This is a genomic window from Sphingomonas sp. LC-1 (genome assembly GCF_025371035.1).
Lineage (GTDB): Bacteria > Pseudomonadota > Alphaproteobacteria > Sphingomonadales > Sphingomonadaceae > Sphingomonas > Sphingomonas sanguinis_E.
The window spans coordinates 170,985-214,706 of the sequence record NZ_JANZXB010000008.1 but is presented as its reverse complement, the minus strand read 5'-3'; the positions used below and the strand labels follow the sequence as shown (position 1 = coordinate 214,706).

General features: G+C 64.0%; 48 protein-coding genes and 1 tRNA gene (1 of these 49 cut by a window edge). 25 read left to right on the top strand and 24 right to left on the bottom strand.

The annotated features are described in order from the left end of the window. The first annotated feature begins 77 nt into the window (after positions 1-77). The 3 genes from NZL82_RS19830 to NZL82_RS13125 all read left to right on the top strand — a co-directional run bounded on the left by NZL82_RS19830 (position 78) and on the right by NZL82_RS13125 (position 2,746). The gene (locus NZL82_RS19830; protein ID WP_405051374.1) at positions 78-539 is read left to right on the top strand and encodes a GNAT family N-acetyltransferase; all 462 of its coding nucleotides are present in this window, start codon (positions 78-80) and stop codon (positions 537-539) included. A gap of 198 nt (positions 540-737) precedes the next feature. Continuing rightward, the gene (locus NZL82_RS13130; protein ID WP_261270192.1) at positions 738-2,096 is read left to right on the top strand and encodes a M1 family metallopeptidase; all 1,359 of its coding nucleotides are present in this window, start codon (positions 738-740) and stop codon (positions 2,094-2,096) included. A gap of 188 nt (positions 2,097-2,284) precedes the next feature. Next, positions 2,285-2,746, top strand: a complete 462-nt coding sequence (locus NZL82_RS13125; protein WP_261270191.1) for a VOC family protein — start codon at positions 2,285-2,287, stop codon at positions 2,744-2,746. 115 nt (positions 2,747-2,861) lie between these two features. Here the strand turns inward: NZL82_RS13125 and NZL82_RS13120 are convergent, their stop codons facing one another. From NZL82_RS13120 to NZL82_RS13105, 4 genes are all read right to left on the bottom strand, one after another. Continuing rightward, positions 2,862-3,758, bottom strand: a complete 897-nt coding sequence (locus tag NZL82_RS13120; protein WP_261270190.1) for a retroviral-like aspartic protease family protein — start codon at positions 3,756-3,758, stop codon at positions 2,862-2,864. 47 nt (positions 3,759-3,805) lie between these two features. Beyond that, positions 3,806-4,027, bottom strand: a complete 222-nt coding sequence (locus NZL82_RS13115) for a helix-turn-helix transcriptional regulator (protein WP_261270189.1) — start codon at positions 4,025-4,027, stop codon at positions 3,806-3,808. After that, on the bottom strand, positions 4,027-4,632 hold the full coding sequence (locus tag NZL82_RS13110; protein WP_261270188.1) for a DUF2975 domain-containing protein: 606 nt from the start codon (positions 4,630-4,632) through the stop codon (positions 4,027-4,029). The genes NZL82_RS13115 and NZL82_RS13110 overlap by 1 nt, the downstream gene beginning before the upstream one ends. Positions 4,633-4,789: 157 nt before the next feature. Next, complete coding sequence (locus NZL82_RS13105; RefSeq protein ID WP_261270187.1) at positions 4,790-5,200, bottom strand: GNAT family N-acetyltransferase; 411 nt, start codon at positions 5,198-5,200, stop codon at positions 4,790-4,792. 103 nt (positions 5,201-5,303) lie between these two features. On the opposite strand from NZL82_RS13105, the gene NZL82_RS13100 reads away from it, so the two are divergent. From NZL82_RS13100 to NZL82_RS13045, 12 genes are all read left to right on the top strand, one after another. Further along, positions 5,304-5,657, top strand: a complete 354-nt coding sequence (locus tag NZL82_RS13100; protein ID WP_261270186.1) for a hypothetical protein — start codon at positions 5,304-5,306, stop codon at positions 5,655-5,657. 255 nt (positions 5,658-5,912) lie between these two features. Next, positions 5,913-7,001 carry a spore photoproduct lyase family protein gene (locus NZL82_RS13095; protein ID WP_261270185.1) on the top strand — a complete coding sequence of 363 codons (1,089 nt, stop codon included), beginning with the start codon at positions 5,913-5,915 and terminating at the stop codon, positions 6,999-7,001. Continuing rightward, positions 6,937-7,356, top strand: coding sequence for a hypothetical protein (locus NZL82_RS13090; protein ID WP_261270184.1), 420 nt, complete (start codon positions 6,937-6,939; stop codon positions 7,354-7,356). The genes NZL82_RS13095 and NZL82_RS13090 overlap by 65 nt, the downstream gene beginning before the upstream one ends. A 173-nt stretch (positions 7,357-7,529) precedes the next feature. Further along, entirely contained in the window at positions 7,530-8,039 is a 510-nt protein-coding gene (locus NZL82_RS13085; protein ID WP_261270183.1) for a hypothetical protein, read from the top strand. A gap of 80 nt (positions 8,040-8,119) precedes the next feature. Next, positions 8,120-8,794 (top strand): hypothetical protein, encoded by a 675-nt coding sequence (locus NZL82_RS13080; protein ID WP_261270182.1) that lies wholly within the window; start codon positions 8,120-8,122, stop codon positions 8,792-8,794. Between the two features lie 224 nt (positions 8,795-9,018). Next, positions 9,019-9,279, top strand: coding sequence for a hypothetical protein (locus NZL82_RS13075; RefSeq protein ID WP_261270181.1), 261 nt, complete (start codon positions 9,019-9,021; stop codon positions 9,277-9,279). 253 nt (positions 9,280-9,532) lie between these two features. Then, on the top strand, positions 9,533-12,229 hold the full coding sequence (locus NZL82_RS13070; RefSeq protein WP_261270180.1) for a hypothetical protein: 2,697 nt from the start codon (positions 9,533-9,535) through the stop codon (positions 12,227-12,229). Between the two features lie 110 nt (positions 12,230-12,339). Next, entirely contained in the window at positions 12,340-12,861 is a 522-nt protein-coding gene (locus NZL82_RS13065) for a hypothetical protein (protein WP_261270179.1), read from the top strand. Beyond that, positions 12,861-13,520, top strand: a complete 660-nt coding sequence (locus NZL82_RS13060; RefSeq protein WP_261270178.1) for a hypothetical protein — start codon at positions 12,861-12,863, stop codon at positions 13,518-13,520. The genes NZL82_RS13065 and NZL82_RS13060 overlap by 1 nt, the downstream gene beginning before the upstream one ends. 47 nt (positions 13,521-13,567) lie before the next feature. After that, positions 13,568-14,125, top strand: coding sequence for a hypothetical protein (locus NZL82_RS13055; protein ID WP_261270177.1), 558 nt, complete (start codon positions 13,568-13,570; stop codon positions 14,123-14,125). Then, positions 14,122-14,475 carry a hypothetical protein gene (locus NZL82_RS13050; protein WP_261270176.1) on the top strand — a complete coding sequence of 118 codons (354 nt, stop codon included), beginning with the start codon at positions 14,122-14,124 and terminating at the stop codon, positions 14,473-14,475. Before NZL82_RS13055 ends, NZL82_RS13050 begins: the two co-directional genes overlap by 4 nt. A gap of 35 nt (positions 14,476-14,510) precedes the next feature. Beyond that, a complete protein-coding gene (locus NZL82_RS13045) occupies positions 14,511-14,999 on the top strand; it encodes a hypothetical protein (RefSeq protein WP_261270175.1) in 489 nt (162 codons plus the stop codon). 4 nt (positions 15,000-15,003) lie between these two features. Here NZL82_RS13045 and NZL82_RS13040 read toward each other — a convergent pair whose 3' ends face one another. Beyond that, the gene (locus NZL82_RS13040) at positions 15,004-15,456 is read right to left on the bottom strand and encodes a hypothetical protein (RefSeq protein WP_261270174.1); all 453 of its coding nucleotides are present in this window, start codon (positions 15,454-15,456) and stop codon (positions 15,004-15,006) included. A 168-nt stretch (positions 15,457-15,624) separates the two neighbouring features. Between NZL82_RS13040 and NZL82_RS13035 the strand changes: the two genes are divergently transcribed. Together NZL82_RS13035 and NZL82_RS13030 are read left to right on the top strand one after the other, a co-directional pair. Next, positions 15,625-16,323, top strand: coding sequence for a hypothetical protein (locus NZL82_RS13035; RefSeq protein ID WP_261270173.1), 699 nt, complete (start codon positions 15,625-15,627; stop codon positions 16,321-16,323). A gap of 129 nt (positions 16,324-16,452) precedes the next feature. Further along, positions 16,453-18,201, top strand: coding sequence for a hypothetical protein (locus tag NZL82_RS13030; protein WP_261270172.1), 1,749 nt, complete (start codon positions 16,453-16,455; stop codon positions 18,199-18,201). Positions 18,202-18,600: 399 nt separating this feature from the next. Here the strand turns inward: NZL82_RS13030 and NZL82_RS13025 are convergent, their stop codons facing one another. The 3 genes from NZL82_RS13025 to NZL82_RS13015 all read right to left on the bottom strand — a co-directional run bounded on the left by NZL82_RS13025 (position 18,601) and on the right by NZL82_RS13015 (position 22,088). Further along, positions 18,601-20,418 (bottom strand): site-specific integrase, encoded by a 1,818-nt coding sequence (locus NZL82_RS13025; protein WP_261270206.1) that lies wholly within the window; start codon positions 20,416-20,418, stop codon positions 18,601-18,603. A 95-nt stretch (positions 20,419-20,513) separates the two neighbouring features. Next, positions 20,514-20,589, bottom strand: a tRNA-Glu gene (locus tag NZL82_RS13020). Between the two features lie 125 nt (positions 20,590-20,714). Further along, complete coding sequence (locus tag NZL82_RS13015) at positions 20,715-22,088, bottom strand: class II 3-deoxy-7-phosphoheptulonate synthase (RefSeq protein WP_261270171.1); 1,374 nt, start codon at positions 22,086-22,088, stop codon at positions 20,715-20,717. Positions 22,089-22,284: 196 nt separating this feature from the next. Here NZL82_RS13015 and NZL82_RS13010 point away from each other — a divergent pair, with 196 nt between their 5' ends. After that, on the top strand, positions 22,285-23,316 hold the full coding sequence (locus tag NZL82_RS13010; protein ID WP_261270170.1) for a M48 family metallopeptidase: 1,032 nt from the start codon (positions 22,285-22,287) through the stop codon (positions 23,314-23,316). A gap of 18 nt (positions 23,317-23,334) precedes the next feature. Then, complete coding sequence (locus tag NZL82_RS13005) at positions 23,335-23,685, top strand: hypothetical protein (RefSeq protein WP_261270169.1); 351 nt, start codon at positions 23,335-23,337, stop codon at positions 23,683-23,685. Between the two features lie 26 nt (positions 23,686-23,711). On the opposite strand, the gene cysS is transcribed toward NZL82_RS13005, so the two are convergent. After that, complete coding sequence (gene cysS, locus NZL82_RS13000; protein WP_261270168.1) at positions 23,712-25,166, bottom strand: cysteine--tRNA ligase; 1,455 nt, start codon at positions 25,164-25,166, stop codon at positions 23,712-23,714. A 373-nt stretch (positions 25,167-25,539) separates the two neighbouring features. Between cysS and rpsU the strand changes: the two genes are divergently transcribed. Both rpsU and NZL82_RS12990 read left to right on the top strand, forming a co-directional pair. Continuing rightward, complete coding sequence (gene rpsU, locus NZL82_RS12995) at positions 25,540-25,746, top strand: 30S ribosomal protein S21 (RefSeq protein ID WP_007404630.1); 207 nt, start codon at positions 25,540-25,542, stop codon at positions 25,744-25,746. Positions 25,747-25,907: 161 nt separating this feature from the next. Beyond that, positions 25,908-26,477 carry an FKBP-type peptidyl-prolyl cis-trans isomerase gene (locus NZL82_RS12990; RefSeq protein WP_261270167.1) on the top strand — a complete coding sequence of 190 codons (570 nt, stop codon included), beginning with the start codon at positions 25,908-25,910 and terminating at the stop codon, positions 26,475-26,477. A 552-nt stretch (positions 26,478-27,029) separates the two neighbouring features. Here the strand turns inward: NZL82_RS12990 and NZL82_RS12985 are convergent. The 4 genes from NZL82_RS12985 to wecB form a co-directional block, all read right to left on the bottom strand. Next, entirely contained in the window at positions 27,030-27,260 is a 231-nt protein-coding gene (locus NZL82_RS12985; RefSeq protein WP_261270166.1) for a hypothetical protein, read from the bottom strand. Between the two features lie 195 nt (positions 27,261-27,455). Further along, positions 27,456-28,160 carry a metallophosphoesterase family protein gene (locus NZL82_RS12980; RefSeq protein ID WP_261270165.1) on the bottom strand — a complete coding sequence of 235 codons (705 nt, stop codon included), beginning with the start codon at positions 28,158-28,160 and terminating at the stop codon, positions 27,456-27,458. Between the two features lie 126 nt (positions 28,161-28,286). Next, positions 28,287-29,555: a UDP-N-acetyl-D-mannosamine dehydrogenase gene (gene wecC / locus NZL82_RS12975; RefSeq protein WP_261270164.1), complete on the bottom strand. Its 1,269-nt coding sequence runs from the start codon at positions 29,553-29,555 to the stop codon at positions 28,287-28,289. Beyond that, positions 29,539-30,666 (bottom strand): non-hydrolyzing UDP-N-acetylglucosamine 2-epimerase, encoded by a 1,128-nt coding sequence (gene wecB, locus NZL82_RS12970; protein WP_261270163.1) that lies wholly within the window; start codon positions 30,664-30,666, stop codon positions 29,539-29,541. The genes wecC and wecB overlap by 17 nt, the downstream gene beginning before the upstream one ends. Before the next feature lie 113 nt (positions 30,667-30,779). Between wecB and galU the strand changes: the two genes are divergently transcribed. Then, entirely contained in the window at positions 30,780-31,640 is an 861-nt protein-coding gene (galU, locus tag NZL82_RS12965) for a UTP--glucose-1-phosphate uridylyltransferase GalU (protein ID WP_261270162.1), read from the top strand. A 124-nt stretch (positions 31,641-31,764) separates the two neighbouring features. On the opposite strand, the gene NZL82_RS12960 is transcribed toward galU, so the two are convergent. From NZL82_RS12960 to NZL82_RS12925, 8 genes are read right to left on the bottom strand one after another with little or no spacing between them, the layout of a single operon-like run. Continuing rightward, complete coding sequence (locus NZL82_RS12960) at positions 31,765-32,154, bottom strand: hypothetical protein (RefSeq protein ID WP_261270161.1); 390 nt, start codon at positions 32,152-32,154, stop codon at positions 31,765-31,767. Next, a complete protein-coding gene (locus NZL82_RS12955; protein WP_261270205.1) occupies positions 32,118-32,885 on the bottom strand; it encodes a molybdopterin-synthase adenylyltransferase MoeB in 768 nt (255 codons plus the stop codon). Before NZL82_RS12955 ends, NZL82_RS12960 begins: the two co-directional genes overlap by 37 nt. Beyond that, positions 32,882-33,298: a hypothetical protein gene (locus NZL82_RS12950; protein WP_261270160.1), complete on the bottom strand. Its 417-nt coding sequence runs from the start codon at positions 33,296-33,298 to the stop codon at positions 32,882-32,884. The genes NZL82_RS12955 and NZL82_RS12950 overlap by 4 nt, the downstream gene beginning before the upstream one ends. After that, positions 33,295-33,744, bottom strand: coding sequence for a dUTP diphosphatase (dut, locus tag NZL82_RS12945; RefSeq protein ID WP_261270159.1), 450 nt, complete (start codon positions 33,742-33,744; stop codon positions 33,295-33,297). The genes NZL82_RS12950 and dut overlap by 4 nt, the downstream gene beginning before the upstream one ends. Then, on the bottom strand, positions 33,741-34,928 hold the full coding sequence (gene coaBC / locus NZL82_RS12940; protein ID WP_261270158.1) for a bifunctional phosphopantothenoylcysteine decarboxylase/phosphopantothenate--cysteine ligase CoaBC: 1,188 nt from the start codon (positions 34,926-34,928) through the stop codon (positions 33,741-33,743). The genes dut and coaBC overlap by 4 nt, the downstream gene beginning before the upstream one ends. Then, positions 34,925-36,031, bottom strand: coding sequence for a hypothetical protein (locus NZL82_RS12935; protein WP_261270157.1), 1,107 nt, complete (start codon positions 36,029-36,031; stop codon positions 34,925-34,927). The genes coaBC and NZL82_RS12935 overlap by 4 nt, the downstream gene beginning before the upstream one ends. 16 nt (positions 36,032-36,047) lie before the next feature. Next, positions 36,048-37,583: a 2-polyprenylphenol 6-hydroxylase gene (gene ubiB / locus NZL82_RS12930; RefSeq protein WP_261270156.1), complete on the bottom strand. Its 1,536-nt coding sequence runs from the start codon at positions 37,581-37,583 to the stop codon at positions 36,048-36,050. Between the two features lie 28 nt (positions 37,584-37,611). Next, the gene (locus NZL82_RS12925; protein WP_261270155.1) at positions 37,612-38,343 is read right to left on the bottom strand and encodes a class I SAM-dependent methyltransferase; all 732 of its coding nucleotides are present in this window, start codon (positions 38,341-38,343) and stop codon (positions 37,612-37,614) included. A gap of 79 nt (positions 38,344-38,422) precedes the next feature. On the opposite strand from NZL82_RS12925, the gene mutM reads away from it, so the two are divergent. The 3 genes from mutM to dnaA all read left to right on the top strand — a co-directional run bounded on the left by mutM (position 38,423) and on the right by dnaA (position 41,631). Beyond that, on the top strand, positions 38,423-39,238 hold the full coding sequence (gene mutM / locus NZL82_RS12920) for a bifunctional DNA-formamidopyrimidine glycosylase/DNA-(apurinic or apyrimidinic site) lyase (RefSeq protein ID WP_261270154.1): 816 nt from the start codon (positions 38,423-38,425) through the stop codon (positions 39,236-39,238). 87 nt (positions 39,239-39,325) lie between these two features. Next, complete coding sequence (rpsT, locus tag NZL82_RS12915) at positions 39,326-39,589, top strand: 30S ribosomal protein S20 (protein ID WP_007404699.1); 264 nt, start codon at positions 39,326-39,328, stop codon at positions 39,587-39,589. A 476-nt stretch (positions 39,590-40,065) separates the two neighbouring features. Further along, positions 40,066-41,631, top strand: coding sequence for a chromosomal replication initiator protein DnaA (gene dnaA / locus NZL82_RS12910; RefSeq protein WP_261270153.1), 1,566 nt, complete (start codon positions 40,066-40,068; stop codon positions 41,629-41,631). A 49-nt stretch (positions 41,632-41,680) separates the two neighbouring features. Here dnaA and NZL82_RS12905 read toward each other — a convergent pair whose 3' ends face one another. The 3 genes in view from NZL82_RS12905 to murJ are tightly spaced (at most 8 nt apart) and all read right to left on the bottom strand, a layout consistent with a single transcriptional unit that may run on beyond the window. Continuing rightward, positions 41,681-42,211: a topology modulation protein gene (locus tag NZL82_RS12905; protein WP_261270152.1), complete on the bottom strand. Its 531-nt coding sequence runs from the start codon at positions 42,209-42,211 to the stop codon at positions 41,681-41,683. Next, positions 42,211-43,218, bottom strand: a complete 1,008-nt coding sequence (gene trpS, locus NZL82_RS12900) for a tryptophan--tRNA ligase (RefSeq protein WP_261270151.1) — start codon at positions 43,216-43,218, stop codon at positions 42,211-42,213. The genes NZL82_RS12905 and trpS overlap by 1 nt, the downstream gene beginning before the upstream one ends. 8 nt (positions 43,219-43,226) lie before the next feature. After that, positions 43,227-43,722: the 3' portion of a murein biosynthesis integral membrane protein MurJ gene (gene murJ / locus NZL82_RS12895; RefSeq protein WP_261270150.1), read on the bottom strand. The gene runs 1,082 nt beyond the window's last position; only the last 496 of its 1,578 coding nucleotides appear in the window; its start codon lies off the right edge, out of view — the gene reads right to left on this strand; its stop codon occupies positions 43,227-43,229.

The following is a 43,722-nucleotide window of genomic DNA, read 5'->3' as shown; positions in this document are numbered from 1 at the left end:
CATGATCTCAACCTCACGCAGCTTGCCGATGATCTCCTCGGGCTTGTGCTTCTTGGCAGGCATTCGTTGTCCCTTCTTTGATCCAGACTGTCATAGTCCATGGACCACTCAGAAGGGGGCAGCTCAGGTCGGTCCACCACGCGGCAACCAGCGACTATTCGCCCGAGCAGGTCGCTGTTTGGAGTCCTTTTAAGCCAGACGCCGGGCGCTATGTTCAGCAAGCGGTTGGCCGGATATTCTTGGTCGCGGAAGGTGCTGACGGTAGGATCGCTGGCTACGGCGATCTCGAACCCAACGGCCATATCGATCATCTATATTGTCGCTCCGACGTGGTAAGAACTGGCGTCGGTTCTGCAATCTATGCGGCTTTGGAAAGCGCCGCGATCGACGCTGGGATCGCAACCCTTTTTGTTGAAGCGAGTGAGGGCGCGCGTCGGCTCTTGGAACGTCGAGGCTTCACCGTGGACGGTCGAAACGACCTCACCATCAACGGTGTTGCGATCCATAATTACCGCATGTCGAAGTCGCTCACTCGATAGTCATAGCCTGCCTGCTTTCCCGAAATTCGATCCTAATGGGAAACCCATCGACGTCTCACAGCCCGTTCCCAATCGAGACGGTTTCGACAACCGCGCGGCCGCTGATCTGCTGGCGTGTGCGTGGTGAACCGATCTTCGCGGAATTGGGCTATCTGCGCTACGACCATGAATGGGTTTGTAGTCGAATGATGCAGAAGGATGTCGACGATGCGCGGGGTTTTAGTGGCACCGTTTCTACTCGGAGCCTCCCAGGCACCGCCGACCACACCCCTTCCGCATCCTGCCAAGCCCGGCGATGGCTTCGAGGTGTCGAGGTATAGCGTGGCACTCACGCCGAACATCCCAAACAAAACCATAGCAGGTCGAGAGATGGTCACGTTGCGACCAACCGTTGATGGCATTCAACGGCTGATCTTCTCCGGCAACGCCCTCGTCATCGACAGCGCCACCATCGATGACATGCCTGTTGTGCATGACCTCCGGGGGGACGCGCTCGGCTTCGATCTGCCCCGGCCGCTCCGCCGCGGCCGCAGTGTAACGCTTCGCCTATCATATCACGGACGCCCTGCACGCGGCTTCGCCGGATCGGCGGCAACGCTTTATACCAGCTACTTCGCATGCGATTGGATGATCTGCTCCCAGAACACGTTCGGTGAGAAAGCGGCGTTTACGCTCGATCTCACCGTTCCTGCCGGCATGACCAGTCTCTCGGTCGGTGCCATGGTCGCGAAGCGACGGGGACCGGATGGCACCGAAGTGCATCGCTGGCGGGTGGCGCGACCCTATTCCGCCTACCTGTACGGGTTCGCGGTCGGGCCATTCACCAAAATTAGCGAACCATTCGGTCCGAACAGGCTCACCTATCTGAGCGACGTTGCTACTGGCGAGGAGCTAAAGCGACGTTTTGCGGAAACGCCGGACATGGTCGCCTTTCTCGCCGATAAGGCCGGCGTGCCGCTTCCCGTTGCCACATACAGCCAGCTTCTGGTCGAGGGCGACGAAGCGCAGGAAGCGGCGACCTATTCCGTTTTGGGCACAAATGCCTTGCCGACCAAGCCCGATGATCCGGCGGACGAGTGGGCGATCATGCATGAGTTGACTCACCAATGGTGGGGCAATCTCATAACCTGCGAGGCGCTCAAGGACTTCTGGCTGAACGAGGGTATCACGACCTTCATGACGGCCGCATGGAAGGAGCATCGCTATGGTCGTGCCGCCTATGACGCCGAACTCGACGTCGCAAAACGCCGGGTCGAACGGGCACGGGCCGCAGGCTTTGACAAGCCACTGGCCTGGGACGGCACCTACCCGTCACTGACCGTCTGGCGGGCGATCCACTACAGCAAGGGGGCGCTGTTCATGGCCCACTTGCGGACGCTTCTGGGAGACGACGCCTTCTGGGGTGGGCTGCGTCGCTACACCCGTGACCACGCCGGTGGTACGGTCACGAGCATCGACCTGGAACGGGCGATGGAAGCGTCGAGCGGGCGGGACTTGCGTTCGTTGTTTTTAGAATGGGTGTTCGGAGGTGGTGCGCCCCATTCGGTTGCGGGCTGATCAACAGGAACTCCCGGATCTCAATCCAATGGGAATGCCCCAGGTGTCTCGCTGACCGTTTCTTTTCGAGGCAGCATCCGTGCCCTAAAGCGTCACCATGAAGATCATGTTCGCCAAGGGGCTGGCGTCGGTTGCAGCCGGGGCACCGGCACAGACAAACGCAAGCATGGCCCAGTGAGAGTGCAGCAATGAACGACGCCGCAAACGTAATCACCGTGGACCACACGGGCTTCGCCGTATCGTCTCTGGACGAAGCCATTCGGTTTTGGACGGGAGCGCTCGGCTTCACGCTTGAGCGACAGTCGGAGATGGGGGGCGACTTCCTGCATCAGGTTACAGGTGTCGATGATCCGAGTGTGAAAACGGCGATCGTCAGGGCACCAAGCGGTTACGCGGTCGAATTGTTGCAATATTCAACAGGCCGCCAGAATGGGGCGGCGCCTTCCAGCGCGGGGGCGATCGGTGCGGCTCATCTGGCTCTGACCGTGACAGACATTCATGCCGCCATTGCCCACGTCGAAGCAGCAGGATGGAAGGCCAAGGGTAGTCCGCTGCCAATCGCGTGTGGTCCACGGAAGGGGACTTTGGTGGCCTACGTCTCAGGCCCCGATCATATCACGATAGAGCTTATGCAGCCGCCTGCCCAGTAATGGGCCTGGGGGGCGCTTTCCCGCTTCACCATCCTGAAGGGAAGCCGCTGCGGTCTCGCTGGCCGTTCGTTTTCGAGAAGGCGTCGGTCTTCCCGATAGCTCTCGGCGCTATGGATCATGCCCGCACGTTGCATCGCGAGCGATCGAACCAGAAACGCTTCGCCTGATGGTCGTAGACCAATCGTTGTCCCATCATTGCGTTGATGCCCAGGATCATCGCTGGCCCCTCACCAATGCCGAAGCTTTTGAAGACCGACACATCAGCGACCCGAACGGCAACGTCATTCACTTTGCGACCCGCAAACATGACTTCTTTGACTCTGCCCTCGCGACTTTCCGTTGCTTTTGATGCAGCACCGTACAACGTCTCTCCGCGCTGGAAGGATGCGCCATCGACATCGAGCTTAGCCGCTTGAGCGAAAGCCGAATTGACCTGCGTTCCACGCGAACCTGTATCAAGAACAGCGATCCCTGCCATGCCGTTCATTTTGACAGGCAAGGTCAGTTGGGTTCCTTCGAGAACCGTTCCCCCCCTTATCATAATCGCGTCTGGCGTAAGGATACGACGCATCGATACAGGTTTTGCGAGCAGCGTGACCCGGCGACATGGGTAATCGAAGATGGCGATCGCTCCGTCCATCAGATCATTGCCCGTAATTCCCGCAGCGATCTCGGCATCCTTACGGACTGGCAGTCCGGTGACCTCGACGTTGCGGATCGTCCGACCGTCAACAGCGAGGCTGTCGAGCCGATATGTCGGCATCATTGCCGCCCCGGTCATGCCCTCCACTCTGATTGGCGTGCCAGCTTTCAGGCCCTGCTGCTTGGCAAACCATTCATAGACGTGGGAACCGTCCGCCCCGGTGTCGAGGATGAACGGCACGGTTCCCTTGCCGTTGACGAAGGCGGGGACAACCAGATGGCCGTTGCCCGCCGGGGTTAAGGGGACGGATGAGCCGGCCTGAGTGCCAAGCAGCAAGCATGACGCGGCAATCGCCAAAATCGGACGCATAGGGTTCTCCATCACAGAAGGTGGGCGTGTGAGCCGGCCGCCCGTATTCAGCTATCGGGCGGGGTATTCGGATCGTATTCGAGGAGGTCGCCGGGCTGGCAGTCGAGATGCCGGCAAATCGCCTCGAGCGTTTCTAGGCGGAGGCCTTTCACCTTGCCGGATTTGAACAGCGATAGATTGGCCTCGGTCGCGCCGATCGCGCGTGCTAGGTCCTTCGACCGCATCTTGCGCTTCGCGAGCATGACGTCGAGCCGGATGACGATAGGCATTAAAAGAACCCGGCACGGTCGCGCTCGATTTCTGAACCGAATGCGACGACGTTTACAAATGCGAATAAGAGGGTGCCAAGAACAGCAGCGTCGAGTTGGCGCAATTCGAGCTTCACGGCCACCGGACTCATACCGGCGTAATAGAGGACAGCATGGGTAATGAGCGGAACGATGGCATAGGCGATGAGCGCCCACGCTATTCGACGCATCAATTTCTCGTTTTCTACCGTGAAGATCGAGCGTCGGGCATATAGACGGAAAAGGCGGATAAGACAGAATAGGATCACCAGACCGGGGATCAGACGCAAGGTCAACAGGCTGGCCGCCAAGGTTGATTGCCACATCGCATACTTCGAGATCGCCACAAACCCAGCCGGTGTCTCGGTTGGATTATCTCTGGCGACGATGAAGGCGAAGCCACCATCCATCATGCCCGCGTGATCCCCAACGCGGAACAGCAGCAATAAAATTTGAAGCGCAGCGGTGATTGCCATCAGCACAATCACGACTGACGCGGCGGCAAAGTACAAGCGCCCCCGACGAGCGAGCCTGTCGACCGCGGCCTGTCCTTCGGTTCTGCTTTCATCCCTTTGACCCCGAATCATGCTGCCTCCATGCGGCGCAACATGCTCAAGAAATTATCTCTCGGCAATAATTAATTTCGTTTTTGAGGAGCTTTGCTCTTCTTGAAATACCATCGATTCCGAGAACGCGCCCCGCCGTCTCGCTGGCCGTTCCTTTGCGGGGAGGCCCCGGAGCCGGTTACACGGAGAGACGATAGCGCCGCATGTGGAAATCTCCCCGTGCATACAAATCGCTGTCGGCTGGGACTGCTAACGTCCCCTCGAAGCTGGCTCCGGCTTTTTCCAGCGTGCGGCAAGAGGCGGTATTGTCCGGCCGAACGGTGATCCAGATTTCATCGAAACCGTGGTCCCGAGCGATCGGCCCCAATGCCGTCAGCGCCTGGCTCGCGTAGCCATGCCCCCGATGTTCCGGCTCGACCTTGTATCCCACATGCCCACCATACAGGCGCATGTAGTCAGTATTACCAAGGCGAAGTTGGATCGTGCCAACCACTTTGCCCCCAGCAACTATGTCGTAAAACTCAGCCGGTGCCCAATTACGTTCCGGGTCAGCCTCCGTCACCTTCTGCAACCTCAACGTGATCGCCATAAATGCCTCTGCTACCGCATAGCCCGCCTGTTTTCGGCCATATCGCTTACGTCAGCGAGTTTTTAATCCAGCGCAATCCGACGTGGGTCATGCATGGGCATATATGCCCGATCTTGCCGAGACTATGGTGCGCTTGCTGGAGCGACGCGACGAGCTGGCCGACTTCGATCGCTTCCAGTTCGGCGGCACATGGGTGGACGACAACCGTGCGTTTGCGGAAGCGATCCGGCGGGCGGTAGGAAACCCCGGTGCGCCAATCTATCCGCTCCCGTGGCCGGTGGTACATGCCATCGCCCCGTTCAACGAAACGGCCCGCGAGATGCGCGAGATGATCTATCTCTGGCGGCGGCCGCTACGACTGGTCGATGACAAGCTGCGGCGCTTCCTCGGCGAGGTGCCGTCCACGCCGCTCAAGGACGCGTTCCGTATCACCCTTCAGGGTCTGGGACGGTCCTGAAGGGGGGCATCCAACCGCGTTTCGCTGTTGAATGGACGGCAGATTTGAAGCAGCGGGCGGAGAGGTGTGAATGACCGCTACTTGGGCTTCTTCATTAGGCCATCGCGCATGGAGCCGGAAATATCGTAGCCCCGATACGCACGGTTAGAGCCAGTTCATCGCGCGCCGTCAGTACCTTACGCCGTATGTGGCCGTTGCGATGTGCACCATGTCGATCGATTGGACTATCGCGGCTTGCCGTTCGTTGGCTTGGCCATGGCGACGATATTAGCAGCACACACGGCCCCGGCCCGGCCTGTCAGGGGATGGCGGCCGCGGCGGTTGCTGGTGACGCGCTCGGCGCTGGGTTTCGCGCACGGACGGGCCATCGTGGCGCGCGCCGAAGCGCAGGGTGTCGAGGTCGTGGCGCTCGCCGGCGATCGGCTCGCGCTCGGCCTGCCCGATGATCCGCGGCGCGCCTATGCGGCGGCGAAATCGACGCTCGCGGTGGTGGTGGCGCCGCCCTCGAAACGGCGGCTCCAGCCGATCGCGCCGAGCGCCGACTGGCGGGTCGACCTTGCCGAGGGGTGTCCTGCGCATTGCAGCTATTGCTATCTCGCAGGGTCACTGAAGGGGCCGCCGATCACCCGCGTCTACGCCAATCTCGACGAGATATTAGACGGGCTGCCGGCGTATCTGGGACAGGGCAACATCACCTCGCGTAGCGCGGCGCGCGCCCATGAAGGCACGACGTTCGAGGCGTCCTGCTACACCGATCCGCTGGGGCTGGAGGCGATCACCGGATCGCTGTCGGCGGCGATCGCCTGGTTCGGCCGCTGGGAGGCGGCGCAGTTGCGCTTCACCACGAAGTTCGCTGACGTCGGGCCGCTGCTCGGCCTCGACCACCAGAAGCGCACGCGGATGCGGGCGTCGATCAATCCGGCGATGTTCGCCCGGTTCGAGGGCGGTACGGCGCCCGCTGCCGCCCGGCTCGCGGCCTTGGCCGACATGGCGCGCGCGGGCTATCCGATCGGCCTGACGATCGCGCCGATCATCGCCGCCGACGGCTGGCGAGAGGCGTACGACGCTTTGCTCGCCGATGCGGCGGCGGCCCTGGCGGGGGTCGCCGACGTGGACCTGACGATCGAACTGATCACGCATCGCTTTACGCCCGGGTCGAAGGCCGTGCTGGAGAGCTGGTATCCGGGCTCTGCGCTCGACATGGGTGCGGACAACCGGACGACGAAGCGCACCAAGTTCGGGACCGAAAAGCAGGTCTACTATCGTCGCCCGCCGCACCGTGGCGGGTGTCTCGCTGACCGCACGGGCAACCACCGCCAGCACCAGCGTCGACGGTTGCGGTGATGGCCCGATCCGCTTCGACGGTCGCATCGTCAGCACGGCCTTCGCGGTGGAGGGTGCGCGTCCACTGCTCGACGGGCTGGCGACGCTCGGCCTGTCGTCGCCGCTGCGCGTCGAACGGGCGCGGGCATCGCTGCTGGTGCCTGTCGTCTATGACCTGATGTCGGGTGCACTCGCCGAAGAACGCCGGACCTTCGATCTGTCGCCGACCGCGCGCGAGCTTGATCTGGAGCTCGGTTGGTCCACCGCGCTGGCACCTTCCTCAACGCTGCGGGTCGGCGTCGCCCATGCCTTCGACGCCGGTCATGTCCGCGGCGCGTCAGACGTCGCCGCCTTCTTCAACCTCGTCGTCCGCTAATGCGGAAGGAAACACGCATGTCCAGATTCACGTCCATGTCCGCCGCTGTCCTGCTCTTCGCCGCCGCCACGGGCTAGAGCGGGTGTGGTAATTCCAAGGCCCCCAGCAAGGAGGCGTTCGCCTCCGCGCTCGAACCGGTCGTCCGCGACGTCTTCTGCCACCCGATCGATGTGATGCGGTACGAGGTCGAAGGCGAGCCCGGCGGATCGGGGTTTCCGATCGTCACCTCGCCGAAGCCGACGATGGCCGGACCGGGCTCCGATGGGAAAGCGGTCGCGATGCTGGACGGTCTGGCCGGCGTCGGGCTTGTCACGCGCACGACGTTCGAGAAGCCCGCGCGGTGGAGCGGGTCCACCAACGCGTTCGTGCGCCAGCCGCTGGTCTCCTACGCGTCGACGCCTAAGGGCGCGGCCTATCTGCATATGGTCGAGCGCAAGGCCACGAACGCCATGGTTTCGGTGCCGTCGCTCTGCCTTGCGAAAGGCGAGGTTGTCGACGTGGTGCGCTGGACTGAGCCGACCGACTTTGCCGGTCATCGGGTCAGCCAGGTCACCTACACCTATCACGGTGTCGATCCGATCCCGGTCATGCCGCCGGGAGAACAGGCGCAGATGGCCGAGCAGAAGGAGGCGACGACGGCGTTCGAGCTGCAGAGTGACGGCTGGCGTCCGATGCCGCGCTGACGATCGATGTGACTGTCACCATCCCATCCATTTTGACCATGACCCCGGCACCGAGCGCCGGGTTGCCAAGGAACACTATCATGAAAATGACCAAGGCCGCCGTGATCGGCGCCGTAACGGCGCTGTCGCTCGCCACCGCTCCCGCCATGGCGCAGAAGGCGCACGGGGCTGCACGACCCGCGCCGTCTACGGCGAGGCCGCTGGCGATGGATGTCGCTGGCGTCCGCCTCGGCATGCCGCTGGCCGCGGTGCAGGTGGCGCTGGCCGGGACCTACCGGTGTTCGACATACCGGGTGCCCTCGTTCCGACAGCTCGTCGAGCGAGAGATCCGCAAGCGCAAAGGCATCCCCGAGGGCTTCGGTCCTGATGGCACCGCCGTTGGTGAGCTGACCTGCCAGGGTCCTGCTGGTGAACATCTCCGCCTGTTCATGGCGCAGACGCCGGCGGGCGAGATTGTCGACCAGATCGACCTGACGGTATCGACCAAACGCGTCGATCTGGCCACGCTCATCGGCCAGGTCGAGGCCAAGTATGGGCGGCCGACCGAAGGCACGCCGGCAACCGGATCGTGGTGCATCACCCGATGCGGCGGTGATCTGACCATGGAGCCCAATCCACGCATCACCGTCATGTCCGACGCCTCGTCCCTCAAGATACTTGGCAGTCGGGGGCGCAACGCGCGCCTCGCCGATGAGGCGGCGGTGAAGGCGGCAGCGGCCCGCGAAGCCCCGGCTGCCGCGCGCGGCGCTTTCTGAGGTCGGGCATGAACACGGCCATGGTATCGCTACTCGTGCCTGTAGCCACGTTGTCGCTGGTGGCTGCCTCTCCAACAGTCGCGACCGCGCCAGCGGGCGTGGCGCGGAACGGCGTCCCGGCGACTGTGCCCATATCACCGCTCCGGCCGCTATCGATGGCGATGGTCGTGAAGGCGGGAGCCGCGGGGACCGGCTGCTCGTGGTCGCTGACGAAGGATAGGCGCATGCGCTTCGCCGCGGCCGGCGACCGCGCCGTGGTCCGGCTCGCCAGCGGCATGGTGCAACTTCGGCCTGCGGCCACTGCTGGCGACCTGTTCCCGTTTACCCATGATCGCTGGGTCGGCGACAGCATCACCGTAACGGTAACCCCCAACGGCCCCTCAAGGTGGAAGGGCACCGAGGTGAACGAGAGTGCGGCCGACATCGAGGTTCGCAACGGTGGCCGCCGATGGATCGCGCGGGGACGCTTAAGCTGTGGATCCTGACCCTCGCCAATCAGGATCGGCAAAGGTCAGATGCCTTCAAGAACCGATAGGAGGAAACAGAAGAAGCCCGGGCAAGGTTTTTAGGGCGCAACAGCGCAAAAAGGGTGGTGACCACCTTTTTGCGGGGGACTGACCGACCGTTGGTTCGGCGACGCCCCTCATGTCCTCCACCTCCGGCTCCGGAAGGCATTTTTTGTTCGAGGCCGGGGGCGCCCCCTTGAGAATGGGGCAGCGCCACAGGACACTGTACGCCATGACCAGCGGTGCCGACCCACAACCTGCCTATCCGCAATATGCGCATCAGCTGCAGGCGCTGCTACGGCGGCTGGCCCGCGAGGATCGCGAGGCGATCGGCGCGAACTTGCGACGCGGGGGCTTCGGCAAGCGGGAGATCGAGCCCGGGGAAGCTGTCTCACCTGGTCGCGTTCGGGTAACATCCGACGCCGGCTCGCATACGTTCTCACCCTCGCGCGAAGCCACCAAGATTCGACAGCGCATCGCTAATGCCGGCAGCGGTGGTGGGCGGACGACGTCAGTCGACTTCTCGCGGGCAAGCCCGCTCTCGGCGGATCGGCGCCAGACCGGGCCTGTGCGGATCCCGCATTTCGACATGGTGCGGATCAGTCGCACCGTCGTCCCCTGCGCAAAGGATGGGCGTACCCACCCGCGCTATCCCGACCGAAGCGGCATCGCCGCGGCCCACCACAGCTATGTGACCCGCGGCGGTGTCGCCGACTTCGAAACCCATCTCGACTATATTACCCGTGTCACCGCCGTGGAGAAGAATGACACCGCGCTGCTGATCGACATGCTCGACATGGACGAAGACCGGCGGCTGCAGAACCACCTCGCCATCATCAGCAACATCCCCGGCGGGCGGACGCGGGAACGCAGCCTGTTCGAGGCGGCCGAGCGTTGCGAGCGACAAGCCAAGGGCGGGACGCTGCAGGTTTCGACGCACTATGCCGATGACTGGATGCTGCTGGCCACTCGGCAAGATGCACCGGGATGGGTGCGCAAGGCCGCGGTGACGCTGCAGCAGAAGCGGCTCGCCCAGGAGGCGAAAGCGAAGGCCAAAGGCAACGCCCTTGTCAATACCATCGTCGACATCGCCAAGGTCAACCTGGAAGAGGCCTATGACCGGCTGGTGTGGTGTGATGACCAAAAAGACCTGCCCAAGGCCGCACGGCCGAACTGGAAGGCGGGACCATGCGGGCGCATCCAGACCCGTTTCGTCGGCGAGTTTCCACGCGGTCTGAAGCCGGCCGAACGGCGCCTGGCGCTCGAACGTTTTTGCGAGCATCTGGCCGCGGAAGGCTGGATGTACGTCGCCGCGATCCACCGCCCTGATGCCACGAACGACCCCGACAACTTTCACTTCCACATCGATGGCTATGATCGGCCGGCACGCTGGCTGACGGCGAAGGAGATCAATGACGAGCGCAAACCTCGCCAGCCCTTCGAAGGCGACGGCTGCTGGGACTTCGAATATTCCGAGCGCAAGCGAAACGGCAAGTTCTGTTACCCTTATCGCCAGAACAAGATTGCGGAGTCGACCCGGGACGTGCCGAAGGACGGCGAAAAGGCCGTTTCCCATTTTGTGGCTGGTCAACGCTACGTCAAAGCGTTGCGCAAGCGCTATGTCGACATCGTCAACAAGGTCGTGGATGGCCGGGCGGGCAGCCCCGTCTACGTGACGGGGCCTTATCGGGATGCCAGGATTCGGCTGACACCGATGGAGCATCTCGGCTCCGCCATCACCGCCAGCGAGGCCAGGGGCGAGGTCACAGCTGCCGGCACCCGAAACGCCCATATCCGGTACAATGATGAGATGCGGCTGCTTCTGGAGCAGGCCGATCTCGACCGGCTCGAGAATGGGTTCAAGGCTGCGATCCAACTCAGTCAACGAATTTTGGCCGCTTCCCTGAAGGCGACAGCCCATTGGCAGGAACTCGCAAACGCTGCCGTGACACGGCGGTGCCAAGCGGGGCTGGTCGCCGTCGTCGAGCGGATGGTGCGCTCACGCGCCGAGACGGTGTTGCGTGTCGGCACCGCTAGCCCATCGGTTCAGGACGAGGCCCGCGCGTGGCTGGGCGAAATCGACGCCATCGTGGCACCGACCCCTCAGCAGGCTCGCGCGGCAGCGCGGCTGGAGGACCTCGACGGCAAGGTCGAGAAGGCGTGGGCTGAGGTTGTCGCGGTCACGGGCAATGGGCGTGAACGGTTGCGATACATCCCAGCTGATCCTGCCAAGCTGAAACCGCTCAAGCCGATATCGCCGGCCTATCGACCGCAGGTTGACGAGCGCCTGTTCACATGGCTGATCAAGCATCGCCGAAGCCATGGGCACCTGCGTTTCGTCCCGGGCGGGTATGCCATCGACGAGACGGTCCCGTCCGCGATCCACCGGTTGTTCCGCCTGCTCGGCGACGAACCTGAAATCCAGAAGTTGCTGTTGGCCGAGCGCGAGCGTCGCAAGATCGCGGCGGCATCGGCAGCTGTGTCCCGTGACCTGATGCATCAGGACCATGGCGGCAGGTCGATCCTGCCCGGCGAGGGCTTTGGGCAAGCGCTCACCGTCGCGGATCGTGGTGCTGACGGCGGACAATCACGCACGCTGGCGGATATCGACAGTCTGCAGGATGTCGAGCTGCTCCAGACGCTGTCGACAATCCAGGCCAGGCGCCGATGGAAAGCGACGGTTGCACCGGCTGCTGGCGCCGAAGAGCTCGCCGCCACGTCGCCCATAGACGTTCCGGAGCCATCGCCCGCCAATCGTGCGTCGAAAGGCAAGTCGACCGGTTTGCTCGGCCAGGCGGTCGCAGCCGTTGGCGACCGGCAGGCGGCTTACCCTCAATCCGGTATGTCGGGTGGAAAACGACGTACCGGAAGCAGAGGCCCTGCCGTTGGCGTGACAAGCCAGACGAGTAAAAAAGGACAGGAAAGATAAAGGCTGCAGTAAGGGGACGCTGGGCTTTTGAGCTGCTGAAGATCGATGAAAAAGATTGGAGGGGCTTGTCCGGATCGCTCGGTCCGCGACCCTTAAGCTTCGGTACTGCAATGGATTTTCTGACTACCCCTGTGCACTCGCTGCCGCACGTGCTTCTCCACTATCTCGCCACCGGTTTCGGCAAGCCCGAGGTGCCCGCGCTGATATCGGGCGGCGGTATGCCCGCCGACAGCGTTCTGTACGACGCCCAGTCAGTCGTCGTGGCGCTGACCTGTGTCGCGCCGCCGATGTTCCGCAGCAAGATCGAACGGCTCGCCGCCGCCCAGTCGATCGACGTGATGCTGGTGCGCTGTTGTCTGACCGGCGGTGACCTGCTGCCGGTGTCGATCGATGTCGTGCTGGCGGGCGGCGGCCTCACCCCCTTCAAGCTTGAGGACCTGGCGCTCTACCGCCACGATGATGGCGGCCTGTGGCTGGTGCCGGCCGGGTTTGGCGGGGCGATCCGGCTGGAGGCGCACGGTCTCGAACTCTATCTGGTGCCGCCCTATGCAACGCTCGCCGAACGCGCCGACGGCATCTACCGCGCCGCGTCTGATCTGGCGGAACGCCTCTACCCGCAAGGTGCGATCTGATGCGGACAAAGGCCAAGCGCGCAGCGGCAACACCCAGCGTCGAGGTCAACCCGGGCTGTCTGCCGGATCCGGCGAACCCACATAGCTGGCTCGTGCTGACCGGCGACGATGCCGATCGCGAGGCGACCCGCGTCATGTATGGCTGCCTGCGACCCAGCTTCCGCGGACACCTGAACAGCGCGGCGGCCTTTGCCGCCGCCAAACTGACCGTCGGTGCGCCGCCCGACACGCCGCCCTGGACACTGACCGCCGCGCGGGCTGAGGTGCTGCTGCCGCCGGGGGCGGATGACCGGTTGTCCGACCCGCGTGTCCTGATGGAGACGGTCGACGCAGAACTGCCGGTCAAGGCCAAGGCGCTGCTGGCCTATCTGACCTTCACCTTCCCGACGGCGCGGCTGCACGAGCAATATGAACTGGTCCGCGACTTCACCCGCCGGTTGATCGTCGATCCGTTCGAGGTGGCCGTGCTGCTGGTTCAGCATGCCCCCCACCGCGCCGGGAGTGCAAGCCCGCCGCACGTTCACGCTCTCCTTGCTGGACCCAGGCGACTGACGCCGCTGGGCTTTGGCGAATGGGTGACGCCGCTTGCCACCGACAAGGCCCATGCCCTGGTCGGCAACGCCTTTCGCCAGTTCCAGGCCGACTGGTGGCAAGCCTGACCACGCCGGCGCACGCTGGCGAACCAACACCATCATCAGGAAACATCATGAACGATAACGAACCCTGGCCGCGGATCGGCCAGGCGATGAACTCGCACGTCGTGCGGACACTGGTGCATTCAGCGGGGTGGCGGCTGGCCGAGATGCCGGCCGACCTCGGCCTGCCGCTGGCCGGCTGCCTGTATAGCGAAGCGAACCACTTGCTGGTCACGACTACATTCGGCAATCTCGCCACCTCCATCGCGGCGATGGACAGTGCGCTGGTGGAGACGCGGTCCGATGCGTTGATCATCAGGACACCGGCGGCGGACGCGATGCCGGGCTTCGCACTGGGCCTGTGGCACGGCGGGCGGGTCACCTGGCACTGGATGCTGACGCTCTGGGCCGATGTCGACGCTGGCCTGTGGCTCGTGCCGACACCGGACAAGCGGGATGGCACCGCCGCTTCGGGGTTCCGGCTGACGGCGCGTCATCTTCGCATTGAAGAGGTGCCGTGGCGAACGGCGCACGAACGCGCCGACGGATTGGTCCGGGCCATCCGCCTGTTGATCCACGGCGAGCGCGGCGCGGCATCCGGCCCGGCGGGCGGGGATGATCGGTCATGACGGTGCCGATGCCCCGCCTGCTGTGGCAGGCGTATTGGGCGCTCGTCATTGCCTTTCCGCTGTTCCTGCTGGCTGGCCAGCGCTGGCAGCACGCGGCGGGTGGGCCGGGTACGCGAGGTGTGATGGCGGTCGCCGCCGTCATCTGTCCGGCGGCCGTCGAGCGGGTCCTAGCGGTGCGTGTCGCTGATGGGGCGCACGCGCTCGACCGTGCTGTCCTGCGGCGGATCGCGGTGCAGCTTCACATAGGACCGGGGTGCTCGTTCCCACACAAGCCGCCCGCCGCGCGGGCCGATCGACGGCGCGATCACAGTGGAGGGGAGAAGATGAGGGGGATGGGCAAGTCGATGTGATCCCCGTGGTGGGGATGAAACAAGGAAGACAGACCATGAACCCCGACCAGACCGCCCACGTTCGCGCCCATGTCGCTGCGGTTTCCAAGCTTCTGCTCGGCAACAAGACCATGAAACCCGGCCTGATGATCATGGCCGGTGATCCGCTCGATCCCCACCAGCGAATTGCGTTCGGTCGCACAGCGGTCGAAGCCCAGGTTGATCTTGTCTATCTCGAATTCGCCGTCGGCGAAGACGACGTCCCCGTCATGACCGGGATCACCGTCATGCTGCCGCGCGATACCGTCTGCTACGTTTCGACGGGATGTCGCCTGTCGCTCGTCCCCGGCAAGGCTCGCGCGGTGATCGTGCCGCAAGACGGGGCTCAGTCCTACTTCAAGGTGCTGCCGGGCGAGATCGTGCAGGTGCGGGGTCGGCCGGCGTCGCTGGCGGCCGGATGCGACCGCGCGACCGCGAAGCTGGCGGTGCTGGTTCGCGATGGCGCTGAAGTGGGAAGCCAAGTCAATTTGCAGACCTGGTGCTGATAACTCAATGCTGCTGCCGCACAGCTCGCAGCAGCATTATCAATTCCATCCGACTGACGCGCCTTCGCAGGAATAAATCGCTATCCTTTTTTTGCGGATCAGGGGCCATCGCCTGTTTCAAACGCGATTGTATGCAGGAATGCCAACATTGTTTGATAAGGACATGATGTGGGACTTTGCTGTCGTTCGCCTGCAGCGTGTCGAGCGGCGCCTCTTGCCAAAAGCCGACGCTCACATCAACGCCCCTGAATGTCTTGAGCTGGTCGACACCGACCGGAAGGTCACGGGACAAAGCTGTCGTTCCTAAATCGACACTCGACTGACCGCTTTCGACTCCGGCCTGACGAGGGTGCCATGGTCCATGACCGACTCTGGCCGGTAGGAGAATGTCCGATTCGGAGGCGAATGTCAGGCTAGCTGCCATTGGCGCCGCATCTCGTCCCACCAAGTCACCCATTGAGGTGGTTCGGCAAGCCGTTTGCATGGGCTCATGATGGTTCCCGGCGCATGACCTGTTATTAGCCGTATTCACCCTATACCGAATCCTTGCTGATTCAGGAAAAACGTGCAATCATCTATATAAAGCCAGCTTATCTTCCACGATGTTGGATTATTGGAGGCGTCTATGTCTTTCGATGTACGTTGTTCGAAATTGACGCTCGCTGGTCTTATAGCGATGACTTTGACGCCCGCTCCTTTGTTTTCCCAGATCTCAGCGAACAGTACTGCAGTGACGTCTGCCTCCAATGATGCCACGAAAGCTTGCGAAGCAGCAGAGGCAGCCAAAATTTCACTCGTGGATGGGGTGAGCGTTGCGAGTGTTTGCACCACAGTGGTAGGCGCTTGGAAGGGGCGAACCACTAAGCCAAATCCACCGCGGCTCTACAAACTTACAGAGCAAAATCAAGCGTTCGGTGATAATCTTTCGGCATCAATAAGGGCTGTCAATGGGCGGCGGAATGTTATCGTCGACGTGGACCTGCCTACAAGTGTGACCGTGAGTGACCTTAGAACTGCTGTTGCGCCGAACTATAATGTAAGCGAACTGGGAATCTGGCTTGATCGCATCGACGAGCACGAAGGTGTTATCGAAAAAAAGGACACAGAGGCGGCTGCCTTCATCCCTCTCGCGTTTGAATGGATAGGCAAACCGGTCATTCAATTCCTCATCAATACTTTTTTTAAGCGTGATCCTTACTCAGCATCAAGACGAGTTGATGCAGTGGTTCGTACTTATGGGAGCGGTCCAAACGCCGGAGCCATTCGACGGATCTGCTTTGTACCTATTGGCCGCAAAAATGACCGCAACATCTGCCCGGTCTGAGCCATGCGGCGTCGGGCTATCTTCGCTCTTTGCGCTGCATTCCTGTTGGGTGCCGCAGATCCACCAGCGACGATCGAGGCGGTGTCGCTTTCAGCACGGTCACCATCTTCTGAGCCGTTTTGTCACGGAGTGCGGATCGGCGCCAACTTGTTTACAGCGCGGCACTGTCTTGCCGAAATTGTAGATGGTCACCTGGCTAAGGGGGAAGCGGTGTATGTTGTCAGTTCAGATGGGCAGCAATTAATTACACCGGATGCAGCGAGAAATCTGTACGCTGCACCGTTCTCGTCGCAATCAACGTCATTCCAGTCGGATTTTGTTGTATTCTCAATACTGGATTTGGGCTCTCCACTTCCGGTTTTGGGTATCAGCGGCAGACTTGCAAAGGCATCAGTCGGTCAAAAGGTAGTTATCAACAGGGGTGACGGCAAGCATGCCGGGTGCGTGATACGCGATGTATGCGGGTCGAGCTTTTTCTATTCATGCAGTCCAGCAACGGTGGAAGGCTGGTCAGGTAGTCCGGTAATGACTCGTGGTGCGGATGCCCAATTGCTAGGCATACACTCGGCGGCTGCTCCAATTAGAGGAGTACGGGGAGAAAAGATCAGTCAAGGCGTTAGTTCCCAAACAATACTTGGGCGTAGCAGTGGGCTTTTCGGCACATCGGAGGAGTTTGGCAACGAAATTGCCCGATCGAGAAAGTATGCGCACTCTTGGTCCGGTGGTTGCTCGAAGCTTGCTCCAGCTGTAAGGGCTGGAAGCCCGCTTTCTTCCCGAGTAGTTGAGCGGGAAGCGTTATTTACTGCGATGGTCGCGCTGTCACCCAAGGAATTGTTGTCAGCAAGCATCAAATACAAAAACGCAGAATTTTGTTTGCTTACCGCCAATTCGAACTGGACTAAGTGGCGCTGTACTCCGAACAAGACGCCGTTTGCTGGTCGCATAAATACACTGGCGTCTTTATCCGATGCGAGGATCGCTATAGGTGAGGCGCTCTTGCCACCGCGATTTCGGACTACCGCAATGACTCAAGACGATGTTGCTGGTGGGGTGTCGGTTGGTCGGATATTGATCTCGAATGAAACCCCTAAGTTACAGATTGAGCATCGGGTCTCAATCCAACTCGGGAGTGTTTACGCTATCCAGGCGGTCAGCGGTGGTTTGTTGGTAGGAGCCGAAAATGGAGCTTGTTTCTTAGGAAATGATGATAAGCAGTGCACTCCAATTTGCCTGTCTTCGCCTTGCACAAAGAGCGACGAGTGGCGGGTCAATGGTCTTGTCTTGATCAGCGACGATCTGGTTGTCGCTGTCGGCCGAGACATGCAGGAAGGGCGAGCCTATCCTACCGCGAAATGGTTACGACGCTTCGGATCTAATTGGCGGCAGACCGCAGGGTTAGATTCGCGCGCGAGCCTCATCAAGCTGGCTGAGCGAGTGCCGAATCGTCGAGCTGGCATGCAATTCAAGGCCCCTGTGCGCCTCGGGACTGACATAGTGGTGTTCGGTTCTGATGGCGCTGGCTACCGAATCTTTCCTGGGAAAGTTCCAATCAAAATACCTATCCAACGTCTCTGGAAGATAGAAACTCCAGATACAAGGCGCGATGAAGTCGAAGACGCTGTCAGGGACGCGATCGTGCTGAAAAACGGTTTGCTAGCGATAGCTGCGAGTGACGGGGCAGTTCACATCCTAGCGCCTCGATCTGAGAGTGTCTTGAGGCTTGAGGGCGACCAAAATCTTTCCGTTTTTGACAGGGGGATCTGGGCCACGGAATTAGCCGAACTGGACGGCGCGCTTTTTGCGAGAACGCAAGATGGCAACATCCATTACATCGATCTTACGGCGCTGAACAATCAAATGAATCAGATGTTGAAATGATACTCGTGCTTGCTTCACTCTTCTGAGATAGCTCAATATGTCATCAGCAGCTCCCTGCACGGTGCGGGTGAGCCGCGCCAAGCGAACGGCGGGTTGATTACCAAAGTCGCTCAGGACTGCCATTCAGGCCGTGTTGCAGGCACTGCCGCGTCCCAGATCCCGCCATTGTTCAACCGTCCGCTCTCGGGCGCGGCGGTATCGCTGTCGAAAGGCGGGAAATGGCGCGTACCCGCCCGTTTGCTTTCAGGACCTATTATGACCGATTCCGGCGTGAGCTGACATTTTTGGGGCTTCGCCGGAAAGACTTGAGTTGGTCGGTAGCCGCCGCTCATTGTCGTCCATCAGGGCGAGATACATATCTCATGCAGCGACGTGAAGTTTGGCTCGCCGCGCTGGTTCTCATGTCATTTTTCGGCCCGTTGCGATCACCGGTTGCCAATCGACCGAAGGATATTGGATCTTCTCTACGGCGTCGCGGAGTACCGTCATTTCGGCGCCGCGCCCATACAGCGTGCTGACGGATCCATCTGCATGGCCGAAGAGCAAATCGACGATTTCTCTTAGAACCTTGCCGCGCACGGCGCGCTTCCCGGTGTGACGAAACGAGTAGAACACCAGTTCCGGATCGGACAGGCCGATTGCATCGAGGAAATCGTTCAACACTCGCGACAGGCGCTGCGTCCGGCTGCCATAGGCATTGGCTTCGAGTTCGGGGAACAGCCATTCCGCGCCTTCCGCGCGGCGCGCATTCACCATATCAAGGAAGCCCGCTTCGAGCAGCGTCGAATGCAACGGGACGTCCCGCTTGGCGCTGGCAGTCTTCATCCGCTTGGCTGGCCCCTCTTGCTCTTGGCGGACGCGCAGACGATCGGGTTCGATGGCAATGTATGGGATGCCATCGTCGGTCTTGATGTTGCCCGGCCGCAGTTTGCCCAGTTCTTCGAGGCGGCAACCGGTGAATGCGGCGAGCATCAGTGCCCAGAACAGCGTTCGCGGCGCTACCCCGTCACGTTCAGGCAGAGGAGCGTTAAAGATTCTTGCCATATCCTCCGGCTCGAACGGGAGGAGCGGATCCTGCAAAGAGTTTGTTGGCAAGGATTTCACCGTCTTGGCAATATTGTCCTCGATGACCTCCATTTCCTCGACTGCGTGTTCGAGGGTCACCCTTATGGCTGAAAGTGCCTTATTGACGGTACCATTCGCTAGCTTCGGTAATCCCTTAGCTTCGGCTAATTCGACCTGTTCTAACAAGGGGAGCGCGGTAACCTTCTTCTTTGCTCGACTGGGAAGTCCCGAACAGGTGCGGCGATAGGCGCGTACCATCGATGCCGTGATCTGATCGACGGGTGGGTCGTCATGAAGCTGGACGAACCGATTCACGGCGGTTCGCCACTCGTCGACGAGTTTGGCGTCGCGAGGCTCGAACTTTGCCCAAGCTTCATAGACCTGGCTGATGGTCGGCACCGTCTTGACTGGCGGTGTCGGCAGCTGTGGTTCGTTCGCGAGTTGGGAGAGCGCGGGGACGACCGCCCCGGAACCTGTCACAAGGACCGAGGGTGGTAGGATGCGGCTCCGTGCGGGATCGATGCTGAGGGCGCAGGCGGCGCAGAGCCTGTCGAGGTAAGCGCGACCAATTGCCTCATAGAGTTCCGGCGCCAGCGGCAAACTGAGGGCGTTCGCGGAGGCCACCGCTGCGATCAACCACTCGATCGGATCGAGGGTGGGGAGGGCGGCAACCCGCTGTAGCGTCTCCAGCCAGGGCAGGGGGATGAAGTCGGGCACCGCGTTCAGCATGGCGGTTCGGCTTGCGTGATCACGCAGATTATCAAGGTCTGGCGGCACGCCGAAGTCGTAGCGGGCACCGGGCGCATGGTCGGTCAGGCCATTGGCATATTCGAATGCCCCGAGCTCGAGCGCAGCAAGCTTTTGCGCCACGCTGCGGAGTTGCTCGTTCGACTGTCCGTCGAGAAAATCGTGGACCATCACACGTGCCGATCGGAGTTGCTGGCTGCCCAAGGCGCGCTGGGCGGCGGCGAGCTTATGCTCGTAGATCACGGCATGCGGGTAGTAGCGCTGGCGAGCTTCGTCGGGATCGCGGGTTTTGCGGGTGCGCTTATACTCGCTCGACGCACCATTGAAGAATGGGCGGAGTGCGGCGGGGATGACCCGTCGAAAGTGGAAAATACCGGTGCGAGGATCTTTGAAAGGGGTGGCCATACGGATCACTTTGTACGCATCCTTTGTACACAAGGATGGGTAAAGCGTCCGTGAAGACCGTCAAAACCGCGCAAATCCGCCATTTTGGCGGGCGCTGGTGACCCCTACGGGACTCGAACCCGTGTTTTCGCCGTGAGAGGGCGACGTCCTAGACCGCTAGACGAAGGGGCCGTGTGCGGTGGAGGGGCGCTGTTAGCGGGGGTGCGAGGGGGCGTCAAGCCGGGACAGTGCCAAAATGTCAGGAATCGCAAAAAGGGCGGGGCGACCGGTTCGTCGCCCCGCCCCTGGCATGTCAGTCAGGCTGCGGCCTTGCGGCGTTCGGCCATTTCCTCGTTGAGCATCTCTGCCAGCAGGAATGCCAGCTCCAGGCTCTGGCCCGCATTCAGGCGCGGGTCGCAATGGGTGTGGTAGCGGTCGGCGAGCGACTGTTCGGTCACGTCGATCGCGCCGCCGGTGCATTCGGTGACGTTCTGCCCGGTCATCTCCGCATGGATGCCGCCCGCATGCGTACCTTCGGCCCGGTGAACCGCGAAGAAGCCGCGCACTTCGGCCAGGATCCGGTCGAAGGGGCGCGTCTTGTAGCCGGTCGCCGCCTTGATCGTGTTGCCGTGCATCGGGTCGCACGACCAGACGACCGGATGGCCCTCGCGGGTGACGGCGCGGACCAGCTTGGGCAGATGCGCCTCGATCTTGTCATGGCCATAGCGGGTGATCAGCGTCATCCGCCCCGGCACCCGACCCGGATTGAGCGTGTCGAGCATCCGCAGCAGTGCCTCGGGCTCCAGGCTCGGGCCGCACTTCACGCCGATCGGATTGCCGATGCCGCGCAGGAACTCGACATGCGCCGAACCCTCGAACCGGGTCCGGTCACCGATCCACAGGAAATGCGCGGACGTGTCGTACCAGTCGCCGGTCAGCGAATCCTGACGGGTCAGCGCCTGTTCGTAAGGAAGCAGCAGCGCCTCATGGCTGGTGTAGAAGCTGGTCTGCGCAAGCTGCGGGACCGAGGCGGGGTCGATGCCGCACGCCGCCATGAAGTCCAGCGCCTCACCGATCCGATCCGCGGTCTCGGCATATTTCTGCGCCCAGGGGCTGCGGCCCATGAAGTCATGGGTCCAGCGATGCACCTGATGCAGATTGGCATAGCCGCCCTGCGCGAAGGCGCGCAGCAGGTTGAGCGTCGCTGCCGACTGGGCATAGGAACGCAGCATCCGCTGGGGATCGGGAATACGGGCTTCGGCGGTGAAGGCGATGTCGTTGACATTGTCGCCGCGATAGCTGGGCAGCTCGACTCCGCCGATCACCTCGGTATCGGCCGAGCGCGGCTTGGCGAACTGGCCCGCCATGCGGCCCAGCTTCACCACCGGCAGCTTGGAGGCGAAGGTCAGGACGACCGCCATCTGCAGGATGACGCGGAAGGTGTCGCGAATGTTGTTCGCGCTATGCTCGGCAAAGCTTTCCGCGCAGTCGCCGCCCTGGAGCAGGAAACCCCGGCCCGCGGCTACTTCGGCCAGCTCGCCGGTCAGGTTGCGCGCTTCGCCCGCAAAGACCAGCGGCGGATAGGTCGCCAGCGTCTTGGTCGCGGCGTCCAGCGCGTTCTGATCGGGGTAGCGGGGAAGCTGGCGGGCCTCGGCACTCGTCCAGCTATCGGGGGCCCATTTCGCGGCCATGGTCGTCCTGCTCTTTCGTCTTCTGGCTATCAATCCGATTGCCCATGCGCCGAATCCTGTCGATACGCAATGAAGTTGGCGTTTGGGCCCCTCAAGTCGCGCCCTTTGTTGCGCATGATACGGCTTTGCGCCGAGCGGTTGGCGGTTGCGCCGACCGGTTTTGCGGATCGGGGGCGGAGCGGCTAGCAGAGGCGCGATGTCGCGTGTCTCCATCCTGTCGTCGGCGTTCGTCGCCCTGTCCGCCTTTTTGCTGGCCGTGCCGCCCCAGGCGCCGGCCGCGATACCGGCCGTGGCGGAGCAAAGCGATGACGGCGCGCTGTTCGCGGCGATGCGCGAGGCCGACTTGCGGCTGGCGTCGATCGCCTGGCGGCTGGCGACGGCCAATGCCGCCCTGTGCCGCGACGTCGCGCCGACACCGGGATTGATCGTCCACGCCATCGACCAATATGACCCTGGCGTGCGCAAGCAACTGCCCGCGCTGTTCGGTTTCGAGGGGCCGGTCGCGGTCGAGGCCGTGGTGCCGGGAAGCGCCGCCGCCAAGGCCGGGGTGGAGGCCGATGACACGATCGAAGCAGTCGACGGCAAGCCCCTTACGGTCAGTCCGGCGGGCGCGAATCAGGCCAGCACCGCGACTCGCGACTCCGCCCAGCGACAGATCGCCGCCGAACCCGCCGACCACCCGTTACGCCTGACGCTGTTACGGCATGGCCAGCGCCGGGAGGTGACGATACCGGCCCAGCCGGGATGCCGCTCCCGCTTCGAGATGATGATGGGCCCCGGCCTGTCGGCGTCGGCGGATGGCGACATCGTCCAGATCGGATCGCGCTTTTTCGAGCGGTTCGACGATCGCATGATCGCGGTGGTGGTCGCGCATGAATTCTCGCATAATATTCTGCATCACCGCGATCGGCTGGACGCGGCGGGTGTGAAGCGGGGCCTATTGTCCGAATTCGGCCGCAATGGGCGGCTGTTCCGTCAGACCGAGACCGAGGCCGATCTGCTGGGCGTCATCCTGATGCGCAATGCCGGTTACGATCCCCACGATGCGGTGCGCTTCTGGCGCGAGCATGGCGGCGAGGTCGATGGCGGGCTGTTCCGTAGCCGGACGCATCCCTCCTCCTCCGCCCGCGCCGACGCCGTGGCGGCGGAGATCGCAGCCATCCCGGCGGACGCGCCGACCCCCTATCGCCCGGCTTTGCTCGACCGCGCCGCCGCACCGTTGCAGTAAAGCACGGGGGGATAGGGATTGTCTCCGGCTCTGATGCACGGCAAGGGCGCGATCATGGATATTCCCGCACGCTATGCCGACTTCATCCAATGGGTCGGTGACGGAACCGGCATGGCCGATAGCCTGCTGCACGTTCATGCGGGCATGGCGGTGCTGTTCCTGGCGCGAATCCTGACCCGCAAATCGCTGGCGACGCCGATCCCGCTGGCCTGCGTCGCGTTGGCGGAAGCGGCCAATGAGATACTCGACCGCCTGCATTACGGGTCGTGGCGCTGGACGGACACGCTGGGCGACATCGCCAACACCATGTTCTGGCCGACCGTGCTGTTCATCGGCCTGAGGATGCGGTCACCGCGCGGACGACGCTGATCTCGAAATAGCCGGGGGAGGGGGGCTCACCCCTCCGACGGCGCGGGCTTCCAGTCCCAACCCAGCGGATCGCCGTCCATCACCTCGACCCCGGCGGCGAGCAGCGTGTCGCGAATCGCATCCGACCGGGCGAAATCCTTATCCGCCCGCGCGGCGCGGCGATCGGCCAGATGCGATTCGATGGTCGCCTCGTCCAAGGTCGCATCCTTGGGGCGCATGCGCAGGTTGGCGCGGGTCAGCGTGGTCAGGGGCAGGCCGAGCGTCGCTTCGAAGTCGGCCAGCGCCGCCAGCCGTACACCCGGCGAGAGCTTCTTGTCGCTCAGCATTTCGTCCAGCACCGGCAGGGCGCGCGGCGTCGCCAGGTCGTCCGACAGCGCGGTGTCGAGTCGTTCGCGATAGGCGGTGGCGTCGCCCTTTTCGGGGGCATCGGCGCGGGCGCGCAGCCCCTCGACCGTCTGGACCAGTCGCTTCAGCCGTACCTGCGCGGCGGCCAGGCCGTCCCAGCCAAACTCCATTTCCGACCGATAATGGGCCTGAAGGCACATCAGGCGATAGGCGAGCGGGTGGAAACCGCGATCGATCAGCGTCTGGAGGGTCAGGAACTGGCCGGAGGATTTGGACATCTTGCCGGTCCGGTCGACCAGGAAGTTGTTGTGCATCCAGATGTTCGCGCCGGTCTCGGCCGAGCATTCATGCGCCTGGTTCTGCGCGATCTCATTGGGATGATGGATTTCGCGGTGATCGATGCCGCCGGTATGGATATCGAACTGCGCACCGAGATATTGTTTGCTCATCACCGAGCATTCCAGATGCCAGCCGGGTGCGCCGCGGCCCCACGGGCTGTCCCACTCCATCTGGCGATGTTCGCCCGGTGCGGAGGCGCGCCAGATGGCGAAGTCGGCAGGGTGCCGCTTGCCCGCGACCGGATCGATCCGGCTTTCGCCTTCGTCGTCCTGATGACGCGCCAGGCGTCCATAATCGGGCACCGTCGTCACGTCGAAATACAGGCCGTCGGGCAGGCGGTAGCAATGCTTGGCCTCGATCGCCTTGGCGAATTCGATCATCTGCGGAACATGGTCGGTCGCCAGCGGAAAGCGGGACGGGTCGGCGATGCCCAGATCCTTCAAATTCTGCTTGAAAGCCCGGGTATAATGGTCCGCGATCGCCCAGATGTCCTGGCCGCTCTTTTTCGCGGCAGCCTCCATCTTGTCATCGCCCGCATCCGCGTCCGAGGTCAGATGCCCGACATCGGTGATGTTGATGATATGGGTCAGCGGCCAGCCCTTCCACCGCAGCACGCGCGACAGCGTGTCGGTGAAGACATAGGCACGCAAATTGCCGATATGCGCATAATTATAGACGGTCGGGCCGCAGGAATAGACGCGGACATTCGCGGGATCGATCGGCCGGAACGTCTCCGTCGCGCGGGTCAGGCTGTTGTACAGGATCAGCGGGGTCGTCGGGTTGTGGGACGCGGTCATGGCCTGTGCCTTAGCCATGTCTGCTTCGCCCCGAAAGGGGGCCCCGGTCCGGTGGAAGCGGGACCGGGGCCGACGCGATGACAGGGGAGGCATCGCGTCTGTTTCGTTCCCAGGCCTGAAAGGCCCATGAACATGTCAGGGTGTCCGGCGTACGGGAGGTGGCCGGACGAGAGCATCCATAAGAGTCCCCGCATCACGGCAGCATGGCTGGGACATGACATCGGCGTTCATTTCGTTGCACCGGGGTGCGGGCGGGAGCGAATTGCGATCCAACGGGTTGTATTCAGCCGACCGCGCTGCTAGGAGCGCCCAACGATGCGGCCACAGTATTCTGCGGCCGCTTTATCCTGTTTTGCCGGAGCAATTCGTTTTTATGCAGATCATCGTTCGCGACAACAATGTGGATCAGGCCCTCCGCGCGCTCAAGAAGAAGCTGCAGCGTGAAGGCGTGTATCGCGAAATGAAGCTCCGTCGCCACTATGAAAAGCCGTCGGAAAAGCGCGCTCGTGAGCGTGCGGCCGCGGTGCGTCGCGCCCGCAAGCTGGAGCGCAAGCGCGCCGAGCGCGACGGCGCACGGTAATAGGCCGATCGGTCGAGCGACCGTCCCGCTGCCGTCATCGGCGGGGGAATAGTGCTCGACCGGATGGTTGCCGATTCGTTCCGGCGGGTCGGCTTTCCGCGCTTTAGGGGCTTTCTCTTGATCGCTCCGACCAACGCCCACGCACAGAGCGAGAAGCTGGCATGTCCGTAACCGCTGTTCCCCTTCGTCCCGTCCGGCGTTCCTATCTGGTCTGGATATGGGTTGCGGTGGTCGCTGCGATCGTGCTGGCGGCGCTGCTTGCGCGGCAGGGCGATGCCGCGCTGTTGCGCGAGGCGCGCGGTTCGGGCGTTGTGACCACGGCGTCGGGTCTCCAATATAAGGTGATCCAGCCGGGTCAGGGCGGTGCCCATCCGACCGCAACCGATGTGGCGCTGGTCAACTATACCGGTCGTCTGATCGACGGCACCGTTTTCGACAAGTCGCAACAGCCTGCTCCGATGCCGCTGGCGGGTGTTCTGCCCGGCTTCGCGGAAGCGCTGAAGCTGATGCCCAAGGGTGCGAAATATCGTTTCTGGCTGCCGCCGCAGATCGGCTATGGTGCCCAGGCGAACGATAAGATCCCGGCCAATTCGACTTTGGTGTTCGACGTCGAGCTGCTCGACTTCATTCCCGAGTCGGTGCTTCGGCAGATGCAGGCGCAGCAGTCGATGATGGGCGGAATCCCCGGTGGGGCCCCCGGCGGCGTTCCCGGCGCGCCGTCACCCCGCTGATCGATAGGCTCCGTCCAGGGGGCTGACAGACCGAAATGCGATCGTCGGAGTCCTCACCAGGACTTCGGCGATTTTTCGTTGAGAGCATGTCGCCGCGGAAGGCGGGGCTGTCACGGCGGGAGGGCCGATCGACATCGATGCCATTCCTACCGCCGCAGCAAGGAGCCTATGCCTGTCGGGAAGCCGTTGCGGTCGAGAGATCGGACGGGCTTCCAATCTGGCTGAACCATCATGATCGTCCGGCAGCAGGGTGCCTCGGGGTAGGGCGCTTTCGATCCGGTGCCGTGTCGTTCGTTGGTCACGACGCCTCAGGACGCTTCTCCTGCGTACATCGTGCGATTATCTGTCGCTGAAGGGCAGGATTGAAGGCTGGCCTGTCGAATGTCGGATCGCGCCCGATGCGTGCGACCCTTCCCGACCTCTCGGTCGCCCACGGCCACGCACGGCGTTCCGCGCCAAACGGAGCAATCTTTTGCCTCGGGTCATCGTCTCAGGGCAAAAAAATAGCGGCCCGAAGGCCGCTATTCCTTTCAGCCGTGAGGCTGGAGCAACTTAGTTGCTGTCGTCCGAATCGGCGACCACAACGATGCCCGCAACAACGGCAGCAGCTGCGAGAACCGCAACCAGGATGCCACCGCCGGCCAGGCCGTTCTTCTTGGCGGCCGGAGCCGAAGCGCGAACCGACTTCGAAACCGAGAGGCTGGCAGCCGGGTTCGCAGCCATCGCCGGAGCGACGGTCATCGAAACGGCGGCAGCGGCGACGAGAAACTTCCCAAGACGCATGTCGAACTCCCTTAAGATATGCCAGTGAGGCCATGGCACGGAGACCGGTACATGGCAACCCCACCAACGAGTATGGGACAGTTATGCTCCCACACTGGTGCGGCAATGCAACATTACTTCACCGCCGCGCGGCTATACTGTGCTTTGCCGGCAAACGGAATGCCCCGGCAATCGTTTCGGCCCGGTAAAGAGGCCTTAAGTAGAGAAAATAACCTGCTCGGTGCCTTCCAGCATCAGGGCCGTCAGCCGGTCGCTTTGATAGGCGCCGGTATCTATCCCGATGCGGTGCGGCAGAATCTCTGCCGTATCAGCAACCGTGTGGCCGTGGACGACCATCTTCTCCATCGGCGCCCGGTGGTCGAGAAAGGGATCGCGTATCCAACGGGTCTCGGCCATCTTCTGCTCGGCGAAGGGGATGCCCGGACGGACACCGGCATGGACGAAGGCATAATCGCCCATGATCAACATCTCCTTCAAATTCGACAGGAAATGCTGGTGGGCCGCGGGGACGATGGCGTTCAGCCGCTCATGGACCTCTGCATAGTCGAGCCGTTCATACTGCTCGGCCGTCACGCCATAGCTCATCATGGTTTCCCGCCCGCCAATCCGGCAGAACAGGCGAAGCGCCTTGTCGTCGCCGTCGATCGCGCGAAGCAGGATTTCCTCGTGATTGCCCATCAGACAGTGAACATGTCGGTCCGAGGCGGCAAGCCGACTGATCCGCTCGACCACGCCCGCCGAATCGGGGCCTCGATCGATCAGGTCGCCCAGGAAGACGATGTGACGCTGCAACGGCACACGGCCGGCATGATCGGAATCGATCTGGTCGAGAATCCGGTCGAGCAGATCGAGGCGGCCATGAATGTCACCGACCGCATAGATCCGGACGCCCGGGGTCATGACTGGCACGAAATCGGGCGTGCGCTTTCGAAGATTCAATAACTTGGCAAGCATGGATGATCTGATGTCCGCAACAGGCGATTGTCCTTAGGCTCCCCCACCCCCCCATGCAATGCGAAGGCGTGCTCAGCCCTGATCGGGCCAGAGCCCCCGCGTATCCAAGACGATCTTGCCGCGCCGCTCCTCCAGGGGGATCGATCGAAACAGGTCGTGGTCGACCAGAACGACCATCGCCTCGCAAGTTTCCAGCGCGGTGTCGATGTCGATTAGGGAAGCGCCGGTCCCGTCAAAGGCGCGGGGAAGGCTGGTTGCATAGGGCTCGACGATGCGAAGCCTTTCACCGAATCGCCGGGCGAGCGCCGCCGCGACCTTGAGCGCGGGGCTTTCACGAAAGTCGTCGATATTGGCCTTGAAGGCTAGGCCTAGGCAGGCGACCGGACGGTCGGGGGACTGCGCCTCGATCATCGCGGTGGCGCGGGCAATGACATGGTCGGTCTTGCCGTCATTCACCTCGCGCGCGGTCCGGATCAGCGGCGTGTTGACGGGATCGGCCGCAACCAGGAACCAGGGATCGACCGCGATGCAATGGCCGCCGACGCCGGGACCGGGCGACAGGATATTGACGCGTGGATGGCGGTTGGCCAGCCGGATCACTTCCCATACATCGACGCCCAACGTGTCGGCGACCAGGCTCAGCTCATTGGCGAAGGCGATGTTGACGTCACGAAAGGCGTTTTCGGTCAGCTTGGTCATCTCCGCGGCCCGCGCGGTGGTGGTGACGCAGGCCCCGCGCACGAACCGGCGGTAGAAGGTCAGCGCCTTGCGCGCGCATCGTGGCGTGATGCCGCCGATCACCCGGTCATTGTCGATCAGTTCGACCAGAATTCGCCCGGGCAGAACGCGTTCGGGGCAATAGGCGATGGCGATGTCCGCCTGTTCGCCCGTTCGCGTCAGGCCAGGCATCTTCAGGTCGGGGCGTTCCCCGGCGATCAGGTCGCGCACCTGCTCGGTCGTACCGACCGGCGACGTCGATTCGAGGATCAGCGTATCCCCCGTCTTTAGCACCGGTGCGACCGCGCGGGCGGCGTCGAGGACATAGGTGATGTCGGGCTGGCGCGCTTCGGTGAAGGGCGTGGGCACCGCGATCACGAACACATCGGCGGGCGCGACGGTCAGCGAGGCCTTCAGGCTGCCCCGTGCCACCACGCCGGAGACGAGGCCGTCCAGATCGACCTCCTCGATATGCACACGGCCCGAATTGATCGTCTCGACCACCGAGGGTGTGACGTCGACGCCCGTCACCATCGCACCCGTCCGGGCGATGACGGCAGCGGTGGGCAGGCCGATATAGCCCAGCCCCATCACCGTGACCGAAAGCTCAGAGTCCAAGGGCATCGTTTATGATCCTGCTGATCCGGTCGGCGGTGTCACCGTTCCCGAATGGGTTATGGGCGCGCGCCATGGCGGCGTGACGCTCGGGGTCGTCGAGTAGGGCGAAGAGTTCGGCGGTGATCCGGTCCTCATCGGTCCCGACCAGCCGCGCGGTGCCTGCCGCCACGCCTTCGGGTCGCTCGGTCGTCTCGCGCATGACGAGCACCGACTTGCCCAGGGCCGGTGCTTCCTCCTGCACACCGCCTGAATCGGTCAGGACGATGTACGCGGCGTCCAGTGCGCGGACGAAATGCGGATAGTCCAGTGGTGCGATCCGCGCGATCGCGGGATGGTCGCCCAATATCTCGTCCATCACCTGCGCGACATTGGGGTTGGGATGCATGGGAAAGAGGATGCCTATGTCGGGCCGCTCGGCGATTCGCCGCAGCGCGCGTGCGATCGAGGCCATGCCGTCGCCGAAATTCTCGCGCCGATGGGTGGTGACCAGCACGATCCGCTTGCCCGCCATCCGCGCCAGCACCGGGTCGAGATCGGCGGCGAGCGAGGGATTGGCGGCGATCCGGTCGCGCGTCCAGTGCAGCGCGTCGATCACGCTGTTGCCCGTCACATGGACATGGGCCGGATCGATCCCCTCCGCGCGCAGGGCGGCGGCGGCGGTTTCGGTGGGGGCGAAGTGCAGCGTGGCGATGGGTGCGACGATCCGCCTGTTCACCTCCTCCGGCCAGGGCTGATAGATGTCGCCCGAGCGGAGCCCAGCCTCGACATGGGCGACCGGTATCTTGCGGTAATAGGCGGCCAGCGCGCCGGTCATGGCGGTGGCCGTGTCGCCCTGGACGACCACCATTGCGGGGCGCATCGCGTCCATCACCTCGCCCAGACCGGTCAGCAGCCGCGCGGTCAGTCGGTCGAGCGACTGGCCCGGTTCCATCAGGTCCAGGTCATGGTCCGGGGTCAGCCCGGCAATGGCCAGCACCTGGTCCAGCATGCCGCGATGTTGCGCCGTCACGCAGGTTCTCACCGGTGCGCCTGTCGCAGCGAGAGCCCGGATCACCGGGAAAAGCTTGATCGCCTCGGGACGCGTTCCAAAGACGACGAGGATGGGTGCCGGGTTCATGGATCGCATTATTATCCTGTCGCTTTTAAGGACATCCTAACCGTATCGGCTCGTCGCGGCTCTATGTTGCGGCGCAAAATCGCGGTAGAGCCGGCCGTGTCCAGGGAGGTTTCATGACGATCAAGAAAGTACGCAAGGCGGTATTTCCGGTAGCCGGTCTGGGAACGCGATTCCTGCCCGCGACCAAGTCGATGCCCAAGGAAATGCTGACCGTCGTCGACAAGCCGCTGATCCAGTACGCCGTCGAGGAAGCGCTGGAAGCGGGGATCGAGCAGATCATCTTCGTTACCGGTCGCGGCAAGGGCGCGCTGGAGGACCATTTCGACATTTCCTACGAACTCGAAGCCACGATGAAGGCGCGGGACAAGAGCCTGGCCGTGATCGACGGCATTCGCCAGAAGCCGGGCAGCCCCGTCTATGTCCGCCAGCAGGAGCCGCTGGGCCTGGGCCATGCGGTGTGGTGCGCGCGCGAGATCGTCGGCGACGAGCCCTTTGCGGTGCTGTTGCCCGACGAACTGATGGTCGGCGGCTTCATGAAGCAGATGGTCGAGGCCTATGACAAGGTCGGCGGCAATGTGATCGGTGCGCTGGAAGTGCCCGATAGCGAAACCGACAAATACGGCATCATCTCGCCCGGCAAGCAGGACGGCCGCCTGACCGAGGTGACCGCGCTGGTCGAAAAGCCCAAGGGCAAGGCGCCGTCCAACCTGATGATCCCCGGCCGCTACATCCTCCAGCCCGAGGTGATGCAGATCCTCGACGCGCAGGAACCGGGTGCGGGCGGCGAGATCCAGCTGACCGACGCGATGGCCAAGCTGATCGGCAACCAGCCTTTCCACGGCTTCACCTTCGACGGCCAGCGTTACGATTGCGGCGACAAGGCGGGTTGGCTGACCGCCAATCTGGCGCTGGGCGTCGCACGCGAGGACATCGGTCCCGCAGTGCGCGAATTCGCCAAGACACTGTTCGCCTGATCGGATTTCAGTGTTTGGAAAGGGGGGCGGGGGCCGATAGGTCGCCGCCCCTTTTTTGTTGCGGTGGCTTTTCGAAAGCTTGAAGCTTCGCCGCCAGGCCTCAGCGATGGTGAAGAGGCAAGTTCTACCGCCGCTCGCCGCGCCGACCGAGCCAGCGGAAGGTCAGCAGGATCACGGTGGGCCACAACATCGTCGCCCACATGTCGGACCAACTCGCCGCGAGGTTCCCCTCGTCCGTCGGGTAGAAGGGCTGGAGCAGGTCATAGGCTTCGTTCAGCGTCTCGATCGCCAATACGGTCAGCCAGCATCGCCAATCCCACGGCGCCCGACGCAGGACGAGCGCGGTGAGCACTAGGATCGCCATCCCGAAATGCGCATGCAGCGCCGAATCGGGCAGGCCGGTGATCTGACCGATCCAGCTCTTGTCTCCGGTCCAGTCGAGCCAGCCGGGGGGCGGAGACGGGGGCGGGGCGGCCTTCACTGCGACGCCGCGATGGCGTGGCGGCACCGGCATCCGGGGTCCTTGGGCAACGACAATGTCCGGAACCGCATGGTCAGCATGTCCGCGATCAGGATGCTGCCCGCGCTGTCGCGGCCAAAAGGTGCTACCGCGCGCAGCGTCTCCAGCGCGGCAAGGCTGCCCATCACCCCCGTCACCGGTCCCAGCACCCCGTCATCGGCACAGGTCAGCCCCGCCTGATCGGCCGCATCGCCGACGAAGCAGCGGTAACAGGGCTTGTCCGCCTCCCATCCGCGATAGACCGCCAATTGCCCCTCAAATTGTCCCACCGCCGCCGAGACGAGGGGGATGCGATTAGCCAGCGCCGCATCGGCCACCGCCAGCCGCGTCGCGAAATTGTCGCAGCCGTCCAGCACAACATCGGCACCGTCGATCAGCGCATCCACATTGTCCGCTGTCACCCGCGTGCGGTGGACGGTGACCGCGACATGCGGGTTCAGCCGCGCGACATGGGCGGCGGCGGCATCGACCTTGGGGGTGCCACGATCATCGGTGGCGAAGATGGTCTGCCGTTGCAGGTTGGACGGCTCGACCACATCGTCGTCGATCAGGATCAGCGATCCGATCCCGGCGGCGGCGAGATACTGGATGGCGGGCGATCCGATCCCGCCCGCGCCGATCACCGCAATGGTCGCCTGCTTCAATCGCATCTGGCCGCCGCCGCCGAATTCCCGCAACACGATATGACGGGCATAGCGGGCAAGTTCGTCGTCGGTCAGGATCATCCCGGCCATGTATAGGTGATGACCGTGCGATACCAGCGATCGCCCGCCATCATCGTGCGGTGCGTCAGGTGGCGGATCATCCGCTGCGCCACGCCCGCGCTATATTGCTCGACCGTCGGGCAACCGATGGCGAGCGGCACCACGCTGTTCGCGATGCCGTCCGGTCCGACCCGCACGGCAAGGGGGACCACCAGCACCATCTGTTCGTCCGTGGCCTTCGCTCGCGGGCAACGCCCGGAGGCGACTTCCTCGCGAACGAAGCGCACCAGTTCGGGCCCGGCGGGGGGCAGGGTGATCGCCGCGAGGGTCGACCAGTCGTGCGGCGGCTCGGCAAGCGTCGGCACGGGCGGCGCGGCGGGCGGCGTCGGTGCGGTGGCCTGCAACACGGCGGCGAGCAGCGACAGCGCGATCATCGCCCGGTCGATCCAAATCCCCCGGCACCCCGCTGAGTCTCCTCAAGCTCTTCGACCAGGGTCAGGGTCGCGCGTTGCACGGGGGCGGGGACGAGTTGCGCGATACGCTCGCCGCGTACCACCTCAAACGATTCGTCCCCCAGATTGGCGAGGATCACCTTCACCTCGCCGCGATAATCCTCGTCGATCGTACCCGGCGTGTTGAGGCAGGTGATGCCGTTCTTCAGCGCCAGGCCGGATCGCGGGCGAACCTGCACTTCGTAACCCGGCGGGATGGCGATGGCGAAACCGGTCGCGACGGCGGCGCGCTTGCCGGGCAGCAGGGTCAGCGTCTCGGCCGCGACCACGTCCATGCCCGCCGCCCCGGACGTGGCATAAGCGGGAAGCGGGAGCCCTTCGCCATGGGGCAAGCGTTTGACGGCAATGGAGATTGGATCAAGCGTCATGGCCTTGCTTGTAGCGCATCGGCGATACGTTGCGCGAGCCCCTTGGCGACATCGTCCTTGCCCATCCGCTCCCAGCTTTCGACGCCATCTGCGGTGATCAGGTGAACGCGGTTGGCGTCCCCCCCGAACACATCGCCCGATACATCATTGGCGACGATCCAGTCGGCGCCCTTGCGTGCACGCTTGGCGACGGCATGGTCGATGACATTCTCGGTCTCCGCCGCAAAGCCGACGACCAGTGGGGGGCGGTTGGGGGAAGAGGCGACGGCGGCTAGAATGTCGGGATTTTCGACCAGGGTAAGTGCCGGCGCAGCGCCGCCATCTTTTTTCACCTTCTGCCCTGCCGCCTCGACTCGCCAGTCGGCGACGGCGGCGACCATCACGGCGGCATCGGCGGGCAGCGCGGCGTCGACCGCGGCCGCCATTTGCCGGGCGGTCTCGACATCGACTCGCGTCACGCCCGCCGGAGTCGCCAGCGCCACCGGCCCCGCCACCAGGGTCACCCGCGCGCCCAGCCGGGCCAGTGCCCCGGCGATCGCGAAACCCTGTCGGCCCGAGGAGCGGTTGGCGATGTAGCGGACCGGGTCGATCGGCTCATGCGTCGGCCCGGCGGTGACCAGGACATGCCGCCCGGTCAGCGGGCCGAGAGCGGGGGCGAGCGCGGCTTCGATCGCCGCCAGGATGGCGGGCGGCTCGGGCAGGCGGCCGGGGCCGAATTCGCCGCATGCCATCGCGCCTTCGTCGGGGGTCATCACCGCCACCCCGTCCGCGCGCAGTCGTGCCACGTTGCGCTGGGTCGCTGGATGTTGCCACATGCGGACGTTCATCGCGGGGGCGACCAGCACCGGCGTATCGGTGGCCAGCAACAGGGTCGTCGCCAGATCGTCCGCCAACCCGTTCGCCATCCGTGCCATCAGGTCGGCGGTGCCGGGCGACACCACGACCAGATCGGCTTCGCGGCTAAGCTGGATATGGCCCATCTCGGCTTCGTCCTTCAGATCCCACAGGGTGGTGAAGACCTGGTTTTCCGACAACGCGGCCAACGTCATGGGGGTGACGAAGTGGCTGCCCCCCTCGGTCAGAACGCAGCGGACGCTGTGCCCCTTCTTGCGGAGCAGGCGGATCAGTTCGCAGCTTTTATAGGCGGCGATGCCGCCGCCGACGATCAACAGGATATGGCTCATCGCACGACTCGCGTCACGGTGATGCGCCGCCGGTCGCGTGCGGCGACGATCAGCTCGCGTACCGCATCGGGGGCGAAGACGACGCCCAGAAAGAACAAGGGGGAAAGCCCCAGCATCATCGCCGGGGCTCCGGTCAGCAGCGCCGCCACTCCATAGGCCAGCATCGTCATGCCCGCCCGCCGCGCGAGCGCCTGCCGCCAATTCGCCCATCCCAGCGCCGCCAGCGCGCTCAGAGGCACGACCAGCACCATCGGTAGGAAACCGACAGCGTTGATCGAGGCGAGGCTTGCCACCCAGCTACCGGGCGCGAGCACGAAAAAGGGGGAGCCCATGGCGGGATCGGCGGCGCTGACCAGATCGTTCAGCGCATGGGCATGCGCCGCCAATATCAGCAGCGCGATGGCGAGCGCGACCATCCAGCCGATCGCCTCTCGCCGCGCTTCGGCCTGCCAAGCCAGCGCCAGCATGACCATGCCGTGAAGCAATGCCACCGGGCTGAGGATCATCGCCGCCAAACCCAGCGCGACGGCGCTGAGGCTTCCCTCGGGGCGGCGCTGCACCAGCGACAGGGCGATCAGCATCGCCGCCCACGCCTCCGGCACGGCCGCCATCGCCCGGTCGATCAGCGGATAGAGACCTGCCGCCAACAGGATCGCCGCGAGGATCAGGGGACCGCGATGGCTGATGACCGGTGCGACCCGACGCAGCCAACTCGCCAGCACCGCCACGCCCATCATCACCATCAGCCCCTGTCCTACCATTTCGGGCAGGGCCGCCAGCGTCACGGTCAGCGCGGGCAGGGGCACGGCGATGAGCGCAGGCCGCAATGCCCGGCCATTCTCACGCAAGGCGTCGATCGCGGCCGAATAGAAGGATTGCCCGTGCCGGACATGATCCAGCATGGCGCGCGACACGGGCGACAGATGGTCGCCCACCGGCTCGACCATGGCTTGCGTGCCGATCGCGATCGCCACGAACAGGATTAGCAGAGCGAGGATCCCCGTCGCAGCCACTGGCGATACGGTCGACAGCCGCCCGGGCTGACCCAGCCAGAGCGGTCGCGTCGTACGGCGCGAGGGGGTGGAGGGCGCGCTGCCCGGCATCCTTACCCCCGCATCCTCACCGCAGCACGGCCAGGGTCGCCGCGACGCCCGCCGCCGCCGACAGCATCGAAAGAAGCGCATAACGCCAGCCGCCGCCGATCCGCACCACTTCGATCTGCTTCAACGGGGGAGCGGGGGGCTCGCCGCCCGGCGCGGGGTAGCGCGCCTCGATCCGGCGGACCAGATCCGGCAGGCGAGCGATGGTGCGCACATCCTCGATCAGCCGGTCGGCGATCTTCGCTTCGGGGCCGAGTTCGGTACGGATCCATTCGCGCACGAAGGGGGCGGCCGAGTCCCACAGGTTGATATCGGGGTCGAGGCTGGTCGCCACGCCCTCGACCATCACCATGGTCTTTTGCAGCAGCAGCAGATGCGGCTGCGTCACCATGTCGAAATCGCGGGTGATCGAGAACAGGCCGTCCAGCATCATGCCGATCGACATGTCCTTGACCGGCAGTCCGCGCATCGGCTCGCCCACGGCACGCAGCGCGGTGGCGAACTCCGCGACATTGTGGTGCGGGGGCACATAGCCCGCCTCGAAATGGATTTCGGCGACGCGCTTATAGTTGCCGGTGATCAGGCCGTAGAGGATCTCGGCCAGCCAGACGCGCGCGCGCCGGTCGATCCGGCCCATGATGCCGAAGTCGATTGCGGCGATCTTGTTGCCGGGTAGGGCGAACAGATTGCCCTGGTGCATGTCGGCATGGAAGAATCCTTCCGCGATCGCCTGGCGCAGAAAGGCGCGGACCAGCGTCTGGGCAAGGTGCGGCAGGTCATACCCCGCCTCGACCAAGGCCTGGCGGTTGGACAGCTTGATACCGTCAATCCATTCGACCGTCAGCACCTTGGCGGTCGAGCGCGCCCAGTCGATCTGCGGCACCATGAAATCGGGCTCGGCGGTCATCGCCTCGGCGAGTTCGGAGGCCGAGGCCGCCTCCCGCCGGAAATTGAGTTCGCGCAGAGTCCAGCGGCGGAAATTTTCGACCGTCAGGCGCGGGCGCAGGCGTGCGGCCTCGCCGCTCATCCCCTCGACCTGCGCGGCGGCCCATTGATAGGTGTCGATGGCGCGGGCGAAGTCTTCCTCGACGCCGGGGCGCAGCACCTTGACCGCAACCGTCCGGCCATCGGTCGTCACCGCACGGTGCACCTGCGCGATGGAGGCGGCACCGACCGGTGTCTCCTCGATCGAGGAAAAGAAGTGCGAGGGCGGCCGGCCCATGCTGGCCTCCATCGCGGCGCAGATGGTCGCGAAGGGGACGGGAGGCAACTGGTCCTGAAGCCGCAGCAGATCGTGCGCGGCATCGTCGCCGACCAGATCGGGACGGGTCGCCAGCGTCTGGCCCAGCTTGATCGCGGCCGGGCCGATCGCCTGGAACGCATCGGCATAGGCGGGCTTGGCAGGCACGCGCGCACCGAACCGGGCGACACGCGCCAGCCGCCTCACCGGCGCGGGCGTGTTGGGATCGCGCTCGATCCCGCGCAACGCGCCATGCCGCGCCAGCGTCCGCCCCCATTTGAGCAGACGCCACAGATGCACCACCGGCTGGGTCACAGGGCGAATCCGCCCGGACGTCCCTGCATCAAATCTTCCAACCCGAATGGATCGCGACCAGGCCGCCCATGATCGGCTCGACCTTGGTCTCGATAAAGCCCGCCTCGCGGATCATGCCCTCGAAGGTCGGCATGTCGGGGAAGCGACGGATCGATTCGATCAGGTAGCGATAGCTGTCCGCATCGCCCGCCAGCATCTGGCCCAGCTTGGGCACCAGTTTGTGCGAATAGGCGTCATAGACTTCCGAGAAGCCCGGCCAGACGGTGGTCGAGAATTCCAGGCAGAAGAAGCGCCCGCCGCGCCGCAGCACCCGGTGCGCCTCACGCAGCGCGGCCGGAATGTCGGTGACGTTCCGGATGCCGAACGCGATCGTATAGGCGTCGAAGAATTTGTCGGGGAAAGTCAGCACCTCGGCATTGGCCTCGGTCCAGACCAGGCCGTCGAGCCCACGCTCCGCCGCGCGTTTCATGCCGACTTCCAGCATCGCCGGATTGATGTCGGCCACCGTGATGCTCGCGCCCGATTCGGCCAGGCGGAAGGCGATGTCGCCCGTGCCGCCCGCCATGTCGAGGATCTGGTCGCTGGCGCGCGGCTTCACCCGGCGGACGAAGCGATCCTTCCATAGGCGGTGCATGCCGCCCGACATGGCGTCGTTCATCAGGTCGTATTTGGAGGCGACGTTGGTGAAGACGCCGCCGACACGGGCGGCCTTTTCGTCGCGGGGCACATCTTCATAGCCGAAGGAGACGGTATCGCTCATGGCATTGCCCTAGCCCGGCCTTGCTGGCGGGGCAAACGCTACCTAGCTGTTTGGGCGACGAAAGCCATTCAGAGGGACGATGCCCGAACTTCCCGAGGTAGAGACCACCGTGCGCGGCCTGACGCCGGTGCTGGCGGGCGAGCGGTTGACGCTGGTCGAGCCGCGCCGCGCCGACCTGCGTCGCCCGTTCCCCGCCGAGCTGCGCCAGCGGATGACGGGCGCGACGGTCACGGCGCTGGGGCGTCGCGCCAAATATGGCCTGATCGACACTGATCGCGGCGACACCATGGTCTTTCATCTGGGGATGTCGGGGCGCTGGCGGATAGATCCGGGTGAGCCGCTGGCGCACGACCATCTGCTGCTGGAAACGGGGGCAGGGCGGCGGCTGGCGCTGAACGATCCACGGCGATTCGGCTTTGTCGATCTCTGGCCGACGGCCGATCTGGCCGGCTATCCGCCCTTCCTCGCTATGGGGCCAGAGCCGCTGGGCCCCGACTTCACCGCCGATTACCTGGCTGCGGCGCTGGAGGGGCGCTCGGCGCCGATCAAGGCGATGCTGCTCGACCAGCGGATCGTCGCGGGACTCGGCAATATCTATGTGTGCGAGGCGCTGCACATGGCGAAGATCACGCCCGGGCGCGCGGGCGGGCAGATTTCGCGGGCGCGACTCGTGCGGTTGGTCGAGGCGATCCGAACCGTGCTGGAGGCCGCGATCCTGGCGGGGGGATCGTCGCTGCGCGATTATGTCCGGCCCGATGGCGAATTGGGCTATTTCTCCAAGGAATGGCGGGTCTATGGCCGAGAGGGCGAGGCCTGCGAATGCGGCGCGATCGTCCGGCGGCGAACTGACTCGGGGCGGTCGACTTTCTGGTGCGCCACCTGCCAGCGCAGTTGACGGACGGCGCACCAACCGGTAAGGGGCGCGGCTTCAAAGCTGGTGCGTCGCGCCGCTATCCCTTTTGATCGAGATTTAGAGGTTTTCATGGCGAACACGCCGCAGGCCAAAAAGCGTATCCGTCGCAACGAGCGTCGCGCCGTCATCAACGGCAACCGCGTCAGCCGCATCCGTACCTTCGTGAAGAAGGTCGAGGCCGCTCTGGCCGCGGGCGACAAGGAAACCGCGACGGTCGCTCTGGCCGCGGCGCAGCCCGAAATGGCACGCGGCGTCGCCAAGGGCGTGCTTCACAAGAACACTGTGGCGCGCAAGTTCTCGCGCCTGACCAAGCGCATCGCCGCGCTGGCCTAAAAGCCTCTCGGTTACCGCGACGAATGAAACCCGCCGGGGGCGGTCCCCCGGCGGGTTTTTTCGTGCGCGCGCGAGGCATGTTAAGGGTTTTTACGGACTCGATTTCGGGGAACCATCCGGCGTTTCGTGCAACGCGAGGATAATCCGCGATTCGAGTGATTCGGGCTTTCGAGGTTATCCGAGGGCTCGGGTTAATTCCGTGCAATATCAGTCAGTTATGAGATTGTTTGACGGGATTCTGCGGGCTTTGCCCTGTCAATCCGGTTTATTTCAGATTTATGGCCGGACACGGTCTTGATCGGACCCCGTCATGGCTCATAATCGGTATCCCAGCAGCGGTGCTTCGTGACCGCGTCATGGACATAGCGAAGTGGCATAACCGGGCCGGATCCGTTTGATTCGCCCATGGGGTTCTTGTCGCCGATTGGAACGGGGTCCGTCCGCATCATCGCGGTCGGCATGATTGGAGTGCGCTGGTGACGAATTGGCAGGCAACGCGACCGACGACGGACCAGGCTCGTGCCTGGGCGCGCGTCCGCGCGAACCTGCGCGAATCGGCGGGTGCGCGTCTGTTCGACCAGTGGCTGAAGCCGATGGAACTGATCGAGGGTGACGAGCCCGATACGGTCCGCCTGGCGCTTCCTTCGGCTTTCGCGACCAATTGGGTGCGCAGCCATTATGCGGACCGCCTCCACCTGGAGTTCAAGGCCGTGCTGCCAGAGGTGCGCGCCGTACTCATCGAAACCCGTGCGCCCAGCAAGGTGGCCCGACTGACCACCGAGTCGCTGGAAGCCACGCCGTTGCGCGTGGTCGCTCGTAACGAACAGCCGCAGCCACAGCCGGTCGAGGATGACGAGCAGCCATCGCTGTTCGCCGAGCCCGCCCCGCGTAAGCGGGCGGCCCCCGCTGCCGTCGAGGCACCCGCACCGGCCACCCGTTCGGCGGCGCGGACCGCGGCAAAGCCTGCCAGCCCGGTCGCCGCGGCCGCCCCGGCGCCTGCGCTTCGCGTCCCCAGCGATCGTCCGCCGCTCGATCCGCGCCTGACCTTCGACCGTTTCGTGGTCGACTCGTCCAACCGGGTGGCGTTCAACGCCGCGCTGTCGCTGGCCGAGCCGGGCCCGCCGCGTTTCAGCCCGCTTTTCCTCCATGGCGGTACCGGGCAGGGCAAGACCCACCTGATGCATGCCATCGCCCATGCCTTTCTCGAGTCGCATCCCGATGCGATCGTGTTGTGCATGTCGGCGGAGCGCTTCATGTTCGATTTCGTCGCGGCGATGCGCGCGCGCGATACCTTCAGCTTCAAGTCGCGGCTGCGCTCGGCCGACCTGCTGCTGATCGACGATCTTCAGTTCATCGCGGGCAAGGATTCGACGCAGGAAGAATTCTTCCACACGGTCAACGAACTGGTGGGTGCGGGCAAGCGGCTGGTCATTTCCGCCGATCGTTCACCCCAGTCGCTCGATGGGGTGGAGCCGCGGATCATCGGGCGTCTCGGCGCGGGACTGGTCGCGGACATCAAGGCGCCCGACCTGACGCTGCGTCGCACGATTCTGAACCGCAAGGTCGCCGACCTGCCCGAGATCGAGGTTCCGACCGATGTGCTCGATCTGCTTGCCTCGCGGATTCGCGGCAATATCCGCGAACTCGAAGGTGCGCTGAACCGGGTCGTTGCCTATGCGCAGCTGACCGGCGACAAGATCGATCTGGAATTCGCGGTCGCGACGCTGGGCGAGGTGCTTCGGGGCGCGCAGCGGCGGATCACCATCGATGAGATCCAGAAGCTGGTCAGCCGCCATTTTGAATTGAAGCCGCTCGATCTGGTTTCGGCCCGCCGCGCCCGCGCCATCGCGCGCCCGCGCCAGATCGCCATGTATCTGGCCAAGCGCCTGACCACCCGCTCGCTGCCCGAGATCGGCCGCAAGTTTGGCGGACGCGACCATTCGACCGTGATCTATGCGGTGCGCAAGATCGAGGAACTGCGCGACACCGACCGCGATATCGACAATGCGGTGCGGGTGCTGATGAAGGAACTGGAGGGCTGAGGTTCAGCCGAGCGGAGCGGGGGCGTGGCCTTCGACTTCGCTCGTCTATTCACCCCAGATCGGCCAGGACACGCGCGAGCGTCGGCGCCCGCCCGTAGCGGATCACCCGTTCCCCGGCGGCCTCCAGCAGCTGTACGATCCCCGGCCGCACGGTGCGTCGCCATCGCCAGCAATATATCAGGAACGCCAGATCCAGCCGTTCCGGGCATCCGGGTGCGCTATCGGGTCGGACCTGCCCTCGATGGCGCGCTACGCGCCGCAGGATACGCGGCATGGTCACGCGGCGCGGCAGATCGAGCAGGATGATCCGATCCGCCCGCGCCAGTCGTTCGTCCATCGCAGGCCCATAGCGGGCATGGGAATAGTTGCCGTCGATGGCCCATCGGGGTTGTGCGGCGATCGCCGCCAGATCGGCGACGAATGCATCCCTCGGCCGGGCGACCCAGCCGGGACCATGGAACAGCGCATCGGCGTGCCAAACAGGCAGGGCCAGGCGTTGGCTCAATTGCCGGGCCAGCGTCGACTTGCCGCTGCCCGGCGGCCCCATCACCATGATGCGGGTGACGGGGCCGGGGGGCATCAGATTTGCAGGCCCATGGTCCGCTGCACGTCGAGCAGCATCGGCGCGGCCAGATCGCGCGCCTTTTCGGCACTACGCTCCAGGATGCGCCCCACCTCGCCACGATCGTCGAGCAGCCGGGTCAAGCGCTCGCGGATCGGACCTAGCGTGGCGACCGCGAGGTCCGCCAGCTCGGGCTTGAACGCACCGAAGCCCTTGCCCGCGAACTGCGCCAGCACGTCGGCGGGCTCGCGGTCCGACATGGCGGCATAGATGGTGACCAGATTGCGCGCCTCGGCCCGGCCTTCCAGCCCATCCAGCGTCTCGGGCAGGACGTCGGGATCGGTCTTGGCCTTGCGGAACTTCTCCGCGATCACCTCATCGCTGTCGATCAGCTTGACCAGCGACATTTCGGACGGATTCGACTTCGACATCTTCGACGCGCCATCGCGCAAGCTCATGATGCGCGGCGCCGCCTTGCTGATCAGCGGCGCGGGCAGGGTGAAGACCTCGCGCTCGTAATCATTGTTGAACTTGGTGGCGATGTCGCGCGCTAATTCCAGATGCTGCTTCTGGTCCTCGCCCACCGGCACGTGCGTGGCGTTGTAGAGCAGCACGTCGGCGGCCATCAGCACCGGATAGTCGTACAGCCCGACGCTTGCGCCCTCGCGATTCTTGCCCGCCTTGTCCTTGAACTGGGTCATGCGGTTCAGCCAGCCGACGCGCGCGACATTGTTCAGCAGCCAGCCCAGCTCGCTATGCTGCGGCACGCGGGTCTGGTTGAACAGGATCGAGCGTTCGGGATCGATGCCCGCCGCGATCAGCGTCGCGGTCATCTCGATCGTGTTCGCGGCCATGGCGTCGGGCGCGATCCATTCGGTCAGGCCGTGCAGGTCGGCGATGAAGTACATCGTCTCGCCACCCTGGGCCTGGATGTCGTCCTGCATCGCCACCCACTGCTTCACGGCGCCCAGATAATTGCCGAGGTGGAGATTGCCCGTGGGCTTGATGCCGGAAACGACGCGCATGATGGTCCTCAAGAGTTGCGGCGAACGAGCCGCTTGATGTCCGCTGCCCGGAAGGCCCCGGTGGCGAAACTGGCCACCGCATAGACGAGCACGCCCGTCGCGACCAGTAGGAGGAGTGCGCCCCAGCGCTCCACATTGGTGCCGGTGACATAGGGCTGGAACCGTTCGTTGAGCAGCGCCATCGCCCCGCCCATCAGCAGCGCGGCCACGCCCATCCGCCAGCTGCGTCGCCGCAACTGCGCATCCGCGACGAAATGCCCCCGCTTCGCCAGCGTGCGATAGAGCAGCACGACGTTGACCGTGGAGGCGATCGCGGTGGCGAGCGGCGGGCCCATATGCCCCAGCCACCAGATGAAGATCAGGTTGAGCACCAGATTGACCAGCATCGACCAGGTCGCATAGCGCACCGGCGTCCGGGTGTCGGCGCGCGCATAATAGCCGGGGGTCAGGACCTTCACCAGGATATAGCTGGGCAGGCCGATCGAGAAGGCCGCGAGTGCCTGC

Excerpts from the sequence above, each read along its gene's own strand:
- rpsU (WP_007404630.1), top strand. The coding sequence starts at position 25,540 with ATGCAGATCATCGTTCGCGACAACAATGTGGATCAGGCCCTCCGCGCG.
- NZL82_RS13045 (WP_261270175.1), top strand. The coding sequence starts at position 14,511 with ATGAACCCCGACCAGACCGCCCACGTTCGCGCCCATGTCGCTGCGGTT.
- NZL82_RS12955 (WP_261270205.1), bottom strand. The coding sequence starts at position 32,885 with ATGATCCTGACCGACGACGAACTTGCCCGCTATGCCCGTCATATCGTG.
- wecC (WP_261270164.1), bottom strand. The coding sequence starts at position 29,555 with ATGCCCTTGGACTCTGAGCTTTCGGTCACGGTGATGGGGCTGGGCTAT.
- NZL82_RS13115 (WP_261270189.1), bottom strand. The coding sequence starts at position 4,027 with ATGCCTATCGTCATCCGGCTCGACGTCATGCTCGCGAAGCGCAAGATG.
- NZL82_RS13095 (WP_261270185.1), top strand. The coding sequence starts at position 5,913 with ATGGCGACGATATTAGCAGCACACACGGCCCCGGCCCGGCCTGTCAGG.
- NZL82_RS13125 (WP_261270191.1), top strand. The coding sequence starts at position 2,285 with ATGAACGACGCCGCAAACGTAATCACCGTGGACCACACGGGCTTCGCC.
- NZL82_RS13040 (WP_261270174.1), bottom strand. The coding sequence starts at position 15,456 with ATGGGTGACTTGGTGGGACGAGATGCGGCGCCAATGGCAGCTAGCCTG.
- NZL82_RS12935 (WP_261270157.1), bottom strand. The coding sequence starts at position 36,031 with ATGCCGGGCAGCGCGCCCTCCACCCCCTCGCGCCGTACGACGCGACCG.
- NZL82_RS12960 (WP_261270161.1), bottom strand. The coding sequence starts at position 32,154 with ATGCCGGTGCCGCCACGCCATCGCGGCGTCGCAGTGAAGGCCGCCCCG.
- NZL82_RS13050 (WP_261270176.1), top strand. The coding sequence starts at position 14,122 with ATGACGGTGCCGATGCCCCGCCTGCTGTGGCAGGCGTATTGGGCGCTC.
- NZL82_RS13075 (WP_261270181.1), top strand. The coding sequence starts at position 9,019 with ATGCGCTTCGCCGCGGCCGGCGACCGCGCCGTGGTCCGGCTCGCCAGC.
- NZL82_RS13055 (WP_261270177.1), top strand. The coding sequence starts at position 13,568 with ATGAACGATAACGAACCCTGGCCGCGGATCGGCCAGGCGATGAACTCG.
- galU (WP_261270162.1), top strand. The coding sequence starts at position 30,780 with ATGACGATCAAGAAAGTACGCAAGGCGGTATTTCCGGTAGCCGGTCTG.
- NZL82_RS12905 (WP_261270152.1), bottom strand. The coding sequence starts at position 42,211 with ATGCCCCCCGGCCCCGTCACCCGCATCATGGTGATGGGGCCGCCGGGC.
- NZL82_RS12950 (WP_261270160.1), bottom strand. The coding sequence starts at position 33,298 with ATGATCGCGCTGTCGCTGCTCGCCGCCGTGTTGCAGGCCACCGCACCG.
- mutM (WP_261270154.1), top strand. The coding sequence starts at position 38,423 with ATGCCCGAACTTCCCGAGGTAGAGACCACCGTGCGCGGCCTGACGCCG.
- NZL82_RS13060 (WP_261270178.1), top strand. The coding sequence starts at position 12,861 with ATGCGGACAAAGGCCAAGCGCGCAGCGGCAACACCCAGCGTCGAGGTC.
- coaBC (WP_261270158.1), bottom strand. The coding sequence starts at position 34,928 with ATGAGCCATATCCTGTTGATCGTCGGCGGCGGCATCGCCGCCTATAAA.
- dut (WP_261270159.1), bottom strand. The coding sequence starts at position 33,744 with ATGACGCTTGATCCAATCTCCATTGCCGTCAAACGCTTGCCCCATGGC.
- NZL82_RS13035 (WP_261270173.1), top strand. The coding sequence starts at position 15,625 with ATGTCTTTCGATGTACGTTGTTCGAAATTGACGCTCGCTGGTCTTATA.
- NZL82_RS13110 (WP_261270188.1), bottom strand. The coding sequence starts at position 4,632 with ATGATTCGGGGTCAAAGGGATGAAAGCAGAACCGAAGGACAGGCCGCG.
- rpsT (WP_007404699.1), top strand. The coding sequence starts at position 39,326 with ATGGCGAACACGCCGCAGGCCAAAAAGCGTATCCGTCGCAACGAGCGT.
- NZL82_RS13085 (WP_261270183.1), top strand. The coding sequence starts at position 7,530 with ATGCGGTACGAGGTCGAAGGCGAGCCCGGCGGATCGGGGTTTCCGATC.
- trpS (WP_261270151.1), bottom strand. The coding sequence starts at position 43,218 with ATGCGCGTCGTTTCCGGCATCAAGCCCACGGGCAATCTCCACCTCGGC.
- NZL82_RS12990 (WP_261270167.1), top strand. The coding sequence starts at position 25,908 with ATGTCCGTAACCGCTGTTCCCCTTCGTCCCGTCCGGCGTTCCTATCTG.
- NZL82_RS12980 (WP_261270165.1), bottom strand. The coding sequence starts at position 28,160 with ATGACCCCGGGCGTCCGGATCTATGCGGTCGGTGACATTCATGGCCGC.
- NZL82_RS12925 (WP_261270155.1), bottom strand. The coding sequence starts at position 38,343 with ATGAGCGATACCGTCTCCTTCGGCTATGAAGATGTGCCCCGCGACGAA.
- NZL82_RS13065 (WP_261270179.1), top strand. The coding sequence starts at position 12,340 with ATGGATTTTCTGACTACCCCTGTGCACTCGCTGCCGCACGTGCTTCTC.
- NZL82_RS13130 (WP_261270192.1), top strand. The coding sequence starts at position 738 with ATGTCGACGATGCGCGGGGTTTTAGTGGCACCGTTTCTACTCGGAGCC.
- NZL82_RS13105 (WP_261270187.1), bottom strand. The coding sequence starts at position 5,200 with ATGGCGATCACGTTGAGGTTGCAGAAGGTGACGGAGGCTGACCCGGAA.
- NZL82_RS13010 (WP_261270170.1), top strand. The coding sequence starts at position 22,285 with ATGTCGCGTGTCTCCATCCTGTCGTCGGCGTTCGTCGCCCTGTCCGCC.
- NZL82_RS13120 (WP_261270190.1), bottom strand. The coding sequence starts at position 3,758 with ATGCGTCCGATTTTGGCGATTGCCGCGTCATGCTTGCTGCTTGGCACT.
- cysS (WP_261270168.1), bottom strand. The coding sequence starts at position 25,166 with ATGACCGCGTCCCACAACCCGACGACCCCGCTGATCCTGTACAACAGC.
- wecB (WP_261270163.1), bottom strand. The coding sequence starts at position 30,666 with ATGAACCCGGCACCCATCCTCGTCGTCTTTGGAACGCGTCCCGAGGCG.
- NZL82_RS13025 (WP_261270206.1), bottom strand. The coding sequence starts at position 20,418 with ATGGCCACCCCTTTCAAAGATCCTCGCACCGGTATTTTCCACTTTCGA.
- NZL82_RS12985 (WP_261270166.1), bottom strand. The coding sequence starts at position 27,260 with ATGCGTCTTGGGAAGTTTCTCGTCGCCGCTGCCGCCGTTTCGATGACC.
- NZL82_RS13070 (WP_261270180.1), top strand. The coding sequence starts at position 9,533 with ATGACCAGCGGTGCCGACCCACAACCTGCCTATCCGCAATATGCGCAT.
- NZL82_RS13015 (WP_261270171.1), bottom strand. The coding sequence starts at position 22,088 with ATGGCCGCGAAATGGGCCCCCGATAGCTGGACGAGTGCCGAGGCCCGC.
- NZL82_RS13080 (WP_261270182.1), top strand. The coding sequence starts at position 8,120 with ATGAAAATGACCAAGGCCGCCGTGATCGGCGCCGTAACGGCGCTGTCG.
- NZL82_RS13100 (WP_261270186.1), top strand. The coding sequence starts at position 5,304 with ATGCCCGATCTTGCCGAGACTATGGTGCGCTTGCTGGAGCGACGCGAC.